The 45,102-nt window shown below is 73.1% G+C and carries 40 protein-coding genes and 1 tRNA gene (1 of these 41 cut by a window edge); 14 read left to right on the top strand and 27 right to left on the bottom strand.

From position 1 onward, the window contains the following. The 6 genes from CTE05_RS09900 to CTE05_RS09875 form a co-directional block, all read right to left on the bottom strand. Window positions 1-3,067 (bottom strand): PKD domain-containing protein (locus tag CTE05_RS09900; RefSeq protein ID WP_146845953.1); only part of this gene is annotated, 3,067 nt, incomplete at its 3' end. 110 nt (window positions 3,068-3,177) lie between these two features. Next, on the bottom strand, window positions 3,178-3,858 hold the full coding sequence (locus CTE05_RS09895; RefSeq protein ID WP_146845952.1) for a hypothetical protein: 681 nt from the start codon (window positions 3,856-3,858) through the stop codon (window positions 3,178-3,180). Continuing rightward, on the bottom strand, window positions 3,855-4,658 hold the full coding sequence (locus tag CTE05_RS09890; protein WP_246123486.1) for a CDP-alcohol phosphatidyltransferase family protein: 804 nt from the start codon (window positions 4,656-4,658) through the stop codon (window positions 3,855-3,857). Before CTE05_RS09890 ends, CTE05_RS09895 begins: the two co-directional genes overlap by 4 nt. A 5-nt stretch (window positions 4,659-4,663) precedes the next feature. Continuing rightward, window positions 4,664-5,884, bottom strand: a complete 1,221-nt coding sequence (locus tag CTE05_RS09885; RefSeq protein WP_146845951.1) for a DUF1972 domain-containing protein — start codon at window positions 5,882-5,884, stop codon at window positions 4,664-4,666. A 111-nt stretch (window positions 5,885-5,995) separates the two neighbouring features. Next, on the bottom strand, window positions 5,996-7,534 hold the full coding sequence (locus CTE05_RS09880; protein ID WP_146845950.1) for a sugar transferase: 1,539 nt from the start codon (window positions 7,532-7,534) through the stop codon (window positions 5,996-5,998). Window positions 7,535-7,643: 109 nt separating this feature from the next. Further along, complete coding sequence (locus CTE05_RS09875) at window positions 7,644-8,738, bottom strand: glycosyltransferase family 4 protein (RefSeq protein WP_246123484.1); 1,095 nt, start codon at window positions 8,736-8,738, stop codon at window positions 7,644-7,646. Between the two features lie 69 nt (window positions 8,739-8,807). Here CTE05_RS09875 and CTE05_RS09870 point away from each other — a divergent pair, with 69 nt between their 5' ends. From CTE05_RS09870 to CTE05_RS09855, 4 genes are all read left to right on the top strand, one after another. Continuing rightward, window positions 8,808-9,731 (top strand): glycosyltransferase family 2 protein, encoded by a 924-nt coding sequence (locus tag CTE05_RS09870; protein WP_186814818.1) that lies wholly within the window; start codon window positions 8,808-8,810, stop codon window positions 9,729-9,731. Beyond that, entirely contained in the window at window positions 9,728-10,819 is a 1,092-nt protein-coding gene (locus tag CTE05_RS09865; protein ID WP_146845947.1) for a glycosyltransferase family 4 protein, read from the top strand. The genes CTE05_RS09870 and CTE05_RS09865 overlap by 4 nt, the downstream gene beginning before the upstream one ends. A 233-nt stretch (window positions 10,820-11,052) precedes the next feature. Then, window positions 11,053-12,657 carry a right-handed parallel beta-helix repeat-containing protein gene (locus CTE05_RS09860; RefSeq protein WP_146845946.1) on the top strand — a complete coding sequence of 535 codons (1,605 nt, stop codon included), beginning with the start codon at window positions 11,053-11,055 and terminating at the stop codon, window positions 12,655-12,657. A gap of 336 nt (window positions 12,658-12,993) precedes the next feature. After that, entirely contained in the window at window positions 12,994-15,210 is a 2,217-nt protein-coding gene (locus CTE05_RS09855; protein ID WP_146845945.1) for a right-handed parallel beta-helix repeat-containing protein, read from the top strand. Between the two features lie 50 nt (window positions 15,211-15,260). Here CTE05_RS09855 and pth read toward each other — a convergent pair whose 3' ends face one another. The 7 genes from pth to CTE05_RS09820 form a co-directional block, all read right to left on the bottom strand. Continuing rightward, window positions 15,261-15,881 (bottom strand): aminoacyl-tRNA hydrolase, encoded by a 621-nt coding sequence (gene pth / locus CTE05_RS09850; RefSeq protein ID WP_146845944.1) that lies wholly within the window; start codon window positions 15,879-15,881, stop codon window positions 15,261-15,263. Window positions 15,882-15,969: 88 nt separating this feature from the next. Next, window positions 15,970-16,593 carry a 50S ribosomal protein L25/general stress protein Ctc gene (locus tag CTE05_RS09845; RefSeq protein WP_146845943.1) on the bottom strand — a complete coding sequence of 208 codons (624 nt, stop codon included), beginning with the start codon at window positions 16,591-16,593 and terminating at the stop codon, window positions 15,970-15,972. 247 nt (window positions 16,594-16,840) lie between these two features. Next, window positions 16,841-17,500, bottom strand: coding sequence for an SIMPL domain-containing protein (locus CTE05_RS09840; RefSeq protein WP_246123482.1), 660 nt, complete (start codon window positions 17,498-17,500; stop codon window positions 16,841-16,843). A gap of 5 nt (window positions 17,501-17,505) precedes the next feature. Continuing rightward, window positions 17,506-18,489 (bottom strand): ribose-phosphate diphosphokinase, encoded by a 984-nt coding sequence (locus CTE05_RS09835; protein WP_056590167.1) that lies wholly within the window; start codon window positions 18,487-18,489, stop codon window positions 17,506-17,508. Further along, the gene (glmU, locus tag CTE05_RS09830) at window positions 18,486-20,099 is read right to left on the bottom strand and encodes a bifunctional UDP-N-acetylglucosamine diphosphorylase/glucosamine-1-phosphate N-acetyltransferase GlmU (RefSeq protein WP_146845941.1); all 1,614 of its coding nucleotides are present in this window, start codon (window positions 20,097-20,099) and stop codon (window positions 18,486-18,488) included. Before glmU ends, CTE05_RS09835 begins: the two co-directional genes overlap by 4 nt. Before the next feature lie 64 nt (window positions 20,100-20,163). After that, on the bottom strand, window positions 20,164-20,439 hold the full coding sequence (locus CTE05_RS09825; RefSeq protein WP_146845940.1) for a hypothetical protein: 276 nt from the start codon (window positions 20,437-20,439) through the stop codon (window positions 20,164-20,166). A gap of 22 nt (window positions 20,440-20,461) precedes the next feature. After that, window positions 20,462-20,536 (bottom strand) — tRNA-Gln (locus CTE05_RS09820). 106 nt (window positions 20,537-20,642) lie between these two features. Here CTE05_RS09820 and CTE05_RS09815 point away from each other — a divergent pair. From CTE05_RS09815 to CTE05_RS09805, 3 genes are read left to right on the top strand one after another with little or no spacing between them, the layout of a single operon-like run. After that, window positions 20,643-21,266, top strand: coding sequence for a TetR/AcrR family transcriptional regulator (locus CTE05_RS09815; protein ID WP_146845966.1), 624 nt, complete (start codon window positions 20,643-20,645; stop codon window positions 21,264-21,266). 9 nt (window positions 21,267-21,275) lie between these two features. Next, on the top strand, window positions 21,276-21,773 hold the full coding sequence (locus CTE05_RS09810; protein ID WP_146845939.1) for a MarR family winged helix-turn-helix transcriptional regulator: 498 nt from the start codon (window positions 21,276-21,278) through the stop codon (window positions 21,771-21,773). A 4-nt stretch (window positions 21,774-21,777) separates the two neighbouring features. Further along, window positions 21,778-22,968 carry an MFS transporter gene (locus tag CTE05_RS09805; RefSeq protein WP_146845938.1) on the top strand — a complete coding sequence of 397 codons (1,191 nt, stop codon included), beginning with the start codon at window positions 21,778-21,780 and terminating at the stop codon, window positions 22,966-22,968. Here the strand turns inward: CTE05_RS09805 and CTE05_RS09800 are convergent. Then, entirely contained in the window at window positions 22,965-24,752 is a 1,788-nt protein-coding gene (locus tag CTE05_RS09800) for an ABC-F family ATP-binding cassette domain-containing protein (protein ID WP_146845937.1), read from the bottom strand. The two genes, CTE05_RS09805 and CTE05_RS09800, sit on opposite strands and share 4 nt — an antisense overlap. Before the next feature lie 87 nt (window positions 24,753-24,839). Between CTE05_RS09800 and CTE05_RS09795 the strand changes: the two genes are divergently transcribed. Beyond that, window positions 24,840-26,015 (top strand): LCP family protein, encoded by a 1,176-nt coding sequence (locus tag CTE05_RS09795; protein ID WP_146845936.1) that lies wholly within the window; start codon window positions 24,840-24,842, stop codon window positions 26,013-26,015. A 5-nt stretch (window positions 26,016-26,020) separates the two neighbouring features. On the opposite strand, the gene CTE05_RS09790 is transcribed toward CTE05_RS09795, so the two are convergent. The 10 genes from CTE05_RS09790 to CTE05_RS09745 form a co-directional block, all read right to left on the bottom strand. Then, window positions 26,021-26,722, bottom strand: a complete 702-nt coding sequence (locus CTE05_RS09790) for a hypothetical protein (RefSeq protein ID WP_146845935.1) — start codon at window positions 26,720-26,722, stop codon at window positions 26,021-26,023. Between the two features lie 37 nt (window positions 26,723-26,759). Next, window positions 26,760-27,227 (bottom strand): SRPBCC family protein, encoded by a 468-nt coding sequence (locus tag CTE05_RS09785; protein WP_146845934.1) that lies wholly within the window; start codon window positions 27,225-27,227, stop codon window positions 26,760-26,762. After that, window positions 27,224-27,559: an ArsR/SmtB family transcription factor gene (locus tag CTE05_RS09780; RefSeq protein WP_146845933.1), complete on the bottom strand. Its 336-nt coding sequence runs from the start codon at window positions 27,557-27,559 to the stop codon at window positions 27,224-27,226. Before CTE05_RS09780 ends, CTE05_RS09785 begins: the two co-directional genes overlap by 4 nt. A 47-nt stretch (window positions 27,560-27,606) precedes the next feature. Then, complete coding sequence (locus tag CTE05_RS09775) at window positions 27,607-28,545, bottom strand: 4-(cytidine 5'-diphospho)-2-C-methyl-D-erythritol kinase (RefSeq protein ID WP_146845932.1); 939 nt, start codon at window positions 28,543-28,545, stop codon at window positions 27,607-27,609. Next, window positions 28,542-29,480 (bottom strand): 16S rRNA (adenine(1518)-N(6)/adenine(1519)-N(6))-dimethyltransferase RsmA, encoded by a 939-nt coding sequence (gene rsmA / locus CTE05_RS09770; protein WP_146845931.1) that lies wholly within the window; start codon window positions 29,478-29,480, stop codon window positions 28,542-28,544. Before rsmA ends, CTE05_RS09775 begins: the two co-directional genes overlap by 4 nt. Window positions 29,481-29,549: 69 nt before the next feature. Continuing rightward, window positions 29,550-30,821: a resuscitation-promoting factor gene (locus CTE05_RS09765; protein ID WP_146845930.1), complete on the bottom strand. Its 1,272-nt coding sequence runs from the start codon at window positions 30,819-30,821 to the stop codon at window positions 29,550-29,552. 318 nt (window positions 30,822-31,139) lie between these two features. Then, on the bottom strand, window positions 31,140-32,276 hold the full coding sequence (locus CTE05_RS09760) for a resuscitation-promoting factor (protein WP_246123480.1): 1,137 nt from the start codon (window positions 32,274-32,276) through the stop codon (window positions 31,140-31,142). Window positions 32,277-32,490: 214 nt separating this feature from the next. After that, on the bottom strand, window positions 32,491-33,384 hold the full coding sequence (locus CTE05_RS09755) for a TatD family hydrolase (protein ID WP_146845928.1): 894 nt from the start codon (window positions 33,382-33,384) through the stop codon (window positions 32,491-32,493). Next, window positions 33,384-35,177 carry a methionine--tRNA ligase gene (gene metG / locus CTE05_RS09750; protein ID WP_146845927.1) on the bottom strand — a complete coding sequence of 598 codons (1,794 nt, stop codon included), beginning with the start codon at window positions 35,175-35,177 and terminating at the stop codon, window positions 33,384-33,386. The genes CTE05_RS09755 and metG overlap by 1 nt, the downstream gene beginning before the upstream one ends. Before the next feature lie 31 nt (window positions 35,178-35,208). Then, entirely contained in the window at window positions 35,209-36,306 is a 1,098-nt protein-coding gene (locus CTE05_RS09745) for a PQQ-dependent sugar dehydrogenase (RefSeq protein WP_146845926.1), read from the bottom strand. Window positions 36,307-36,454: 148 nt separating this feature from the next. On the opposite strand from CTE05_RS09745, the gene CTE05_RS09740 reads away from it, so the two are divergent. Beyond that, complete coding sequence (locus CTE05_RS09740) at window positions 36,455-37,654, top strand: cytochrome ubiquinol oxidase subunit I (protein WP_146845925.1); 1,200 nt, start codon at window positions 36,455-36,457, stop codon at window positions 37,652-37,654. Then, entirely contained in the window at window positions 37,651-38,574 is a 924-nt protein-coding gene (locus CTE05_RS09735) for a cytochrome d ubiquinol oxidase subunit II (RefSeq protein ID WP_146845924.1), read from the top strand. The genes CTE05_RS09740 and CTE05_RS09735 overlap by 4 nt, the downstream gene beginning before the upstream one ends. Window positions 38,575-38,760: 186 nt before the next feature. Here CTE05_RS09735 and rsmI read toward each other — a convergent pair whose 3' ends face one another. After that, window positions 38,761-39,627, bottom strand: coding sequence for a 16S rRNA (cytidine(1402)-2'-O)-methyltransferase (gene rsmI, locus CTE05_RS09730; RefSeq protein WP_246123477.1), 867 nt, complete (start codon window positions 39,625-39,627; stop codon window positions 38,761-38,763). A 66-nt stretch (window positions 39,628-39,693) separates the two neighbouring features. Here rsmI and CTE05_RS09725 point away from each other — a divergent pair, with 66 nt between their 5' ends. Then, the gene (locus CTE05_RS09725) at window positions 39,694-41,670 is read left to right on the top strand and encodes a dolichyl-phosphate-mannose--protein mannosyltransferase (RefSeq protein WP_246123476.1); all 1,977 of its coding nucleotides are present in this window, start codon (window positions 39,694-39,696) and stop codon (window positions 41,668-41,670) included. A 12-nt stretch (window positions 41,671-41,682) separates the two neighbouring features. Here CTE05_RS09725 and CTE05_RS09720 read toward each other — a convergent pair whose 3' ends face one another. After that, on the bottom strand, window positions 41,683-43,158 hold the full coding sequence (locus tag CTE05_RS09720) for a beta-N-acetylhexosaminidase (protein WP_146845923.1): 1,476 nt from the start codon (window positions 43,156-43,158) through the stop codon (window positions 41,683-41,685). Window positions 43,159-43,203: 45 nt separating this feature from the next. Further along, complete coding sequence (locus tag CTE05_RS09715; RefSeq protein WP_307724288.1) at window positions 43,204-44,205, bottom strand: bile acid:sodium symporter family protein; 1,002 nt, start codon at window positions 44,203-44,205, stop codon at window positions 43,204-43,206. Window positions 44,206-44,307: 102 nt separating this feature from the next. Here CTE05_RS09715 and CTE05_RS09710 point away from each other — a divergent pair, with 102 nt between their 5' ends. From CTE05_RS09710 to CTE05_RS09700, 3 genes are all read left to right on the top strand, one after another. Beyond that, complete coding sequence (locus tag CTE05_RS09710; RefSeq protein ID WP_146845922.1) at window positions 44,308-44,583, top strand: GlsB/YeaQ/YmgE family stress response membrane protein; 276 nt, start codon at window positions 44,308-44,310, stop codon at window positions 44,581-44,583. A gap of 92 nt (window positions 44,584-44,675) precedes the next feature. Next, on the top strand, window positions 44,676-45,035 hold the full coding sequence (locus CTE05_RS09705) for an ArsR/SmtB family transcription factor (RefSeq protein WP_146845921.1): 360 nt from the start codon (window positions 44,676-44,678) through the stop codon (window positions 45,033-45,035). Continuing rightward, window positions 45,032-45,102 carry the 5' end (the start) of an SRPBCC family protein gene (locus CTE05_RS09700; protein ID WP_146845920.1) on the top strand. Its footprint extends 436 nt past the window's final position, so only the first 71 of its 507 coding nucleotides appear in the window; it begins with the start codon at window positions 45,032-45,034; the stop codon falls past the right edge of the window. The genes CTE05_RS09705 and CTE05_RS09700 overlap by 4 nt, the downstream gene beginning before the upstream one ends.

Genomic DNA, 45,102 nt, shown 5'->3' with positions numbered 1-45,102 from the left:
CCGCCACCGGCAGGAACGACGACAGCCGGAACCCGGCACCGGTCACGCGCATCGTGCCGATCCTCGGCGCCACGGAGAAGTTCGCCGCTCCCCCGGCCACCGTCCACGCGCCACCGGTCTCGGCCGAGCCCCACCCACCGGTCGTCGTCCGGTTGAACGTGTCCGCCGCGAACGGTGCGTTCGCCGGCGGAGCCGTGACGGTGACGTCCTGGGCGAGGGCCGTCGAGTCTCCGTCGTCGTCCGTCACGGTCAACGTCACCGTGTACGTGCCCTCGGCCGCGTAGGCGTGCGCCGGCGGGGTCGGACCCGTCGCGGTGCCGCCGTCCCCGAAGGTCCACGCGTACGACGCGACCGTGCCGTCCGGGTCGCTCGAGCCGGAGCCGTTCACCGACACCGACAACCCTGCCGGGGTCGCCGTGAACGCGGCGACCGGCGGCTGGTTCGGGGCGGGCGGCGCGACCGTCACGTCGCGGGTGAGCACGCCGGTGGCGCCGTCGTCGTCCGTGACCGTCAGGGTGACCGTGTAGGTGCCCGCCGTCGAGTACGTGTGCGCGGCCGGGTTCGCCCCGGTCGCCGTCCCGCCGTCGCCGTAGGTCCACGCGTAGGACGCGATGGTGCCGTCCGGGTCCGCCGAGGTCGAGCCGTCGACGTCCACGGCGAGCCCGTTCGTCGGGCTGCTGAACGCCGCCACCGGCGGCTGGTTCGGGGCTTCGCCGGTGCGCCCGAGCGTGTTGTGCGCGGCGACCGTGCCGGCCGTGAGCTCGCTCGGGTAGACGGCGACCTCGTCGATGGTGCCGGACAGGTTGCTGGACGACGGCTGGTTGGGCCACCCGTTCAGGCTGTCGCCACCGATCCGCCAGAAGCCCGACATGTTGCGGCCCGTGGTGGTGTCCGTGCGGGAGCCGACGAGCACACCGTCGACGTACAGCTTCATGCCCGAGGCGCCCAGGGTGCCGACGAGGTGGTGCCACTGGCCGTCGTTGTACGACGAGGGCGACCGCACGGTGCGGTTCTGCCCGGGGCTGGCCCCGAACTGCACGCGTCCGCCGCTCTCCATGTACAGCTGCCGGTCACGGTTGCTGCTGGTGCCGGTCAGGCTCGCGCTGTTGCCGAACCCGACGATCCACCCGCCCTGGTTGGACGTCGTCCGGACCCACGCCTCGACGGACACGGTGTTCCGGTTCTGCTCGCGGGTGTTCGCGATCACACGGCTGTTGCTGGTGCCCGCGAACTGGAAGGCGGTCGTGGTGTCCCCGGCGATCGCGCCGCCCGCACCGCGCGTCAGCGCCGTGCCGGTGATGGCGTCGTCGATCCCCGCGGTGTCGATCGCACCCGTCGTGCCCCCGTCGCCGAGGCGCCAGTAGTGGGCGGCACCGTCGGCCATCACGGTCTGCGCGTAGGGGCTGACCGGTCCCGTGCCGTCGGCCGTGACCGCCACGGTCGGGCTGGTCACGGTGTTGCCGAACGGGTCGGACACCCGCACCTGGTAGTTGTACGACGCGCCGGGCGTCAGGCCCGTGTCGGTCCAGCCCTGCGTCGGCCGGTCCCAGATCTGCGACGGCTTGTCACCCGTCCAGACGACGGCGCCGTTGCGGATCACCCGGTAGGTGAGCTGCTCGTTGTCGAAGTCCGCGTTCGCGGGCCAGGAGACCCGCACCGCGCCCGTGCCGATCGGGCGCAGGGTCGGGGTGAAGTCGGTGGCGCTGAACCGCGGGCCCTGGTCGTTGGGCGCCAGGTCGCGCACCGCGAACCGGACGAGGCCCTGCTGCCGCCGGAAGTTGACGTTGAGGAACTCGCCGCCCATGACGATGTAGCGGTCGTCACCCGTGACGGCCCACGGCCCCTGGTTCTGGCCGGTGAACGTGCCGGTGTCCAGGTCGGGGTACCAGTTGAGCTTCGTCGGGGCGGGCAGCCCCTCGAAGTTGGTGTACCCGAGGTGCTCGCGGCCCGCGAGCTGCGTCGCGGCCTTCGTGAACGCACCGGCCCGGTAGAACTCCCACTCGTCGAGCTGCGGGGCGGACCGGATGTTGCCGCAGTAGTGGTGGTGGCTCGCCGCGTACACGACGTCGCCCTGCGGCCACACCGCGTAGGTGTCACCGTGGCAGTCCGCGACCCAGGTGAGCTCGCCGGTGTCCCAGTCCGCGGCGAAGACGCCCTCGAGCGTCCCGCCGCTGCGGCCGAACGTGTAGCCGACGCCGTACATGTTCTCGGCGTCGCCCGCCAGCCCGAGGATCGAGCCGGCCGAGCCGCCGTTGCGGATGCGCGACGTCGCGGGGAACGGGAGGACGGCGCCGGTGACGGCGTCGACCCGCGCGAGCCCGTCGGGTGCGGCCGGGTCGCCGTTGAACGACAGGAAGTTGCCGCCGATGATCACGGTCGACCCGTCCGGGGACACGGTCAGGGCGCTGACCGAGCCGTCGTCGACCGTCGGGTTCCACGGCAGGAGCGCGCCGTTCGCGGCGTTGAACGCGGCCAGGCGGGTGCGCGACGAGCTGCCGGCCTGCGTGAAGATGCCGCCGACGTAGACCGTGGTGTTGGTCGCCGCGATCGCGCGGACCTGGGAGTTGGTGCCGGCGTTGAACGTGGTGACGAGCGCCCCGGTGGCGGTGTCGAACGCCGCGATGCGGTACCGCGAGACCCCGGAGATGCTGGTGAAGTTCCCGCCGACGTAGACGCGCCTGCCGTCGGGCGACTTCACGACGGCGCGCACCTGCGCGTTCGGGTTGGGAGCCCACGAGGGGTTGAGCACGCCGGTGCGCACGTCGAACGAGAGCAGGTTCGAGCGCGGGACCGTGTTCACCCCGGCCGCGGCGCCGGCCGGGCGCGCGTTGCTGAACTCGCCGCCCGCGTACACGGTGTCGCCGACGAGCGCCTGCTGCCAGACGACGCCGTTGATCTGGACGGTGGGCAGGCCGTCGGCGCTGACCGTGGGGGGCGTCCCGGGGGCGGGCGCGGTGTCCGCGTGCGCGGGCGGTGCGCCGGGAACGACGAGGAGGAGGGCAGCGGCCACGAGCACGGCCGTCGCCGCGGCGACGAACCGCCGGACGTCAGAGAGGTACACCGACATGACACATCCTCGTAGCGCTCGGTTGCGGGCGGGCGGGGGGCCGACCCACGCCGATCCTACGAGTCCAAAACACCCCTAAACAGGACACAACGGGTGAAATGGTCAGGCGTTCAGGCCGCCGGTCCGGGCCCCTCGAACAGCACCGTCGTCGCCGTCGGGTCGTAGCTCACGGTGATCTGGAGGTGGTCCCGCAGGTCCGGGGGCACGCGGAACACGTAGACGCCCGTCGCCGAGGCGCCCGGAGCGAGGGTGCCCGTGAACACGCTGACGCCGGGCCCGCTGAGAGGTTCACCCGGGGCGAGCTGCTCGCCGGCGTACAGGTTGACCACGGTCGAGTCGAGGGACGCGGCCGCGCCGGTGCCGTTGGTCAGCACGACCGACACGCGGACCGACGGACCGGCCACCTCGCCGGGCCCTTCCGCCACGCCGGCGACCGACTCCAGCCCGGCCACCCGCGCCGACATGCCGGTGCCGAACTCCGCGGTCGACGTCAGCGGGACGGCAGGCTCCGTGCCGGGCACGAACGGTGCCTCCGGGTCGGTGCTCGGCGCCGGAGCGGGCTCCGTGCTCGGTGGGGTGGTCGGCGACGCGCTGGGCTCGGGCTCCGGGGTCGACGTCACCGTCGCGCTGCTGCTCGCGGAGGTCGTCGGGGCCGCGTCCTCGTCGGACGCGCCGGAGGCCACGGCCGCCCACACCACCGCCGCGAGCACCAGCGCACCCGCGCCGATCGCGACGGGGACGAGCCAGCGGGGCCTGCCGGACTGCTGGTCCTCGGTCGAATCCAGGGTCACGCTTCTCCTCCACGAGCCTGGCTCGGCGGTCGCCGCAGGCCCGTCATCTCTCGGAACCACGAGCGCACGGCCAGCGCGAGGTACCCCGCGGTGGCCAGGCAGAGCGCGGTGTAGACACCCATGAACAGCGTCGTCGCGCCGTAGAGCGCGAACGACAGGCAGAGCACGCCGTAGTCCGTCGGCGCGACGATCAGCGAGCGCAGCACGGGGGCACGCTCCCCGGCCGTGGCGCGCATCGTCACGCCCGCCTGACGGCGCAGCTGGTCGTTGAGGATCATCGCGAAGAACAGCACCGACCACACGGCCGAGTACACGAGCGGGACGAGCAGCCACACGTCCGGGACGACGTCGAACCGGTAGAGGCCCACGAGCACCGCGAGGTGCAGGCTGGCGACCTTGATGGAGTCGATCAGGTGGTCCAGCCACTCGCCGGCGATGGTCCCGCCCCCGCGCAGCCGGGCGACCTGCCCGTCGGCGGAGTCGAACGCGTAGCCGACGAGCAGCAGGAACGCGACGAGCAGCCCGACCCACCACGACGGCGGCAGGAGGGCGAGCACGGCGATCGCGCTGAACGTCCACACGGCACTGATCGCGGTGACGGCGTTCGGGGTGAGCCCGGCGCGGTAGCACGCCGCTGCGAGGAGCCGACCGGCCCGACGGTTCACGAACCGCGAGTACGCGGGCGCGCCACGGGCGCCCTTCTGCACCCCGCCGAGCCGCGCGAGCGTCTCCCGGTACGACTCCGAGGCCGCGACGGTCCGGGGATCGGGCTGCTGAGCTGGTTCCGACACCTTGGTCACCTCGGTCACGTCGTCGCCTCCCCCTGGACAGCCTGCTGCTGGACCGACCGTACGGGCAGGACGTCGCCGGCTCCACGACGCCGACCGGACGGGCGCCGGACCCCGGCGAACGCGCGGGCCGCGAGGCGCCTGCAGAGGTCCTCGTACGCCTCCGCCACGGTGTCCCAGTCGTAGTCGGCGGCCCGCGCACGCAGCTCGACGCCGCGGGCCACCGCACCGGCCGGGTCGCGCTCGGCGTCCTCGACGGCCGCGGTGACGTCGTCGGGCGTCGCGAACCAGCGCCCCGCAGCGCCCAGCACCTCACGGTTGAACGACACGTCGAAGGCGGCCGTCGGAGCGCCCGCGCCGATCGCCCGCAGCAGCGACGGGTTGGTGCCGCCGACGCTGTGCCCGTGCACGTACAGCAGGCAGTGGGCGTAGAGCTGGTCGAGCAGGTCCTGGTCCCAGACGCCCCCGAGCAGCCGCACCCGGTCGTCGGCGGCGGCCTCGACGCGCGCGGTGTACTCGTCGGCGTACGGCGCGGAGCCGACGACGACGAGCGGCAGCGTGGCGCCCGACCGGCGGTACCCCTCGACGATGAGCTCGACGTGGTTCTCCGGCTCGAAGCGCGCGACGACGAGGTGGTAGCCGCGCGAGGTCAGGCCCAGGTCGGCGAGCTTGGCGTCCCCCACCCCGTCGAGCAGGGGGGCGCCGTAGGCGATCTGCTCGGTGGGCGCCCCGAACTCCGCCGTGTAGTAGTCGGCGATGCCTGCGGCGTCGGCGATGAGCGCGTCGGACCAGCGCACGGCCAGCGACTCCGCGGTGCGGTAGTACCGACGCCCCGCGCCGCCCCACTTCGCGCGCTTCCACTCCAGACCGTCGACGTGCGTGGCGACCGGGATCCGGCGGGCGCGCAGCACGGGCAGCAGCGCGGCGTTCGCGGCGTTGAACACGATGGCGGCGTCCGCCGGGTGACGGACCTGGTGCGCGACGGACAGCGCGGTGTGGCTCAGCGTCTCCAGGGAGCGGCGACGGACGGCGGGCAGGTGCACGAGCCGCATGCCGCGGTACGACGACGGACGCTCGTCCTCGTCACCTCCGCGGCAGTACACGAGGACGTCGTGCCCACGGTCGACGAGCCGGGCACCGACCTCCTCGACGCACGTCTCGAACCCGCCGTAACGGGCCGGGACCCCGCGCGTCCCGACGAGCGCGATGCGCAACGCCCGGGCGCTGGTGGCAACCATCGACCGATTCCTCCCACTGCTCATCCTGAGCCTCGATGTCTACCCTGTCAGGCTCCGGGGCGGTACCGCCGTCCGGGGTCGACCGGCAGAGCCGGCTCCGTGTGCCGCGGGTCAGTACGCGCCGGCCCCCGTGACGACGGCGCGGAAGGTCTTCCACATGATCATCAGGTCCATCGTGACGGACCAGTTGTCGACGTAGCGCAGGTCGAGCCGGACCGACTCCTCCCAGCTCAGGTCCGCCCTGCCCGACACCTGCCACAGGCCGGTGATGCCCGGCTTGACGCGCAGGCGCTGGTGCACCGCGTCGTGGTAGCCGCGCACCTCCTCGCGCAGCGGCGGCCGCGGGCCGACCAGGGACATGTCGCCGAGCACGACGTTGAACAGCTGCGGGAGCTCGTCGATCGAGAACCGGCGCAGGACGCGTCCGACGGGCGTCACCCGGGGGTCCTCGGTCATCTTGAACATCAGGCCGTCACGGTCGCTGTGCTCCAGCAGCTCCGCCCGGCGCCGGTCGGCGTCGACGTACATGCTGCGCAGCTTCCAGATGGTGAACTCTCGCCCGTCCACCCCGACGCGGGTCTGGGTGTAGAACGCCTTGCCGGGCGAGGTCAGCCGGACGGCCAGTGCACCGGCGAGGATCACCGGCGAGGCGACCAGGAGGGCGAGGAGCCCGAGCGAGCGGTCCATGGCCGCCTTGGCCAGGAGCCGGCGCCGTGGCGCCTCGATCTCCAGGCGCATGAGCGAGAGGCCGGCGGTCGGGTGCATGGAGACGCGCTCCTGCACGACCTCGACCAGCCCGGGGGCGACGACGAGCTCCGCACCGGCACGACGCAGCGCCCAGGACAGCCGGCGCAGGGCGTCGCCGCTCAGCGCGTTGCCGGCGACGACCACGACGGACACGGCGTAGTCGACGACCACCTGCGGCACGTCGGCGAGCGACCCGAGCGTCGGCACCGGGACCTCGAGGAGGTTCTCCGGGACGACGTCCGACAGGCACGCCCCGATGACGAGGTACCCGTGGTGGGACGCGACGCCGAGGTCGTGCGCCACCCCGGACACCGACGCGGTGTCACCGACGACGATGGTCCGCATCATCGCCTGGCCCTGGTTGCGGGAGTGGTGCAGGACGCGGCGGTGGGCGTAGCGGCCCAGGAACGCCGTGCCGGCCAGGAGCGGGACCCCGACGAGGACCGCGGAACGGGGCACCTCGACGGGGGTCAGGTAGGCGAGCGCCATGAGTGCGGCGGCGACGACGACCGAGGCCCGCAGGACGGCCTGGAACTCGTCCGGGCCGTCGCCGAGGTTGTGCCGCTCGTAGCCGCGCATGATCGTGACCATCGCGGTGAAGACGAGGACGGCGACCGCGCCGAGCAGGACCGCCGCGCCGAACGAGCCGGTGCCGAGGGCGGCGGCGAGCGTGACGGCCGCGAAGGCGGCGATGACGTCGATGGCGATCGTGAGGTGCTGGTAGCCGGCGGCGGCGTTGCGCCACGGGACAGCCAGCAGCGACGTCGTGCCGGAGTTGTGCGGCGTCGAGCGCCGGACGAAGGGTTCGGGCGACGCCCACGACCGGCGTGGGTGCAGTGCGGGGCGGCGACGTTCGACGCCTGAGTCGGTGTTCTCGGCACCGTGCCCGACTGTCAACGTCATAGCTCGAACCTCCCCCGGGGTGTTGGACAGGAGATGAACGTATTACGTACGTATTGTCCGATTCATCCGCCATGACCCGATTTCACCCGGCTGAGGTCTGTGCCGTGGCTCACACGGGTGACGCCCCGAACAGCCAGGTGTCAGCCTCGAGCCGGCCGTCCCGCGCCGGGAGGTCGGCCAGGACGGATTCCGCCGAGCGGCCGTCGTCGAGGAGCCGGACGAGGTGCGCGGCCACCTCGTCGACGGAGGCGTCGGGGTCGACGACCGCGTGGCCGTGCCCCGCGAGCCACGAGGCCAGCCCGGTCTCCGTCGTCGTCAGCACCGCGCACCCGTGCGCCAGCCCCTCGACGACGGGCAGACCCACCTGCTCGCGCCACGTCGGCGTCCGGCGGGAGAGCAGGACCGCGACCGAGTGCTCCCGCTGCAGCTCGTGCACCCGCGCCCGCGGGGGGTCGACGACGAGCGTGACGTCCTCCCGACCGGCGACGAGCTCCTCGACGGCGGCCTGCTGCGGCCCCTTCCCGACCAGGGTCAGCCGGGCGTGCGGTCGCTGCCGCACGACCTCGGGCCACGCGGCGAGCAGGTCGAGGACGCCCTTGCGCGGCTCGAAGGCGCCGACGAACAGGACCGTCCCGGGCGCACCCTCATGGACCGGCCCGCACGAGCACGCGGTCGGCAGGGCAGGGATCGACGTCGCCACGGCGCGCATCGACGGCACGACCCGGGCGTAGAGGTCCCGTGACGCCTCCGTCCCGTAGGCGATGCGGTCGACCCGGCCGGCGACGAGCCGGATGAGCGCGGCGTCGAGGCGCCGGCGCACCGCGCCAAGCACGCCGGGGCGACGCGGCGGCCGGAACGGGTCGTCGTTGGCGATCGCGTACGCGACGACGACGGTGCGGCGGCGGCGGAACCACCCCGCGACCGTCACCGCGGCCAGCGCGAGGGCCGTCCGGCGCAGGCTCGACACCATCAGCGGCTCGTTGATCTCGAGCTCGCGGACGTCGGACCGCGCGAGCACGACGGCGGCCGCGACGGGACCGGCCTCGATCAGGTCGAGGCCGGCGGCGACCCCGGGATCGAAGTCGTACCGCCGCCGGCGGTAGACGATCGAGGCGGGCGCCAGCTCCCGCGCCCGTTCGAGGTGAGCGGTGCGCACCGTCTCGTACAGGCGGACTCGCGACGACGCCGTGCGCGGTGTGCCCACTGCTCTCACCTCCCTCTTCACCCCGCCGGCCAGCCGGCCGACGGTGCCCGACAAGATAACGTCTCCCCCGTGCTCGGGATCGTCGTCGTGAGCTTCGGCTCCGCCTCGTTGCTTCGCGCCAACCTCGCCGGCCTCGATCGCTCCGCGATGCGCACGCCGTCCACCGTCGTCGTCGTCGACAACTTCCGAGGGTCGGGCGCGCGTGACGCCGTGCGCACGGTCAGCCACGAGCTCGGCTGGGAGCTCGTCGAGAACGCCACGAACGCCGGGTTCGGGACCGCCGCCAACGCCGGGGTCGCCCGCGCCGCAGCGCTCGGCTGCACGGCGGTCGTCGTCGTCAACCCGGACGCCGCCGCCGACGCGCACGTGCTCGACGAGCTCGCGGGGCAGGTCGCGGCCACACCGCGCACGCTCGTCTCCCCCCGCGTCCTGCGGCCGGACGGGCGCCCCTGGTTCACGGGCGGACGGATCGACCTGCGCGCCGGCCGCACCCGGAACGTCGACCTGCCCACGGCGCCGCGGACCGAGGGGTGGCTCAGCGGCGCGTGCCTCGCCGCGGACGTCACGTGGTGGCAGGAGCTCGGCGGCTTCGACGACGACTTCTTCCTCTACTGGGAGGACGTCGACCTCTCCTACCGGTGCACCCGCGCCGGCGGCACGCTGCTCGTGCGCCAGGACCTGGAGGTGCTGCACGACGTCGGCGGCACGCAGGAGCCGGCGGCGGGCAGCAGGGCGAAGTCGTCGACGTACTACTACTACAACTGCCGGAACCGGCTCCTGTTCGCCGCCCGGCACCTGGGCCGTGGCGACGTCGGGCGGTGGCTGGTCAGCCAGCCGGCCTACGCCTGGTCGGTGCTGCTGCGCGGTGGCCGACGACAGCTCCTGCGCCCGTGGAGCCCGGTCGGGGCGGTCGTGCGCGGCTCCTGCGCCGGTGCGTGGCTCGCGGTCCGCGCGCTCCTGACCGGCCGCGCCCCCCGGACGGTGGCCGCATGACTCGGGTCGGGATCGACGCGCACGTCCTCGACGGCAAGTACCAGGGCACCCGCACCTGGATCCTGGAGATCCTGCGCCGCGCGCCGCTGCTCGCCCCGGACCTCACCTTCGTCGTGTACTCGGCGGACGCGGACCACGTGGCGGGGCTCCTCGGTCCCGGTGCGCCGTTTGAGCACCGGGTGCTCCCCGACGGCGGCCCGCTGGGTCGCAACCTGCGGTTCTGGCCGGCCGCGATCCGACGGGACCGGCTCGACCTGCTGGTGACGCAGTACTTCAGCCCGCCGCGCGACGCCCGCCGCCAGCTCGTCGTGGTGCACGACGTCCTCTTCGAGACCCACCCGGCGTTCTTCGGGTGGAAGACCCGGTGGCGCAACAAGCTGCTCGTCGGCTGGTCCGTGCGCCGTGCGGGCGCGATCGCCACGGTGTCCCAGTACAGCCGACGGGAGATCGCCCGCGCCTACGGCCGGCCCGTCGAGCGCATCTCGGTGATCCCCAACGGTGTCGACGCCACGGCGGCCCGCGTCCCCGGGTCGCTGCCCCGCCAGGTCCCTGCCGGGACCCGGTTCGCGCTCATGGTGGGCCGCCTCGAGCCCCGCAAGAACCTGCGCACCGCGCTCGCGGCCTTCGACCGCGTACCGGACCCGGACGCCCGGCTCGTCGTGGTGGGCGCCGACGACAACGAGGACCCGGCCGTGCTCGCCGCGCTCGCGGCCGACCCACGGGCGATCCACCTCACCGGGGTTCCGCAGGACGAGCTGTGGGCGCTCTACCGGGAGGCGACGGTGTTCGTCTTCCCGAGCCTGGGCGAGGGCTGGGGGATACCCGTGCTGGAGGCGCTCGCCGCGGGGACGACGGTCGTCGCGTCGTCCGCGACCGCGATCCCGGAGGCCGGCGGCGACGCCTGCACGTACTTCGACCCGACGGGTGGCGACCCGGTGGGCGATCTCGGGCGACTTCTCGCCGAGGCATTTTCCGGACATCTCGCCCCGAGCCGCGCTGCGGACGCCCAGGTTTCTCGCTACACCTGGGACCGCTCGGCTGTGTCCTTCGTCACAACAATTCGGGCTGCGCTGGCCGATCTGCACTGATAAGGGCCCGGATGTCGGCGAATTTCACGACATTCCTGCAGGTCAGGCGTTTGGGACATATGCGCTCTACGCATAGATGACCAAATCGCCCATTCCGCCCAATGGGTCTTTGGTCCCGTTTCGCGCAATTTTTGGCTCCTAGCGTTTTGGCTCATGGTGATGCCCCCGGCCGCCGAAACAAAGGATGGGTCGGGAGCTCCGCAGCCACCCTCTAGGAGACAATCGTGATTTCCGTGCGCCCACGCACCTTCGCACCGCTCGCTCGTCAGGGTGCCGTCGCCCTCGGCGTCGGCGTGCTCGCCCTCTCGCTCGTCGGTTCCGCCACCCCCGCGACCGCCGCGACGTCGCTGCCCACCGCCGAGTCCCCGGCGGCCTCGCCCACGCTCACCCCGGTCGCCGTGGACGGCTTCGGACGCACCGTGACCGGCGGGTGGGGAACCGCGACCACCGGCGGCGCGTGGACCACCGTCGGCGGCGTCGCCACCGACTACGCCGTGAACGCTGGGAGCGCGGCCATGACCGTCCGCCAGCCCGGCTGGAACCTGTACGCGGGGCTCGCCGCCGTGCGCTCGATGGACACCGAGGTCCAGGCCCGCGTGAGCCTCGACAAGGCGCCGACCGGCGGCGCGGTCGAGGTCGACGTCACGGGTCGTGCGATCGACGCGACGCAGGGCTACCGGCTCCGCAGCAAGCTCCTCGCCGACGGCAGCGTCCGCACCTCCCTCATCAAGGTCGTCGGCAAGACGACGTCCACCCTGGCGTCGACCACGCTGACGGGCCTCGGCTTCTCCGGCACCGCCCAGCTGCAGGTCCGCCTCCAGGTCACGGGCAACCCGGCCACGCTGCAGGCCAAGCTCTGGGCCGTCGGCGCCACCCAGCCCACCGCCTGGACGCTCACCGCCGCGGACAGCACCGCCGCACTGCAGGTCCCCGGCGGCATCGGCGTCAACACCTACACCGCGTCCGGCCTCACCAACGCGCCGATCACCGCCCGCGTCGCCGACGTCTGGGCCGGCCCGACGGCCGGCGCCCGCTCGCTCGCCGCCGCGCCCGCGATCGGCACCGTGGAGCCCGGCCCCGGCAACACCGGCGTGCCGAACGGCACCGTCCTGACCCGGCACAACGGCGACCTCACCATCTCGACGCCCGGCGCGGTCGTCAGCGGCCTCGACATCTACGGGTTCGTCAAGGTCACCGCCCCGAACGTGACCATCAAGAACTCGATCATCCGAGGCGCGGCCACCAACGTCCAGCGCGCGCTGCTGTCCAGCACGTCCGACACCGCCAGCGTCACCATCCAGGACAGCGAGCTCTTCGCGGCCTCCCCGAGCGGCTGGATCGACGGCATCCGTGGCTGGAACTTCACCGCGACGCGCGTCAACATCCACCACGTGATCGACGCCGCGCACATCTACGGCAACAACGTGACGATCCAGGGCTCCTGGCTGCACGACAACCTGCACTACGAGGTCGACCCCGCGCAGAACAACACCCCGAGCCACGACGACTCGATCCAGATCCAGAAGGGGTCGGGCATCAAGATCGTCGGCAACTCGATCTCGGGGGCGTTCAACACGGGGATCCAGTTCACCCAGGACCAGGGCATCGTCTCCAACGTCACCGTGGACCGGAACTGGGCCGACGGCGGTGGGTGCACCGTCAACCTCGCCGAGAAGGGCAAGGGCCCGTTCCAGGGCGTCGTGATCACCAACAACACGTTCGGCCGCGACACCAAGGTCGCGAACTGCGCGATCATCGCGCCGACGACCACCGTGCTGACCACGTCGGGGAACTTCTACACCGACGGCCTCGTGGCCAGCGTCCGCAAGGGCAGCTGACCTCCCGGCTCGACCGGCCAGACACACCGAAACCCGCTCCCGGCTCGCCCCGGGGGCGGGTTTCGGCGTCTGGGTTGGGCTGAACGGGTGAAACAATCTCGCATCGTGAGACTCGTGCGACTCCGCGTTCCCGCAGGTCACGAAATGGTTACGCCTATCAGAACGCTTGTCCGAGAGGCGCGCGTTCCCCCAGATGGAGCATTCGCCTATGGTGGGCGCACCCCGACACCGGGCGACAAACACCGACAGACCCCACCAACTCATAGCGCCGCATGACAGCACGCCTGACACCGTGGACGCCTGACTCTGGAGACGCCCTTGCGAGGACGACACGCCGTGAAGCGCCGTAGATCGGCTCCGCGACACACCGCACCGACGGCAGCCCGAGCCACGGCAGCGCGCCGTTCGGCCCCCGCCCTCGCAGCAGTCGCGGCCCTGGCCGTCGCTCTCGTCGTCACCGTCGTCGCGCCGGCGTCGTCCGAGCCGACCACGACGTACCGGCCCGTCGACCCCCAGCGCGTCGTCACCGGCACGGACCTCACGGCCCAGAAGGACTTCACCTTCGACCTGTCGTCCGCACCCGCCGGTGCCACGGCCGCCACCCTGCAGGTCACCGCCTCCCGCAGCACGAAGACGACGTCCTTGTCGGTGTGCGCGGGCTCCGGCGCCTCCGCCGCCTGTACCGAGCACCCGCAGCTCGTCGTCGCCGGCGGTGAGCCGGGATCCGTCACCGTGACCGTCCCCGTGACCTCCGGTCGCAAGATCACCCTGCACACCACCAGCCCGGTACGGGCGTTCGTCGACCTGCACGGGTGGACCGTGGACTCGGCCGCCTCCAGCGCCGCGACCGACTCGCTCTACGTGCCCGTCGACCCCACCCGCGTCGCCGACGACCTGGCCGTCGACGGCCGCAGCTCGAAGGTGCTCACCCTGGCCGGCGCGCCCGCGGGAGCGACCGCCGTCGCACTGCGCGTGACCTCCCGCGCCAGCACGCAGGCGTCCTACGTCGCCGTGTGCCCGGCAGGCCAGCCGACGACCACCTGCGCCTCGACGTCCGTGCTCAACGCGCTGCCGGCACGGGCCCGCCAGGCGTCGGTCGTCGTGAGGCTCGGCGGCACGGGCAACCAGGTCCAGCTCTTCAACCAGCAGGGCGGCCACCGCCTGAGCGTCGACGTCGACGGGTACTACGTCGCCACCGCCGCACAGGAGCGTGGCGGCCGGCTCCAGCCGCTCGCCGCGCCGCAGACCCTCCCTGCCGGCGTCGTGAAGTCCGGGTCCACCCTGCAGCTGACGCTGCCCGACGTGCCCGACAACGCCACAGCCGTCCTCCTGGGCCTGCGCGGCACCGGGGCCTGGCAGCCCACCGCGGTCGCGGCCTGCCCCGGCAGCGCGGCCAGCGCCGCGTGCCGCAAGACCTCGTTCCTCGTCGCCTCGCCGGACGCACCCGCCCGCAACCAGGCGCTGGTCCCGCTCGGGGGCAGCAACATGGACACGATCACCCTGTCGAGCACGCAGGCGAGCGTCCGCATCACGCCCGCGGTCGTCGGCTACGTCATCGGCTCCGTCGCCGCCACACCCGGGCCGAAGCCGACGGCGACACCCACCGCCACCCCCACGCCGACGGTCACGCCCACGCCCACGCCGACCCCCACCCCGACCCCCACCCCGACACCGACGCCGACCCCCACGGCGGCGCCGAAGCCGACGCCGACCCCCACCCCGACCGCCACGCCCCAGCCGGCACCGCCGGCGTCCGGCGGCGGAACCAGCGTGCCGGGCACGGTCAAGCCGGGCAGCACCAACACCGGCGTCCCCGCCGGCGTCACGCTGACCCGGCACGACGGGGACCTGACGATCAGCACCCCCGGCGCGGTCATCGACTCGCTCGACGTCTACGGGTTCGTCAAGGTCGCCGCCCCCGGCGTGGTCATCAAGAACAGCCGCATCCGTGGGTACGCCACGACGATCCAGCGCGCGCTCGTCACGTCGAACTCGTCCGGCGCGAGCGTCACGATCCAGGACAGCGAGCTCTACGCCGCCAGCCCGTCGCCGTACATCGACGGCATCCGGGGCTTCAACATCACCGTGCAGCGCTCGAACATCCACCACGTCATCGACACGTTCCACCTCACCGGCGGCAACGTGACGATCGAGTCGTCCTGGCTCCACGACAACGTGCACTACGCCAGCGACCCCCTGCAGGGCGGCAGAGCGAGCCACGACGACAGCATCCAGATCCAGCAGGGCTCGAACATCCGGATCGTCGGCAACACGATCGAGGGTGCCACCAACACCGGCATCCAGTTCACCCAGGACCAGGGAGTCGTCTCCGACGTCCTGATCTCCAAGAACTGGGCCGACGGCGGCGGGTGCACGATCAACCTCGCCGAGAAGGGTCGAGGTCCGTTCGTCGGCATCGTCATCACCGACAACGTCTTCGGCCGCGACACCAAGCACTACAACTGCGCGATCATCTCCCCGACGACCACCAAGGTCGCCGCCGCCCGCAACGTGTTCACGGACGGCAGCGTCGCGGCGGTCCAGAAGGGCTGACGAGCACTCACCGGCGACGCGGGGCGGGCACGTGGCCCCGCGTCGTCGTGTCAGCCCTTGGTGTGGAACTTCAGCTGCGCGGCCTCCAGGCCCTGCGTGACCACCAGCTCGACCGCGTCCGCCGCGGCGTCCACGAGCCACGGCAGGTCCTTCAGCTCGGCCTTCGCGAAGTCGCGCAGCACGTAGTCCGCCGGGTCCATCCGCCCGGGCGGGCGGCCGACGCCGACGCGCACCCGGACGTACTCCTTGGTGCCCAGGGCCTTGGTGGTGTCGCGCAGACCGTTGTGGCCGCCCTCGCCGCCCCCGCGCTTGAGCCGGACGTCCGCGAACGGGATGTCGAGCTCGTCGTGCACCAGCACCGTCCGCTCCGCCGGTACGTCGTAGTACTTCGCGAGCGCCGCGACGGGACCGCCCGAGACGTTCATGTACGTCGTCGGCTTCGCCAGCACCACACGGGGACCCGGGACCCCGCCCGGGAGCACCCCCAGGCGCGCCTCCGCGACCGCTGCCTGCGGCCGGCGCGAGAGCAGCCCCGACGCCCGGGCGCCGAACGTCGACCCGGTCCGGCGCGCCAGCTCGTCCAGCACCATCTGGCCGACGTTGTGGCGGTTGCCGGCGTACTGCGGGCCCGGGTTGCCGAGGCCGACGACCAGCCAGGGTCCGTCGCTCATCGGGATCTCCTCCTGCGGGAACGTGCGGGAACGACGACGCCCGGCACCGTCAGGAACGGTACCGGGCGTCGAGGGGTGGAGCTGAGGCTCAGGCCTCGGCTGCGGCGGCGGACGCGGCCGACTGCGACGCAGCGAGCTCCGCGGCGGCGGCCTCGGCGGCGACGTCCTCGGCGGACGCGTGCGGCACGGTCACGGAGACGACCGTGATCTCGGGGTCGGTCAGCAGCAGCGAGCCCTGGGGCAGCGTGATCTCGCCGGCGCTGACGGACGAACCGCCCTCGAGGCCCTCGATGGAGACCTCGACCTCGGTCGGCAGGTGCGTCGCCTCGGCCTCGAGGGACAGCGTCTGCGTCTCGACGACGTGGATGGTGCCGGGTGCGGACTCGCCGACGACCGTCACGGGGACGTCGACGGAGACCTTCTCGCCCTTGGTGACGATGAGCAGGTCGACGTGCTCGATGGTGTTCTTCACGACGTCGCGCTGGACGTCCTTGGTGATCGCCAGGGTGGTCTTGCCGTCGAGCTCGATGGCGAACAGGGCGTTGGCCTGCTTCACCGCGAGCATCGTCGCGTGGCCCGGCAGGGCGACGTGCAGCGGGTCCGAGCCGTGCCCGTAGAGGACGGCGGGAACCTGGTCGGCGCGACGCAGGCGGCGTGCGGCGCCCTTGCCGAACTCCGTGCGGGTGGTGGCGACAAGCTTGACCTCGGACACGTGTACTCCCAGAGTGCTGGCGTCGGCGTAGTGGGCCGACGTGGTGGCTGTGGCGATGGCGGCACGGGGCCGCGATGAAGACAGGTGTGGTGGCCTCGACGCGGGACGCAGGACGGGCACGCGGAGGCGCTCGCCCAGTCGATCACGGAGCGCAGGTGGTCGTGGAACTTCGTCGACCGTCCTTCGTCCCTCGCCGAGGCAACCTGAAGAGACTACCCGAGCGAGCGCGTGGAACCCAACCCGCGGGTCAGTCCGTCGAGTCGTCCCAGGCCCACCGCACGGTGACGTCCGCGGACACGGTCTGCTGGCCCGCCTCCACAGGGACGGACATCGCCTTCGCCACGCCCGTCGTGCGACCCATCCGCAGGGGCGCCACGTCGGCTCCCCCTTCGGTCACCCACTGGACCTCGCCCAGGCGTCGACCGGCGAGCGTGGCCCACTGGGTGGCGCGAGCGAGGGCGTCCGCCCACGCGGCCTCCCGCGCTCGGGCACGCGGCTCGGTGGGGTCGCTGATCTCGAGCCGGATGCCGTCCATCCGGGCCGGCTCACCACCCGCGACCACCGCGGCCCCGACGACGTCCCCGGCGGTCGCGACGTCGCGCAGCGTGACCTGCAGGCCGAGCCGCGCCACGACGCGCGACGAACCGACGGCGGAGCTGTCGGTCCACGTGCTCGACTGCGTGGTCCGCATCGAGCCGTCGTCGACACCCGCGTCACGCAGGACGGCGCGCATCCGGTCGAGGCACAGCCCCGCCTCGGCGAGCGCCCGCTCGGCGTCCACGGCGCGCGCCTCGGCACCCAGGTCGACGACGGCACGGTCCGGCACGGCCTCCGCCTCGCCGGCTCCGGTGACCGTCACGCCGCCGCGCGGGCCGCGACGACGGACGTCCTCGTCGCGGCCGTCCACGAGGCTCAGGCCTGGCCGTCGAAGAGGGACGTCACCGAGCCGTCGTCGAACACCTCGCGGATCGCCCGCGCGATCAGCGGCGCGATCGAGAGGACGGTGAGCTGCGGGAACCGGCGGTCCTCGGCGATCGGCAGTGTGTCGGTGATGACGACCTCCCGGGCACCGCAGTTCTGCAGGCGGTCCACCGCGGGGTCGGACAGGACACCGTGCGTCGCGGCGACGATGACGTCCTTGGCGCCGGCCTCCAGCAGGACGCGCACGGCACCGGCGATGGTCCCGGCGGTGTCGATGAGGTCGTCGACGAGCACGCAGCTGCGGCCCTCGACGTCACCGACGACGCGGTTGGCGACGGTCTTGTTGGGGCTGCGGATGTCCCGCGTCTTGTGCACGAACGCCAGCGGACCGCCGCCCAGCTTGGCGGCCCACTGCTCGGCGACACGGATGCGGCCGGCGTCCGGGGAGACGACCGTGACGTTGGAGGTGTCGACGCGGCTGCGCACGTACTCCGTGAGGATCGGCATGGCCCAGAGGTGGTCGACGGGACCGTCGAAGAAGCCCTGGATCTGCGCGGCGTGAAGGTCGACGCTCATCAGCCGGTCGGCGCCCGCCGTCTTGAACAGGTCCGCCATGAGCCGCGCGGAGATCGGCTCGCGGCCGCGGTGCTTCTTGTCCTGCCGCGCGTACCCGTAGAACGGGGCGACGACCGTGATGGTCTTGGCGGACGCGCGCTTGAGGGCGTCGACCATGAGCAGCTGCTCCATGATCCACGTGTTGATCGGCGACGAGTGCGACTGCAGCACGAACGTGTCGGCACCGCGCACGGACTCCCCGAAGCGGGTGTAGATCTCCCCGTTGGCGAACTCGTACGTCGTGGTCGGCAGCAGGTCGATGCCGAGGTGCGTCGCGACGCTGGTGGCCAGGTCGGGGTGCGCCCGGCCCGTCAGGAGCACGAGACGCTTCTCGCCGTCCGAGGAGATGATCCCGGTCATCGTGCGGAGTCCTTCGGGGTCGAGCCGGTGGAGTCCGGCAGGGCAGGCGGCGGGGTCGGGGGCGCGTCGGCGGCTGCCGTGGCGGCACGGTCGCGCTCGGCGCGGGCCTGCGGGGAGAGCTCGTCGGCGGCGGACGGCCGGACGACCGCGTTGGCCGCCGGCGTCCCGGCGCGGGCGCGTGCGACCCAGCCCTCGATGTTGCGCTGGGCGCCCGCGCTCACGCCGAGCGCCCCCGAGGGGACGTCGCGGCGGATCACGCTGCCGGCACCGGTGTAGGCACCGTCGCCGATGGTCACGGGCGCGACGAACATGTTGTCCGCGCCCGTGCGGGCGTACGAGCCGATGGTCGTGCGGTGCTTGTTCACGCCGTCGTAGTTGACGGTCACGGACGCGGCGCCGATGTTCGTGTGCTCGCCGATCGTCGCGTCGCCGACGTAGGACAGGTGCGGGATCTTCGAGCCGGTGCCGATCTGCGCGTTCTTCGTCTCGACGAACGTGCCGATCTTGCCGTCGTCGCCGAGCACCGTGCCGGGGCGCAGGTACGCGAACGGCCCCACGCTCGCGCCGGCCCCGATGACCGCGAGCGAGCCGTGCGTCCGTACGACGCTGGCCCGCGGGCCCACCTCGACGTCGGTCAGCGTGGTGTCCGGGCCGACGGTCGCACCCTCGCGGACCACCGTGGCGCCGTGCAGCTGCGTTCCGGGCAGGAGCGTCACGTCCCGCTCGAGCTCGACGTCGACGTCCACCCAGGTGGTCGCCGGGTCCACGATCGTGACGCCGTCGCGCATCCAGGTCTCGAGGATGCGGCGGTTCATCTCGGCCCGCAGCACCGACAGCTGGACGCGGTCGTTGACGCCCTCGACCAGCACCGGGTCGTCCGTCTGGAGCGCCCGGACGTGCCCGCCGTCGGTGCGGGCGATGGCCAGCACGTCGGTCAGGTACACCTCGCCCTGCGCGTTGTCGCGGCCGAGCCGGCCGAGCGCGCCGCGCAGGACGTCGGCGTCGAAGACGTAGATGGAGGAGTTGATCTCCGTGATCGCGCGCTGCGCGTCGTCGGCGTCCTTCTCCTCGACGATGCCGAGCACGTCGCCCGTGCCCGGCTCCCGCAGGATCCGGCCGTAGCCCGTGGGCTCGGCGACCTGCGTCGTGAGCACGGTGACGGCGTTGCCGTCGGCGTGGTGCGCGGCGAGCAGCTCGTGCAGCGTGCCGGCGTCGAGCAGCGGGACGTCGCCCGCGATGACGACGACCGCACCGGACACCTGCGCGTGCGTGGCCGAGCCCACCGTGGTGTCGTCGGCCGCGTCGGCCTGCGCAGCGGCGTCGAGCGACATCATCGCGACCTGGACCGCGCGGCCCGTGCCGGGGATCTCGTCCTGGTCGGCGAGCAGCGCCTGCGGGTCGACCTCGGCGACGTGCGCGGCCACCAGGTCGCGCTCGTGCCGGACGACGACCAGCACGCGGCCGGGTTCGAGCGCGCGTGCCGTGGACAGCGCGTGGCCGAGCATGCTGCGGCCGGCCAGGGTGTGCAGGACCTTGGGGGTTGCCGAGCGCATCCGGGTTCCTTCACCTGCGGCGAGGACGACGACGGCGGCCGGGCGGGGGAACGTCACCTGGGGGTGCTCCTCGCGGATCTGCCCGGGTCTCGGGCGGCGGATCTCGTGCGCACCGTGAACTCTACCCGCGTGCGGAGGTCGCTTCCGCCGTGTCCGGATCGTCCGGCACCTCGTCCGGGGCGGGGGTCAGCTGTCGCTGGACCGGCGGCGGCACCCGCTTCTGGTGCGCGATCCAGACGCCGGTCGCCACCGCTCCGAGTGCCGCGACGACGATCACGGTGACCCGGACGCCGACCTCGGTGGCGCCTGCGGCGAGGTCCACCACCTGGGACACGACCCCGAAGACGCACAGACCCAGCAGGACGTATGCAGCACGCAGGTCGCGCGTCGTCGCCATGTCTCGCACCGTACCGCGTCCCTGGCTCCGCCCCCAGGATTCGAACCTGGACTGCACGGCTCCAAAGGCCGGCGTGCTGCCGTTACACCAGGGCGGACCGACACCCGAGGGCGTCGTGGCCGCCAAGTCTGCCAGGGCGGACGGACCGGTCACGGCATGATGGGCGCGTGGCCAACGACAGCAAGCGCGCGACCCGCTCCCGGATGACGGGGACACAGCGGCGCGCCCAGCTGGTCGACGTGGCGCGGGGACTGTTCGCCGAGAAGGGCTTCGACGGCACCAGCATCGAGGAGATCGCCGCGCGCGCCGAGGTGTCCAAGCCGGTCGTGTACGAGCACTTCGGCGGCAAGGAAGGCATCTACGCCGTCGTGGTCGACCGCGAGATCCATGCCCTGACCGGGGCGTTGAGCGGCGCGCTGGAGGAGGGTGGGCACCCGAAGGCGCTGGTCGAGCGGACCGCGCTCGCCCTGCTCGGGTACATCGAGGCGTCCGAGGACGGCTTCCGGATCCTGGTGCGCGACTCCCCCGTCGCGCAGGCGACGGGCACGTTCTCCAGCCTGATCGGGGACGTCGCCTCGCAGGTCGAGCACATGCTCGCGGACCAGTTCAAGAAGCAGGGACAGGACCCCAAGACGGCCCCCATCTACGCGCAGATGCTGGTCGGCATGGTCGCGCTCACGGGGCAGTGGTGGCTCGACGCGCGCAGCCCCAGCAAGAACGTCGTCGCGGCGCACCTGGTGAACCTGGCGTGGAACGGGTTGTCGGCGCTCGAACGCCGGCCGACGCTCACCCCGTACGTGAGAGGGATCTCTCTCGACGTCGAGTAATCTCGCGTCATGGTGGCACGCGACGAGGTCGATCGGATCGTCCTCGCCTGGGAACGCGAACGCCCGGACCTGGACGTCCGCCCCCTGACCGTGCTGTCCCGCGTCAGCCGGCTGGCCCGGCACCTCGACCTCGCCCGTCGCTCCGCGTTCGCGCGGCACGACCTGGAGACGTGGGAGTTCGACGTGCTGTCGGCGCTGCGCCGCGCGGGGGCGCCGTACCGGCTCTCCCCGGGCGCGCTGCTCACCCAGACGCTGGTCACCAGCGGCACCATGACGAACCGCATCGACCGCCTCGTGGAGCACGGGCTGGTGGAGCGGCAGCCCGCGCCCGACGACCGACGCGGTGTGCTGGTGCAGCTCACGCCCGTCGGCCTGGACCGGGTGGACGCGGCGTTCGCAGACCTGCTCGACGTCGAGCGTGGTCTCCTGGGCGACCTCGACGAGGCGGACCGTGACCGCCTGGCGGACCTGCTGCGCGAGGTGACCGCGCCGTTCGACGCGTCGTGAGGGCATGACGGCTGCTCGGTCCATGGCACCGTCGGCTGCGCGGGGGCTGCTGCTGGCCGCGGTCCTGCTCTACGCGCTGAACCTGCGCGCCCCCATCACGGCCCTCGCCCCGGTCGTCGACGACGTCCGGGCCGACCTCGGGCTGAGCGCCGCGGGCGTCGGCCTGCTCACGGGCATCCCGGTGCTCTGCTTCGCGCTGGCGACGCCGCTCATGGCGGTGCTGCTCGGGCGGCTGGGCACCGGCCGGGTGGTCGCGGCGTCGCTGGTGACCGTCCTGGTGGGGACGCTCCTGCGGTCCGCCGACGGGTTCGGCACGGCCCTCGTCGGGACCGTGCTCATCGGGGTCGCCATCACCGCGGGCAACGTCGCCGTCCCGGTGGTGATCGGGCGGGACTTCCCCGGGCACGTGCCACGCGTGACCGGCCTGTACACGGCTGCGCTCAACGGGGGCAGCGTCCTGACCACCACCCTGACGGCTCCGCTCGCCGACGTCGTCGGCTGGCGGTGGGCGCTCGCGTCCTGGGGCGTGCTCGCGGTCGTCGCGCTCGTGGTGTGGCAGAAGGCCTACCCGTTCTCGCGCGCCGGGCCCGTCGCGCTGGTCACCGCGTCGACCGCGCCGGCGGTGTGGCGGCGGCCCGTCACCTGGTTCCTCGCGGTCGCGTTCGCCGGCCAGGCGTTCGGGTACTACGCGGTCAGCGCCTGGCTGCCCTCGGTCCTGCACGACACGCTCGGGCTCGAGCGGGCCGCGTCCGGCGGGGCTGCGGCGCTGTTCCAGCTGTTCGGGATGGTCGGCGGCATCGCGGTGCCGATCGCGCTGGGCCGGCGCGCGCCGGTCGCCGCGGTGGCCGCCGCGATCGCCGTCGGGTGGATGGCGCTGCCCCTCGGCCTGCTGCTCGCGCCGCAGTGGTGGCCGGTGTGGTGCACGTTCGCAGGCGTCGCGCAGGGTGGGAACTTCGCCGTGATCTTCACCGTCATCGCGTCCAGCGCCGGGTCGCAGGCCGCCGCGCGCCGCATGTCCGCGACCGTGCAGAGCCTCGGCTACGGCTGCGCCGCGCTCGGCCCGAGCGTGCTGGGGGCCGTGCACGCGTCCAGCGGCGGGTGGACCGCACCTCTGCTCGTGGTGCTGGGCGCCGTGCTGACCATGGGCGTGGCGACCGGGCTGGGCTTGCGCAGCATGCGCCGCGAGACCTCCTAGCCCACGATCTCCGCGGCCTCGAGCCACGCGGCCTCGAGCTCGTCCTTCTCGGTGGCCAGCGCCCGGAGCTCCGCGTCCAGCGCGATCACCGCCTGGTGGTCCGTCGCCTGGTCGGACATCCGCTGGTGCAGGACGGCCTCCTGGTCGGCGATCCGGGACAGGCGGCGCTCGATCCGGGCGATCTCCTTGCGGGCCGTGCGCAGGTCGGCGGTGGAGACGGCCGCCGGGGCCGCCTCGGTCGGCGCGCGGGCGTCCAGCGGGGACGCCGCGGTCGCCGTCGCGCTGCGGCGCAGGTCCAGGTACTGCTCGACCCCTCCGGGCAGCTGCCGGAGCAGGCCGTCCCCCAGCAGGGCCATCTGCGTGTCGCACACGCGCTCCAGCAGGTAGCGGTCGTGCGAGACGACGACGAGCGTGCCCGGCCAGCCGTCGAGCAGGTCCTCCAGGGCGGCCAGCGTGTCGGTGTCGAGGTCGTTGGTCGGCTCGTCGAGCAGCAGCACGTTGGGCTCCCCCACCAGCAGGCGCAGCAGCTGCAGCCGTCGCCGCTCGCCGCCCGACAGGTCCCGGACCGGGGTGCGGGACCGCTCGCGGTCGAACCCGAGCCGCTCGACCAGCTGCGCCGCCGTGAGCTCCTTGCCGCCGACGACGACCGAGCGCTTCTCGCTCTCGATCACCTCGATCACCCGCAGGCCCGCGAGCTCGTCGAGCTCCTCGACGTCCTGCGTGAGCTCCGCCACCTGCACGGTCTTGCCGCGCTTGACCCGGCCGGTCGTCGGCTGCTGCCGCCCGGACAGGAGCCGCAGCAGGGACGTCTTGCCGGCCCCGTTGACGCCGACCAGCCCGACGCGGTCGCCGGGGCCGAGCCGCCAGGTGACGTCGTGCAGGAGGACCCGGTCACCGTACGCGACCGACGCGTCCTCGATGTCGAGCACGTCCTTGCCCAGGCGGGCGGTGGCCATCCGGGTCAGGCTCAGCTGGTCGCGCGGCGGCGGCTCGTTCTCGATCAGGGCGTTGGCCGCGTCGATGCGGAACTTCGGCTTGCTGGTGCGCGCGGGTGCCCCCCGGCGCAGCCACGCGAGCTCCTTGCGCAACAGGTTCTGACGCTTCTCCTCGGTCGTCGACGCCGTCCGCGCCCGCTCGGCACGCGCCAGCACGTACGCGGCGTACCCGCCCTCGTACTGGTCGACCGTCCCGTCGTGCACCTCCCACGTGCGCGTGCAGACCGCGTCGAGGAACCAGCGGTCGTGGGTGACGACGACCAGCGCGCCGTTGGACCCCCGGTACCGCTCGACCAGGTGCGCGGCGAGCCACGCCACGCCCTCGACGTCGAGGTGGTTGGTCGGCTCGTCGAGGACGAGCACCTCGTCGTCCCGCACGAGCAGGGCCGCGAGCGCGACGCGGCGACGCTGGCCGCCAGACAGGGTGGCGACGTCGGCATCGAGCGACACGTCGCCGAGCAGCCCGGCGTGCACCGACCGGATGCGCGAGTCGGTGGCCCACTCGTGCTCGTCGGCGGACCCGTGCACCACGTCGAGGACGGTGCTGCCGGCCAGCAGGTCGTCGCGCTGGTCGAGCACGGCGATCCGCACACCGCCTGCGCGGGTGACCCGGCCGTCGTCGGGCTCCTGCAGGCCGGACAGCACGCGCAGCAGCGTCGACTTGCCGGCGCCGTTCGGGCCGACGACACCGATGCGCTGGCCGTCGTCGAGCCCGAGGGAGACCTCGTCGAGCAGGGTGCGCGTGCCCAGCGCGAGCGTGACGCGATCCGCGCCGAGTAGGTGTGCCATGTCCTGTGAAGGTTACCCGCACACTCGCACAGGGCCTCCACGCGGACCGCCCGTACCGTCACTGACCTGCGCACTAGCGTCCGGAGCATGAGCCAGCACGCGCGCACCGTCCCCCCACGCCGTGCGTTGCGCGCGGTCGGCCTGGCCGTCGTCGGCGTCCTCGTCTTCGGGCTCGCCGCCGCGGCGGCGGTGTACCGGGAGCTCCAGTCGAACGTCTCGGGGGTCGACCTCTCGGGCCTCGTGGGCGACGAGAGCGCGAGGCCGGAGGCGAGCGAGCCACCCCCGGGGGACGCGCGGGCGGGGTCGCCCGTGAACCTGCTGATCATCGGGTCCGACGACCGCAGCGGCGAGAACGCGACCATCGGCGGCGTCGAGGAGGGCATGCAGTCGGACACGACGATCGTCGCGCACGTCGCCGCGGACCGGTCGCGCGTCGAGCTGGTCTCCCTCCCTCGGGACCTGCTGGCCGACCGTCCGTCGTGCACGATGACGGACGGCAGCACGACACCGGCGCGCGAGGACCGCCAGCTCAACGAGGCGTTCCGGGTGGGCTGGGACCACGGGCAGGACGTCGGGTCCGCGGCGGCCTGCACGTTCAAGACCGTCGAGCTGCTGACCGGGGTCCGGCTGGACGGGCTGATGATCGTCGACTTCGTCGGGCTGCGGGACATGGTCGACGCCATCGGCGGCGTCCCCATCTGCCTGCCGGAGGACCTCGACGACCCGGAGTACACGGGCCTGCACGTCCAGGCCGGCGCGCAGGTCCTCGACGGCACCACGGCCGTGCAGCTCGCGCGGGCGCGGCACAACATCGGCGACGGCTCCGACACCAGCCGGATCACGCGTCAGCAGGACCTCATGGCCGCGATGACGCGGTCGGTGCTCAGCAGGGAGGTGCTGACCGACCCCGCCGCCCTGTTCCGGCTCGCGCAGGCGGCGACCGGCTCGCTGACGGCCAGCCAAGGATTCCGTGACCTCACGGACCTGACCGGGTTCGGTCTCTCGCTGCGGGACCTGCGGGCGGACCAGATCGCGTTCGTGTCGATGCCGACGCAGCAGGCCCCCTCGAACAGGAACCGGCTCGTGGCGACACCGGCCGCCGCCGAGCTGTGGGCCCGGATCGCCGCGGACCAGCCCGTCGGGGTGCCGGCGGCGCCCGACGTCACCCCCACGGGGACGCCGACGGCGCCCCCGGTCGTCGAGACGCCCTGGTCACCGCCTGACGGCGTGCTGACCTCGGCGGACGACTCGTCGACCTGCTGAGCCTGTCAGCAGCCCGCGGAGTCGTAGGTGCACAAGAGCTCCCACGCGGCCTGGGCGTTCGTGGTGGCGGTCTCGCGCGCGGTGCCGACCGTGCCCTCGCCTCCCTCGACGGCGACGAGGGTGATCGCGTTCCCGCGCCGCGTGACCGTCAGGTAGGTGCCCATCGCGTCGTCGAGGGCGCCCTCGACGGTGTCGCCGTAGTAGTCGGTGGCCAGGCCGACCCCCTGTGCCCCGACGGCCAGCGGCTCGACGACGTACACCGTCGCGTCGTCGGAGACGCGCTGCGTGCATGCGGTCAGCGCGGCCGCGAGCCGGTCGGCCTCGGTCACCGCGGCGTCCGCGTCGGCGAGCACGGCGACCTGGTGCACGCCGACCCGGGACTCGAGCTCCCCGGAGCCCTGCGTGACCGTGCGCATCGCCCCGTCGGCGGGGTTGCCGGCGTCGCACGACTCCGGGACGCGCCAGCCGACGACGCCCGCCGAGTCCTCCCGCACGTCGTCCGGGGTGATGTCCGCCCAGGCTGCTGCGGGCAGCATGACCTCGGCGGGGACGTCGGCGGCCGGGGTCTGCGCGGGGGACGCGGTGAGTGCCGCATCCCCGGTCCCCGCCGTCGCGCTGGGGTCCGGCGCGGTCGGACCGGTCGAGGTGCACCCCAGGAGGGTCAGCACGCACAGGGCTGTGATCAGGGACGACGTGGTGGCGCGCATGGCGACCACCCTGCCGTCCGCGACCGGGCCCCGCACCTCAGCCGGCCAGGTACGCCGCCAGGGTGTCGAAGATCCCGGCGAACCCCGACTCGCGCGTGCTGCCGTCGTCCTTGCCGTCCAGGAACACGCCGTGCTCCGTGTAGACCAGACGCGTGCCGCCGTCGACCGCCTGGAGCTCGGTGGTCGTCACCGACGTCGACAGGTGCTCGCCGCCCACCCACATGTCGTAGGTCGACACGATGCGCGACCGCTCGACGATGTCGGTGTAGGTGGCCTCGTAGCGGCTCGTCGGGCCGTCGTGCCACTGGCCGTCCTGCACGGCCCGGCCGCCGACGCGGAAGTCCTCGTGCGCCTCGGTCTCGGTGAACCCGGGGTCGGAGCCGAACCACTGGGCGTGCTGCTCGGGCACGGCGAACGCGTCCCAGACGCGATCGAGCGGGGCGTCGAACGTGCGCTCGACGACGAAGGTGGCGTGGACGACGGTGCTGGTGGTGTCGACAGTCATGATCGGGGTCCTTGGGTGGGATCGAGGAAGGCGCCGAGCCGGTCCAGCCGGCGCTCGGCGGGCAGCCGCTGTCGGCCCATCCACTCCCCCGCGCCCGTGAGGGCGTCGGTGGCGAGCTGGACCGTGCGGACCCGGCCGGTCTTGTGCGAGGTGACGATGCCTGCGTCCTCGAGCACCGCGAGGTGCTGGTGGACCGCCGGCAGGGACATCTCAAAGGGTTCGGCGAGCTGGCTGACCGACACCGGACCGCGGACGAGGCGTTCGACCATCGCGCGGCGGGTGGCGTCGGACAGGGCCTTGAAGACCTTGTCCAGCTCGCCATTGTTAAGCATGTTCTTAAGTATTGCTCGGCGCGACGAGATGTCAAGGAGCAGAGGTGTCAGTCGGTCGAGCTGACGACGCGCGCGCCGGCCACCGGACCGGCCGCGGTCAGGACGCGGTCGGCCACCCCCGACGCCGTGAACGCCGCCGCGAGCACCAGCGCGTGCTGGCGGCTGCGGCCGAGGGCGGCGACCGTCGGGCCCGACCCGGACACGACGACGCCGAGCGCCCCCGCGTCCTGCGCGACCGCGAGCGGCTCCGCGAGGCCCGGGTCGAGCTCGAGCGCCGCCATCTGCAGGTCGTTGTGCAGCGCGGCGCCGAGCGCCCGCGGGTCCCCCGCGCGCAACGCCTGCATCAGCGGGACGTCGTCGTCCTGGTCGGGGACGATCGCCGTTCCGTGCAGGTCGTCGAACGCGGCGTACACCTCGGCGGTCGACAGCCCACGGTCCTGCACGGCGAACGCCCAGTGGAACTCGCCGCGGCTGAGCGCCGGCGTCAGCAGGTGACCTCGTCCCGAGCCCACGGCGGTGTGCCCGGCCAGGGAGAACGGCACGTCCGACCCCAGCTCGGCGGCCAGCTCCAGCAGGTCGTCCCGGCTGAGCCCGGTCCGCCACAGAGCGTCGCAGGCCACCAGGGTCGCCGCGGCGTCGGCCGAGCCGCCCGCCATCCCGCCGGCGACCGGCACCCCCTTGTGCAGGTGCAGGTGGACGCCGTCGTCGATCCCCGCGCGCTCGGCCAGCAGGGCTGCGGCGCGCAGCGCGAGGTTCGACCCGTCCGTCGGCACCAGCTCCGCCTGCGGGCCGCTCACGGTCAGCGTGCGCTGCTCCGACGGGGTCGCGACGACCTCCTCGAACACCGACACCGCCTGGAACACCGTCGACACCGCGTGGTAGCCGTCGTCCTCGCGGGGGCCCACCCGCAGCGACAGGTTGACCTTGCCGGGCGCGCGGACCCTGACCTCGTGCTCAGGCAGCGGGGCCACGGGGGTCAGCGTCACGCCTCCACAATGCCAGGTCGACCGCCGACCGGCCCGAGGTGTTCCGCGATGCGCGCGAACCCGGCGATGTCGATGCGCTCGCCCCGCGCCTGCGGGTCGACGCCGGCCGCGTCCAGGGCCGCGACGGCGGCGTCGGCGGATCCGGCCAGCGCGGACAGGGCCGAGCGGAGCATCTTGCGGCGCTGCGCGAACGCCGCGTCGACGACGGCGAAGACCGCCTCCCGGGTCGCGTCGGTGGCGGGCGGCTCGCGACGGTCGAAGCGCACCAGCGCCGAGTCGACGTTGGGCGCCGGCCAGAACACCGAGCGGCCGACCGTCGCGGTCCGGCGGGCCGACGCGTACCAGGCCGCCTTCGCGGACGGCACCCCGTACGTGCGGCTGCCGGGCGGCGCGGCCAGCCGGTCGGCCACCTCGGCCTGCACCATGACGAGCACGCGCTCCAGGCTGTCGAAGCGCTCCAGGAACGTCAGCAGGACCGGGACGGAGACGTTGTACGGCAGGTTGGCGACGAGCGCGACGGGCGGCGGGCCGGGCAGCGCGTGCACGTCCAGGGCGTCGGCCAGGACGATCGTCAGGCGGTTGCGCCCGGCGTCGTCGCGCAGGACCACCGGCTCGTCGTCGGCGCCCGCGACGACCGTCAGACCCGGCACGTGCCGCGCGACGGTCGTCGGCAGCAGCCGGGCCAGCGTCGGGTCGATCTCCACGGCGACCACGTCGGCCCCCGCCTCGAGCAGCCCGAGCGTGAGCGAGCCGAGACCGGGCCCGACCTCGACCACCCGGTCGCCCGGCTCGACGTCGGCCTGCCGCACGATCTTGCGCACGGTGCCGCCGTCGAGCACGAAGTTCTGCCCGAGCTGCTTGGTCGGGCGCACCCCGGCACGCTCCGCGAGCTCACGGATCTCCGCAGGCCCGAGCAGCGTGGTGGTGGTCGACATGCGCACGAGCCTAGGCGAGCACAGCGGAACCCCCGCCCCGGACTGCAGGGCGGGGGTTCCGGCGGGTGCTCAGCTGAAGAGGTACTTCCCGCAGTGCGGCCACTGGCCGGCACCGGAGCGGTTGTAGAGCATCTTCGCGCGGGCGGTCTGCTCGTCGGCCGAGGCGGCCGAGGGAAGCCCGGCCCCGCCGACGGCCTGCCACGTGCTCACCGAGAACTGGTAGAGGCCGTGGTACTTGCCCGTCGACGACACGATGGTCGGGTTGCCGCCCGACTCGCACTTGGCCAGCGCGGCCCAGTTGAGCGAGTCGGCGCTGCCGCCGGCGGTCACCGGGCTGCCCGTGGCCGGGGCGGACGTCGTCGGAGCCTTCGTCACGACCGGACGCGCCTTGGTCCCCACGCTCAGGACCTCGTCGACCGGCGCCTGCGTGACGGCGTCGGAGATCGCGACGCGGGCCGACTCGACGCCGTCGACCGTGGTGACGCGCTCGACGAGCGTGCGGACGCCGGGGACCCCCGCAGTCAGCGTCCGCTTCTGGTCGGTGTAGCGGGTGGCGTCCTGCTGCGTGGTCGACGCGAACGCGACCTCGTGCGTGGACGTGACGTCCTGCACGAGGACGCGGTTGACGACGACCTGGACCCGGCCGGTGTCCCCCTGCACGACGGACACGCGGTCGAGGGCGTTCAGCACGACCCCGAGCTCACCGAGGACCTGCGCCACGGACGCGTCGGCGTCGGCGACCTCGAGCGTGGTGCCGTCGACGAGGACGTCGGCCGGACCGCGCAGGGTGAGGTCCAGCGCGAGCTCCGGCCGGCCGCCGGCTGCCGAGCGGGACGCGACGAGCGCCACCGACTGGCCGCGGGCGGCGAGCGAGTCGAGCGCCTCGTCGGCGGACAGCGCGGTCGTCCAGACGGACGTCTCCTGGCCGTCGACGCTGACCGAGACCTGGTGCGCGTGCCGCACGACGATCTCGGAGCCCTCGCGCAGCGAGCCGGTCTGGCTCACGAGGTCCCGGTCGCCGACGACGACGCCCTGGTCGGCCAGGAAGCCCTCGACCGACCCCGCGAACGTGCTCAGCTCCGCGATCTCGCCGTTGACGTCGAGAGTCACCGTCTTCTGCGCGTGCGCGAACGCGGCCGACCCGCCCGCGAGGACGAGCGCCGCAGCGGCGGCGGTGATGGGCAGGATGCGTGCCCGACCGGACCGGTGGTCCGTCGTGGGGGGCTCGTCCGGGGAGGACGGGGTGCGCGTTCGCGCGGACAGACCAGGGATCAGGGTCGAGAACTGCACGGGGCTCCAGCCGTCGAGGTGCCCGGGCACGGGGGGCGGGACGTGTCGCATGCGCGGCACCCGGCGGTGTTCCTCAGGTTCGAGTCTCTGTGGACACCTGGTGAGGTGTCTCCCGTCGGTCCCGGATCCCCGATCCGGCCGTCACGGCGGCCCGCCTGGAGCGGGCGCCGACCACCCCGCAGAATCGACAGCCGGCACAGGTGGGCCGATGTCCAGATCGCGGGGCGGCACCGACCGTAACCGAATCGTGATCGCGTTGCCAAGCGCGCCTACCGTCAGATGCGGTAGCGATGTGCCCTGTTTCGGCAGCCGATCCGGCGTTCCCCCACGTCAGGACGCGTGAGCGGGATCACACGGGAATCGGGTGAATCAGTACCAGTTCTTGAGCTTGCTGTGCGCGTAAGCGCCGCACGGGTCGCCGTAGCGGGCCTGGATGTAGTTCAGGCCCCACGTGATCTGCGTGGCGGGGTTGGTCCGCCAGTCGTCGGCCACGGTCGCCATCTTGGTGCCCGGGAGCGCCTGCGGGATGCCGTACGCACCCGAGGACGTGTTCTCCGCGTTGACCCGCCAGCCGCTCTCCTTGTTCCACAGCGCGAGCAGGCAGGCGAACTGGTCGTCGCCCCAGCCGCGCGCGGCCGCCATCTCCTTGCCGAGCGCCTGGGCCGTGCCCGGCTCGACGGCCACGACCGACGGGTCGGGGAGCTCGGCGGTGCCGACCCGGGTGACCTGGGCGACGGGCGGGACGGTGACCACCGACGCGATCGGGGTCCGGCCGACCACCACGCCGCCCACCACCTGGAGCTCGTACGTGGTCGTGCGGACGCCCGCCTTGCCCTTGGTGGCGATGACGGTGTTGCCCTTGACCATCCCCGGGTCCTCGACCTCGGTGGACTCGAACGGCATCGCCTCGGTCACCGTCTCCCCCGACGTGCTGGCCCGGGTCACCAGGACCACGAGCCCGTCGACGGCGGTCGAGTCGAGCGGCACCGAGACCTGGTCGCCCTCCTCGAGGACCAGCCCGATGTCCCGCAGGCCCTCCCGCACGGTGGCGGCACTGCTCAGCCCGTCGATGACCTGGCCGTCGACCACGAGGTGGATCGTCTTCAGCGTCGAGACGCGCAGCGTGTCCCGGCCCAGGGCGGCCGACCGGGACGCCGACAGGCGCACCTCGTCGTCCCGCAGCCCGAGCCCGTCGACCGCCTCACCGACTGTCAGCGCCGTCGTCCACACCGAGCGCTCCGAACCGTCGACCTCGACGGCGAGCTCCCGTCCGTGCCGCACCACGATCTGGCCCGACCGCGCGATCGGCTGGTCCAGGGCCGGGGCGACGAGATCCCGCTCCCCGACCTCGATGTCCGCGCTCGCGAGCATGTCCCCGACCGTCCGGCCGAACGCCTCGACCTCCACCGCCGTTCCGTCGACGTCGACCGTCACGGTCTTGTGCAGGACCGCGAAGGCGCTCGTCGCGGCCGCCACGACCGCGAGCACGGCGGCCTGGGCGACCACGCGGGCGGCTCGACGACCACGGAAGGGGCGACTGCGCGTCGCACGCTCCTGGTCCGGCCTCACGCGGTGGGTCCTCTCGGCAGGGCTCACGAAGATGCGTCCGTCCTGGACGCAGGTCCGACCGTAACCGATCCGTGACCGACCCGGTAACCCGAGGTCCGCCCTCCGGGACCGACATCACTCGACCGTGCGGTGCCAGACCGGGTCAGACCCGTCACCACGAGCCGTAGACCGCCTCGGACGTCGCCGCGAGCGCCGAGCAGACCTCCACCAGGGGGCGCCCGGTGACCTCGGCGACCGTGCGGACGGTCCCGGGCAGCAGGTACGGGGCGTTGGGCCGGCCCCGGAACGGGTGCACGGTGAGGTAGGGGGCGTCCGTCTCGACGAGCAGGAGGCTGGGCGGGACCACGCGCAGCGCGTCCCGCAGGGCGTCGTTCGCACGGAAGGAGACCGGCCCGGCGAACGAGAGGTACCAGCCGTGGGACACCGCGAGCCGCGCGAGCGCCGCGTCGCCGGAGAAGCAGTGGAACACCGTGCGGTCCGGGGCGCCGTCGGCGAGCAGCACCTCGACCACCTCGTCGTGGGCGTCGCGGTCGTGGATCTGCAGTGCGAGACCCAGCTCCTTGGCCAGCGCGACGTGCGTCCGGAACGCCTCGCGCTGGACCTCCCTGCCCCGGGTGCCCGCCCGGAAGTGGTCCAGGCCGGTCTCGCCGATGGCGCGGATGCGGGGGTTGGCCCGGGCGGTGCGCTCCACGAGGTCGATCGCGTCCGCCAGCGGGACCTCGTACGGCGGCTCGGGCTCGAGGCCGTCGGGTGCGGCCTCGACGACCCCCGCGTGCCGGACGGCCTCGTTCGGGTGGACGGCGACGGCCCCGAGGAGCTGCGGGTGGGTGCGCACCGCGTCGTCGGTCCAGGCGATCGCCTCCACGTCGCAGCCCACCTGCACCATGCGCGGCACCCCCACCGACGACGCGCGCTCCAGGTGCGCAGCCAGGGACGGGGACCCCTCCCAGGTGACCACCGACTCCAGGTGCGTGTGGTTGTCGACGACCGCGAGGGGCAGGGGCTCGGGCGGTTCGGGCCACCCGGTCGTCCGCGTCCGCGCCATCAGGCCTGACGCAGCCGCTCGAGCTCCTCCTCGACGATCGAGTCGTCGAGCTTGGTGAAGACGGGCACGGGCTTGCCGACGGGCGTCCCGGGCACGACCGGGCTCGACCCCCACGGCGCGACGGTCCGTCCGAGCTCGTAGTCGCCGGTGATCACCGGGTAGTGGCGCGAGTCGTCGTCGAGGTCGGTGACCTCGTCGATCCGCGGCAGCGGCGAGAACGTGCCCGTGCGGCCGAACGTCTCGTGCACCTTCTGGGCGGAGTGCGGCAGGAACGGCGCCAGCAGCGTGTTGGCGTCGCTGACCGCCTGCGCGGCCGTGTGCAGCACCGTGCCGAGACGGTCCCGGTCCTGCGTGAGCTTCCACGGCTCTGTCTCGGAGATGTACCGGTTGGCCTCCTGGACCACGCGCATCGCCTCGCTGACCGCGGCACGGTTGCGGTGGGTGCCGATCAGACCGCCGACCTTGTCGAAGCCCGCCGACGTGGCCGCGAGCAGACCCTGGTCGACCGGCTGCAGCTCACCGGGCGCCGGGATCTCGCCGAAGTTCTTGTGGATCAGGCTCGCCGTGCGGTTGACCAGGTTGCCCCAGCCCGCGACGAGCTCGGAGTTGGTCCGCGTCTTGAAGTCCGCCCACGTGAAGTCGGAGTCCTGGTTCTCCGGCCCGGCCACCGACAGGAAGTACCGCAGCGCGTCCGGCTGGTAGCGGGACAGGACGTCGCGCACGTAGATGACGACGCCGCGCGACGAGCTGAACTGCTTGCCCTCCATCGTCAGGAACTCGCTGGAGACCACCTCGGTGGGCAGGTTCAGCGCGCCGAACTGCCCGGGCGAGCCACCCTTCGCCCCGCGACCGTCGTAGGCCAGCAGCTCGGCCGGCCAGATCTGCGAGTGGAACGTGATGTTGTCCTTGCCCATGAAGTAGTAGCTCAGGGCCTCGGGGTCGTTCCAGAAGGGACGCCAGGCGTCCGGGTCGCCCTTGCGGCGCGCCCACTCGATCGACGCCGACAGGTACCCGATGACCGCGTCGAACCACACGTAGAGGCGCTTGTTCGGGTTGTCCGCCCAGCCCTCCAGCGGGATCGGGATGCCCCAGTCGATGTCCCGGGACATGGCCCGGGGGCGCAGGTCGTCGATGAGGTTGAGCGAGAAGTTCAGGACGTTCGGGCGCCAGTCCGTGCGCGTCCTGAGCCACGCCTCCAGGGCGCCGGCGAGCGCGGGCAGGTCGAGGAAGAAGTGGTTCGACTCGACGAACTTCGGCGTCTCGCCGTTGATCCGGCTGCGCGGGTTGATGAGGTCGATCGCGTCCAGCTGGTTGCCGCAGTTGTCGCACTGGTCGCCGCGCGCCCCGTCGTACCCGCAGATCGGGCAGGTGCCCTCCACGTACCGGTCGGGCAGCGTGCGGCCCGTGCTCGGCGAGATGGCCCCCAAGGACGACTGCTCGATCATGTAGCCGTTCTTGTGCACCGTGCGGAACATCTCCTGCACGACCGCGTAGTGGTTGCGCGTCGTCGTCCGCGTGAACAGGTCGTAGCTCAGACCCAGGTTCACCAGGTCCTCGACGACCACGCGGTTGTACTTGTCGGCCAGCTCCTGCGGGCCCAGGCCCTCCTGGTCGGCCAGCACCAGGATCGGCGTCCCGTGCTCGTCGGTGCCGGAGACCATGAGCACCTCGTTGCCCGCCATCCGGTTGTAGCGGCTGAAGATGTCCGACGGGACACCGAAGCCGGCGACGTGACCGATGTGGCGGGGGCCGTTCGCGTAGGGCCACGCGACGGCCGAGAGGATGCGAGACATGCGCCGATCCTAGGTGAGCGTGCGCGCGCGCTCAGTCGACGACCAGCCGCAGGATCCGGTCGTCGCCGTCGCGGACGTCGCCGCGGCCGTCGGTGTTCCCTGTGACGACCCACAGCGACCCGTCGGGCGCCGGCTCGACCGCGCGCAGCCGCCCGCGCTCCCCCTCCAGCAGCGCCCCCGGGGTGCCGACGCCGTCGTCGGTCAGCGGCACCCGCCACAGCCGCTCGCCGCGCAGCCCGGCGAGGTAGACGCCCTCGTCGGTGACGGCCAGACCGCTCGGCGACGCGTCCGTGGTGGGCCACTGCGCCACCGGCGACACGAACCCGTCGCCGATCCCCTCGACCTCCGGCCACCCGTAGTTGGCGCCGGGCTCGATCACGTTGAGCTCGTCCCACGTGTTCTGGCCGAACTCCGAGGCGAACATCCGGCCGTCGGGCGCCCAGCCCAGCCCCTGCACGTTGCGGTGCCCCAGGCTCCACACCGGTGAGCCGTCGTCGGGGTTGCCCGGCGCGGGCTCACCGTCGGGGGTGATGCGCAGGATCTTGCCGTTGAGGCTGTCCGGGTCCTGCGCCGACGGCGGGTCGCCCGCGTCGCCGGTGGTGACGTACAGGAAGCCGTCCGGCCCGACCGCGAGCCGGCCACCGTTGTGGTTCCCGGCCTTCTCGATGCCCGTGAGGATCGGTCGCAGGTCCCCCAGGACCGACCCGTCGAGCGTGCCGCGCAGGACCCGGTTGTCGTCGGCCGCGGTCGCGTACAGGGCCAGGTCCACGGTGGTGCCGTCCGCGCCCAGGACCGTCACGCCCAGCAGGCCACCCTCGCCACCGGGCACGACGAGGTCGGTGAGCTCGTCGGCGCCCGGCCCGGTCACGTCCGTCGCCGAGCCGTCGGGACCGACGACCACCAGCGCCGCCTCGTTGCGCAGCGTGACCACGGCGTCGCCGTCCGGCAGGAACGCGAGCCCCCACGGCACGTCGAGGTCGCCGACGACGTCGTCGACGTCGGTCACCTCCACCGACGGAGGCTGGGATGCCGCGGCCGGTGCGGTCTCCGGGCTGTCCTGTGCGGTGCAGCCCGCGAGCGCCCCGAGGGCGACGACGAGCGCGCACCCGGTCACCCTCCGCAGAGCCATGCCCCAGCCGATCACGAGCACCCGCGCCCCGCACTCCGGGACCACCCTGACCGGTGCGCCGGTCCACCTCGGGGACCACCCGGAACCGTCCCCGATCTTCCCCCGGGAGCCGGGTCCGCGGCCGTCTCCCGGCTCTAGCGTCCCTCTCGTGAGCGCCGTCGACGCCGCCCGCACGCAGTTCGCCCTGCTCGCGGGCTTCCACTTCCTGTTCGTCCTCGTGACCCTGGGCCTCGGACCCGTGGTCGCGATCTTCCAGACCCGCTGGGCGGTCACCCGCCTCGACGTCCACCAGTACGCCACCCGGTTCTGGGGCCAGCTGTACCTCGTCAACTACGCGCTCGGGATCGTCGCCGGGATCCTGCTGGAGCTCCAGTTCGGGCTGCACTTCCCGGGGCTGCTCGACGTCGCCGGCGAGGTGTTCGGCGCCCCGCTCGCCGTCGAGACGATGGTCGCGTTCTTCCTCGAGTCGACGCTGCTCGGGCTGTGGGTGTTCGGCTGGCACCAGCTGGACCGGTGGGTGCACACCGCGGTCTTCTGGCTCGTCGTGCTCACGGGGTACGCGTCGGCGTTCGCCGTCATGGTCGCCAACGGGTTCCTGCGCAACCCGGTCGGCTACGAGCTGCGCGACGGCGTCGCCCACGTCACCGACCCCGCGGCGCTCGTGCTCAACCCCGCCTCGGTCCTGTCGCTCGGTCACGTCATCGGTGCGTGCCTGCTGGCCGGTGCGTTCGTCGTCATCGGGATCAGCGCCTGGCACCTGCGCCGCCAGACCGGCTACGACGAGCTGTTCCAGCGCTCGCTGCGCACCGGCGTGGTGGTGGGGTCGGTGGGGGCGCTGCTCGCGGTCGGGTTCGGGTTCTCGCAGTTCTCCTACCTCGCCGACGACGCCGCGGCCGGGCAGTCCCCCGTGGTCGGCACCGCGCTCGGCCTCATGGTCCTGGGCGGCTTCGTGCTGTTCCTCGGCGCGTTCCCGATGCTGGCGCTCATGATCCGCGGCGCGCTGTTCCGGCTGCCGTTCCGTAACGCCGTCTACGCCTTCCTCACCGCCGTGCTGCCCCTCCCGTTCGTGCTGGCGATCTTCGGCTGGCTCGCCCGCGAGATCGGCCGGCAGCCGTGGGTCGTCGTCGGGGTGCTGCGGACCTCCGACGCCACCTCCACGCACAGCGCCACGACCGTGCTCGTCTCGCTCGCCGTGCTCGTCGGGCTCATCGCGACCCTGGCCGTCGTCGACTGGGTACTGCTCGCCCGGCTGGCCCGCCTCGGACCCGGGTCCCCGACGCTCGGCGCGCCCGCGCTCCACGCCCGCGAGGCCGACGAGCCCCTCACCTTCGCGGAGGCACCCCGATGATCTGGAGCCTGCTGCTCGTCGGCGCGCTCGCGGGCTGGGCCGTCCTCGACGGCATGAACCAGGGCCTCGGCGCGACTCTCCGCCAGGTCGGCCGGACCCCCGGCGAGCGCCGGACCGTCCTCACCGCCCTCGGACCGTTCCTGCTGGCGGGCGAGGTCTGGCTCGTCGCCGCCGCGGGCGTGCTGCTCGCGGGCTTCCACGACCTCGAGCGCGACCTCCTCGGCGTCGCCTACCCGCTGGTGATCGCGCTGCTCGTCACCTGGGTGCTCCGCGACGCCGGCGTGTGGCTGCGCAGCCGACGCCCGGGCGTCCGCTGGCGGGCGTCGTGGGAACGCGTGATCGTCGTTGCCTCGGTCGCACTGCCGCTGTCCGCAGGAGCCCTGCTCGGGACCGCGCTCGTGTGGCTCCCGCCGCAGCCGTCGCCGACCGCGCGCGTCGTCGTGCCGGTCCTCACGGCGCTCTCCGCGGTCGCCGTCACGCGCGTGCTCGGCACCACCTTCGTCGCGGTCCGGACCTCGGGCGTCCTGCGCGAGCGCGCCACCCGGCTGGCCGCCCGGTCCCTGCCGTGGTCGGCGGGTCTGCTCGCGGCGTCGGCGATCGCGTACGTCGTCCTCGTCCCCGCCGACGGTCCGATGACCGCCGTCCTGCCGCCGCTCGTGGTGCTGGCCGGCTCCGGGTCCGCGCTCGTGGCGCGTCCGGCGCTGGCGGCCGGTCGGCTGCACCGGGCGCTCGGCGCGGTGGTCGTGGGCGGCGTGCTCCCGGTCGTCGCCGCCGCGCTCGCCCTCGCGCCGGTGCCGTCGCCGGCACCGACCCTCGAGCTCGTGCTGCTCGCCTGCGTCCCGGTGCTGCTCGCGGCCCAGGCGTGGGTCCGGTGGACGTTCCGCCACCCGGTCGGCCCGCGCGACGCCGTCTTCTACTGACGACCCCGACATGGAGACCGCGACGGCTGTCGGAACGGCGCCCAGGTCGGGTTCGACGGGATGACCTGCCGTCGGCCCCGCCCTGTCCGCGGACGGTGCCCACCGGGGCACCAAGCCCTGGGTGACGCACTCGGTCGTCGACGCGTCACTCAGGGCTTGGTCGTCGGCCGACGCCGAGCAAGGGGGTCAGCGGGGTTTGGCTGCCAGGGCCGCCGCGTACAGGTCGCGCTTCGGGACGCCTGCCGCTGCGGCCACCTCGGCGACCGCGTCCTTCAGGCGGTCGCCGGCGTCCGTGCGGGACAGGACCTCCGCGACCAGGTCCGCGGTCGACAGCTCCACCGCGTTGACCGCCCCGCCGACCACCACGACGATCTCCCCGCGCACCTGGTCCGCGGACGCCCACGCCACGAGGTCCGCCAGGGGTCCGCGGACGATCTCCTCGTACGTCTTGGTCAGCTCGCGGCAGACGGCGGCGGGCCGGTCCGCGCCGAACGCGACGGCCATCGCCGCCAGGGTGTCGTCGAGCCGGTGCGGTGCCTCGAAGAACACCATCGTCCGGCGCTCGTCGGCCAGGAGCTCGAACGCCCGGGCCCGCTCGCCGGGCTTGCGCGGTGGGAACCCCTCGAAGCAGAACCGGTCGGTCGGCAGCCCGGACAGGGCGAGCGCGGTGAGCACAGCGCTCGGCCCGGGGGCGGCCGTCACCGGCAGTCCCGCTGCGACCGCGGCGCCCACCACGCGGAACCCGGGGTCCGACACCGCGGGCATCCCCGCGTCCGTCACGACGACCACCGTGCCCCCACCGGCGACGACCGCGAGCACCTCCGCCGACCGCTCGACCTCGTTGTGCTCGTGGAAGCTGAGCACCCGACCACCGATCTCGACCCCCAGCCGGGCCGCGAGCGCCCGCAGCCGACGGGTGTCCTCCGCAGCGACGACGTCGGCCTCCGCGAGCAGCCGACGCAGGTGCGCCGAGGCGTCCTCGGTGTTCCCGATCGGTGTCGCGGCCAGCACGAGACGGCCTGAGGGTCGGCCGGTGGGGCTCGAAGGGGTCACACCGGTCAGCCTGCCACCTCCCGGAACCCCCTCCCGCAGCACAGGCACCGCCCCTACGATGACCGCGTGCCGCCCACCGGAGACGACGACGCCTCGACCCTGACCGAAGGTCAGGAGGTCCCCGCCCCCTCCCCGGCTCCCGACGAGGCCCCGACGACGGTCGAGGGCGCGACCGTCGTCGCCGAGAGCGTGGACGGGCCCGCTGCCGTCGGCGGCACCGGACAGGCTGGCTCCGACGACACGAGCGTCGAGGTCGGGGTCGACGAGCCCACGCCGGCGGAGGCCGTCGACGCGACGGACACGGCCGACCGGAGCGCAGGGTCCGAGACGACGGTCGGTGCCGTGGGCGCAGGGGCAGCGGTGGGAGCCGGCGCGACCGCTCCGGTCGGCGCTCCGGTGGCCGTGGCGGTCCTCGACCGCGACGACGAGCCGCGCGAGCTCGAGGGCCCCGAGGAGTCCACCCGCGGCCGGCTGCTGCGGCGGCTGCTGGGCGACGACACGCTCCGGCTCGGCTCGACGCCGCGCGAACGGCTCACGGGATGGCTCTGGCCGCTCGCCGTCACGGCGCTGGCCGCGGTGCTGCGGCTCTGGGACCTGGGCCGCCCCCACACGCTCGTGTTCGACGAGACGTACTACGTCAAGGACGCGTACTCGCTGCTGGTCAACGGCTTCGAGGCGACGTGGGGCGAGGACCCGAACCCGGCGTTCGAGGCGGGTGACACCAGCAGCCTGACCGACGTCGGCTCGTACGTGGTGCACCCGCAGGTGGGCAAGTGGCTGATCGCCCTCGGGATCCAGCTCGGGGGCGGTGTCGGCAGCTCGGCCGCGTGGCGCATCGCGGCGGCCGTCTGCGGGATCCTGGCGGTCCTGATGATCGCGCGCATCGGCCGGCGGCTGTTCGCGTCCACGGCGCTCGGCACGCTGGCGGGCCTGCTGTTCGCGGTCGACGGCGAGGCGATCGTCATGTCGCGGATCAGCCTCCTGGACCCGTTCCTCATGTTCTTCGTCCTCGCGGCGTTCGGCGCGCTCCTGCTGGACCGCGACCAGGCACGGCGGCGGCTGGCCGAGCGGACCGCGCGACGGCTGGACGCGGGCGAGGAGCTCCGGGACGGGCCACGCCTGGGCGTCCGCTGGTGGCGGCTCGCGGCTGCCGTGCTGCTCGGTCTGGCGCTGGGCACCAAGTGGTCCGCCCTGTACTTCCTCGCGGTGTTCGGGCTGCTCAGCGTGGCGTGGGACCTCACCGCCCGCCGGAGCATCGGGGTGCGGCACTGGTGGCGCGCGGGGATCCTCAAGGACGGTGTCGTCGCGGGTGTCGCGATGGTCGGGATCGCGCTCGTCGTCTACGTCGGCTCGTGGTGGTCCTGGTTCACGCACCGGCAGTCCTACGGTCGGCTCTGGGCGGAGCAGAACCCGGACCAGGGCGTCCTGTGGCTCCCGCCGGCGCTGCGCTCGTTCTGGAAGTACCACCAGGACATGTGGGGGTTCCACAACGGGCTGGAGACACCGCACTCGTACTCGTCCCACCCGCTCGGGTGGATCGTGCAGTGGCGTCCGACGTCGTTCTTCTACCCCACCGAGGTGTCCGGGCTGACCGGTGAGGCGGCGCAGGACGCGTGCGGGGCGAGCAGCTGCTCGCAGGCGATCGTCGCGCTCGGGAACCCGGTCCTGTGGTGGTGCGCGGCGGCGGCGATCATCGTCGCGCTCGTCTGGCTGTTCCGGTACCGCGACTGGCGCGCGGGGGCGGTGCTGTCCGGCCTGGTAGCCGGCTGGTTGCCGTGGTTCGCCTACGAGCACCGCACGATCTTCACGTTCTACTCGATCGTGTTCGCGCCCTGGGTGGTGCTCACGCTGGTCTACGTCATCGGCCTGGTGGTCGGACCGAAGGACCTCGACCCACGCGAACGCCGGTGGGCGATCATCGGCTCCGGGGTGCTGGTCGCGCTGATCGTGGCCGTCAGCGCGTTCTTCTACCCGCTCTGGTCCGCGTGGATCGTGCCCTACGACTTCTGGCACTCGCACATGTGGCTGCAGACGTGGGTCTGACGCCCTGACGCCTCAGCGAGCCCAGTCCACCTGCGGGCTCGCGTACCAGGACAGCCCGAGGCGGTCCCAGAACGGTGCCTGGCGGGCGACGCGGTCGCGGAAGTCGTCCCAGTCGCGGCGCTCGGGTGCGGACCAGGCGACCTCGGCGATCGCGGCCAGCCGCGGCAGCAGCATCTGCGTGAGCGCCGGCAGGTCGCGCAGCGTCTCGGTCCAGACGGCCGCCTCGACGCCGATCACGGACTCCGCCGGCACGCCCTCGATGAGGGTCGACGGCTCCCAGTCGTAGGCGTCGCGCAGCTCGATGTGACCGGCCCACTCCAGGCCGAGCTCGGTGCTCGCGTCGTACTTCATGTCGAGGTACGCCTTCGACCCCGGGGACATGAGCAGCAGGGCTCCGGCCTGGGCGGCGGCGACGAACGGAGCCGGGTCGACGCGGGTGTCCCAGTACTGCACGACCGTGCCCGGCTCCAACGGGGTGTGGGCGATCTCCTGCCAGCCGACGACCTTCTTGCCGGCGGCGCGCACCGCGGCGGACGCGGCGGCGACGAGCGTGGCGTACTCGTCGGCCTCCATCGTCAGCACCTCGTCGCCACCGATGTGCACGTACTCACCGGGGGTCATCGCCGCGACGTCGGAGAACACGTCCGTGAGGAACGGGCCGGTCGCAGGCAGGTCCGCGTGCAGCCGGCTGAAGCCGACCTCGATCCCCGTGTAGCTGTCGGTCGGCTCACCGCTCGGGTTCAGCTCCCCGTAGGCGTGCGTGGCCGCGTTGACGTGCCCGGGGACGTCGATCTCCGGGACGACGCGCACACCGCGGACCGCCCCGTACGCGACGAGGTCCGCGTAGTCCTCGGCCGTGTAGAAGCCGCCGGGGTCCCCGTCGACCGAGGTGCTGCTGGACAGCCGGGTCAGCAGCGGCCGCGACCGCACGTGCAGGCGCCAGCCCTGGTCGTCCGTCAGGTGCAGGTGCAGGACGTTGAGCTTGTAGTGCGACATGAGGCCGATGACGACCTTGAGGTCGCGCACCGGCAGGAAGTGCCGGGCCACGTCGACCGACAGCCCGCGCCACTGGTACCGCGGCGCGTCCTCGATGCGCACGGCGGGAACCTGCAGGACCCCTCCGGGTGCGGCGACGACGAGCTGGCGCAGAGTCACGATCGCGCGCACGAGCCCCGCGGGGGTGCGGGCCTCGAGGTCGATGCGACCGGCGCGGGAGGTCACGCGGTACGCCTCGTCGCCGGGCGGCAGCGACTCGACCAGCCGGAGCCGGACCACACCGGTCGCGGCGCCGGGGCTGCTCTCGGCGTACCGCACCTCGACGGCCCTGCCCCCGACCCGGCCGAGGAGGTCCGCCGCGAGCACCGCGATGCCGATCAGGTCCGGTCGGCCGTCGACGACGACGGTGGTCGCCTCCGTCAGCACGAACGGCGCGTCGCCGGTCTGCTCGAGCACGGAGGGCTGCGGGATGACGGCGATGGCGTCGGGCACGGGGGGTCCTCGGAGGAGAGCGGGTCGAATCGTTCCGGCTGAACGCTACTCGACCTGCGCCGCGAGCCTGCGCGCGAGCACCGCGCACGTGGCCAGCTGCAGCTGGTGGAAGACGATCACGGGCAGCGCCACGCTCGCGGCGAGCGCTGGGGCGAACAGGACCGCCGCCATCGGCAGGCCCGTCGCGAGGCTCTTCTTCGACCCGCACATCAGCAGCGCGATCCGGTCGCCGCGGGCCAGCCCGAGCCGACGTCCGCCGTCCCAGGTGAGCAGCAGCATCGTGGCGAGCATGGCCGCGCACACCACGACGAGGATGACGAGGGCGACCCAGGTGACGTGCGACCACGCCCCGGACACCGTCGCCTGGCTCACCGACGTGTAGGCGACGAGGACGATCACGCTCCGGTCGGTCACCCGCGTGAGGTGCGGCCGCGCCCGCAACCAGGGCCCCAGCCAGCGCTGCACCAGCTGCCCCGCGGCGAACGGCAGGAGCAGCAGCAGGAGGATCCCGGTGAGGTTCCCGCCGGCCTGTCCGGAGGTCCGGACCATGAGCACGCCGACGAGCAGCGGCGTCAGCACGATGCCGACGACGTTCGAGATCGTGGCACCCGTGATCGCCCCGGCGACGTTGCCGCGCGCGACGGACGTGAACACGACGGACGCCTGCACGGTGGACGGCAGCAGCGACAGGTACAGCACGCCCGTCTTGAGCTCGGACGAGATCACCGCGTCCGGCAGGAGCTGGACCAGCAGACCGAGGACCGGGAACGCCACGTAGGTCGCCGCGAGCATCGACCCCTGCAGCCGCCAGCTGCGCAGCCCCGCCCACACCTCGCCGGTGGCCATGCGGGCGCCGTACAGGAAGAACAGGAGCACGATCGCGGCCGTGCGGGCCACGTCGAGGACGTCGGCGACCACCCCGCGCGCGGGCAGCAGCAGCCCCAGCAGGAGCGCGGACAGGATCATCACGACGAGCGGGTCGACCCAGTGCAGGGCCCGTGCCCAGAGCCTGCGCCCCGCGTCGTCGGCGGGCATGGCGGAGGGCACGGCGACATTCTGTCACCGCGCTCGGCGCGCGGATCCGTCGGATCCCCCCTAGATTCATCCGTCGTACCCGGACGAACCCCTCGAAGTCAAGGAGTTCCACACATGACACCCGAAGGCATCATCTCCGCCATCATCATCGGCGCCGTGATCGGCATCCTCGGCCGTCTGCTCGTGCGCGGCCGTCAGCGCATCTCCCTTCTCGTGACCATCCTCATCGGCATCGTCGCGGCCCTGCTCGGTACCTACCTGGCCAGCCTGGTCGGCGTGCAGGACACCGCGGGCGTCGACTGGGTCGAGCTGCTGTTCCAGGTCGTGCTCGCCGCCATCGGTGTCGCCGCCGTCTCGGGGAGCCGCGGCCGTCGCCGCAGCATCCTCTGAGCGCCACGCACCCAGCACGACGAGGGCGGCCTTCCGGACGGGAGGCCGCCCTCCTCTTGACAGATTGGTAACCGATTAGTTACCAATAGTCCATGGACCCGTTCCCCGCGCTCGCCGACCCGGTGCGACGAGACCTGCTGCGCACCCTCGCGCGGAGCCCGGCGCGCGTGGTCGACCTCGCCGCCATGCACCCGATCAGCCGACCCGCCGTCAGCAAGCACCTGCGCGTCCTCGTGGACGCCGGCCTGGTCAGCGCCGAGGCGCACGGACGGGAACGTCACTACGCGCTGCTGGCCGACGGGCTGGAACCGGTCCGAGGCCTGCTCCGCGACCTGAGCCCGCGCCCCCGGTTCGACGACTCGGTCCTCGACGGCCTCGACCTCGAGGTCCGCCGCACCGTCCGCGACCATCGAGAAGCCCTGCCGACCGACCCCGAGGAGGAGACAGCATGACCCCCAGCCCCACCGGCCGCCGAGAGACCCGCGACGGCCACGACAGCATCGTGCTCGACCGCACGTT

Origin of the sequence: Cellulomonas terrae (genome assembly GCF_007990265.1) — a bacterium.
Lineage (GTDB): Bacteria > Actinomycetota > Actinomycetes > Actinomycetales > Cellulomonadaceae > Cellulomonas > Cellulomonas terrae.
The sequence above is the reverse complement of the archived record's forward strand: the minus strand, read 5'-3'. Positions and strand labels throughout refer to the sequence as shown.

Excerpts from the sequence above, each read along its gene's own strand:
- CTE05_RS09790 (WP_146845935.1), bottom strand. The coding sequence starts at position 26,722 with ATGCGCGCCACCACGTCGTCCCTGATCACAGCCCTGTGCGTGCTGACC.
- rsmA (WP_146845931.1), bottom strand. The coding sequence starts at position 29,480 with ATGTCGACCACCACCACGCTGCTCGGGCCTGCGGAGATCCGTGAGCTC.
- CTE05_RS09795 (WP_146845936.1), top strand. The coding sequence starts at position 24,840 with ATGAGCCAGCACGCGCGCACCGTCCCCCCACGCCGTGCGTTGCGCGCG.
- CTE05_RS09885 (WP_146845951.1), bottom strand. The coding sequence starts at position 5,884 with ATGGTTGCCACCAGCGCCCGGGCGTTGCGCATCGCGCTCGTCGGGACG.
- CTE05_RS09785 (WP_146845934.1), bottom strand. The coding sequence starts at position 27,227 with ATGACTGTCGACACCACCAGCACCGTCGTCCACGCCACCTTCGTCGTC.
- CTE05_RS09815 (WP_146845966.1), top strand. The coding sequence starts at position 20,643 with ATGACGGGGACACAGCGGCGCGCCCAGCTGGTCGACGTGGCGCGGGGA.
- CTE05_RS09865 (WP_146845947.1), top strand. The coding sequence starts at position 9,728 with ATGACTCGGGTCGGGATCGACGCGCACGTCCTCGACGGCAAGTACCAG.
- CTE05_RS09710 (WP_146845922.1), top strand. The coding sequence starts at position 44,308 with ATGACACCCGAAGGCATCATCTCCGCCATCATCATCGGCGCCGTGATC.
- CTE05_RS09735 (WP_146845924.1), top strand. The coding sequence starts at position 37,651 with ATGATCTGGAGCCTGCTGCTCGTCGGCGCGCTCGCGGGCTGGGCCGTC.
- metG (WP_146845927.1), bottom strand. The coding sequence starts at position 35,177 with ATGTCTCGCATCCTCTCGGCCGTCGCGTGGCCCTACGCGAACGGCCCC.
- CTE05_RS09810 (WP_146845939.1), top strand. The coding sequence starts at position 21,276 with ATGGTGGCACGCGACGAGGTCGATCGGATCGTCCTCGCCTGGGAACGC.
- CTE05_RS09880 (WP_146845950.1), bottom strand. The coding sequence starts at position 7,534 with ATGACGTTGACAGTCGGGCACGGTGCCGAGAACACCGACTCAGGCGTC.
- CTE05_RS09705 (WP_146845921.1), top strand. The coding sequence starts at position 44,676 with ATGGACCCGTTCCCCGCGCTCGCCGACCCGGTGCGACGAGACCTGCTG.
- pth (WP_146845944.1), bottom strand. The coding sequence starts at position 15,881 with ATGAGCGACGGACCCTGGCTGGTCGTCGGCCTCGGCAACCCGGGCCCG.
- CTE05_RS09755 (WP_146845928.1), bottom strand. The coding sequence starts at position 33,384 with ATGGCGCGGACGCGGACGACCGGGTGGCCCGAACCGCCCGAGCCCCTG.
- CTE05_RS09825 (WP_146845940.1), bottom strand. The coding sequence starts at position 20,439 with ATGGCGACGACGCGCGACCTGCGTGCTGCATACGTCCTGCTGGGTCTG.
- CTE05_RS09780 (WP_146845933.1), bottom strand. The coding sequence starts at position 27,559 with ATGCTTAACAATGGCGAGCTGGACAAGGTCTTCAAGGCCCTGTCCGAC.
- CTE05_RS09765 (WP_146845930.1), bottom strand. The coding sequence starts at position 30,821 with ATGCGACACGTCCCGCCCCCCGTGCCCGGGCACCTCGACGGCTGGAGC.
- CTE05_RS09800 (WP_146845937.1), bottom strand. The coding sequence starts at position 24,752 with ATGGCACACCTACTCGGCGCGGATCGCGTCACGCTCGCGCTGGGCACG.
- CTE05_RS09745 (WP_146845926.1), bottom strand. The coding sequence starts at position 36,306 with ATGGCTCTGCGGAGGGTGACCGGGTGCGCGCTCGTCGTCGCCCTCGGG.
- CTE05_RS09805 (WP_146845938.1), top strand. The coding sequence starts at position 21,778 with ATGACGGCTGCTCGGTCCATGGCACCGTCGGCTGCGCGGGGGCTGCTG.
- CTE05_RS09835 (WP_056590167.1), bottom strand. The coding sequence starts at position 18,489 with ATGACCGGGATCATCTCCTCGGACGGCGAGAAGCGTCTCGTGCTCCTG.